The 57,671-nt window shown below is 33.1% G+C and carries 64 protein-coding genes and 1 pseudogene (1 of these 65 only partly in view); 58 read left to right on the plus strand and 7 right to left on the minus strand.

Annotation, left to right across the window (positions count from 1 at the left end):
- The 8 genes and pseudogenes from DFR79_RS16535 to DFR79_RS04235 all read left to right on the plus strand — a co-directional run.
- Positions 1-161: ImmA/IrrE family metallo-endopeptidase (locus tag DFR79_RS16535; RefSeq protein ID WP_133514342.1), on the plus strand; the 161-nt coding region annotated here is incomplete at its 5' end.
- Between the two features lie 167 nt (positions 162-328).
- Complete coding sequence (locus DFR79_RS04205) at positions 329-1,471, plus strand: helix-turn-helix domain-containing protein (protein ID WP_133514259.1); 1,143 nt, start codon at positions 329-331, stop codon at positions 1,469-1,471.
- A 214-nt stretch (positions 1,472-1,685) separates the two neighbouring features.
- Positions 1,686-2,339: a hypothetical protein gene (locus DFR79_RS04210; RefSeq protein ID WP_133514260.1), complete on the plus strand. Its 654-nt coding sequence runs from the start codon at positions 1,686-1,688 to the stop codon at positions 2,337-2,339.
- 112 nt (positions 2,340-2,451) lie between these two features.
- Positions 2,452-3,740: pseudogene (locus DFR79_RS04215) on the plus strand (IS110 family transposase).
- A 440-nt stretch (positions 3,741-4,180) separates the two neighbouring features.
- Positions 4,181-4,687 (plus strand): hypothetical protein, encoded by a 507-nt coding sequence (locus DFR79_RS04220; protein ID WP_133514261.1) that lies wholly within the window; start codon positions 4,181-4,183, stop codon positions 4,685-4,687.
- Positions 4,688-4,691: 4 nt separating this feature from the next.
- The gene (locus tag DFR79_RS04225) at positions 4,692-5,147 is read left to right on the plus strand and encodes a hypothetical protein (protein WP_133514262.1); all 456 of its coding nucleotides are present in this window, start codon (positions 4,692-4,694) and stop codon (positions 5,145-5,147) included.
- Positions 5,148-5,400: 253 nt separating this feature from the next.
- Positions 5,401-5,739 (plus strand): helix-turn-helix domain-containing protein, encoded by a 339-nt coding sequence (locus DFR79_RS04230; RefSeq protein ID WP_133514263.1) that lies wholly within the window; start codon positions 5,401-5,403, stop codon positions 5,737-5,739.
- A gap of 1 nt (position 5,740) precedes the next feature.
- Positions 5,741-6,499 carry an ImmA/IrrE family metallo-endopeptidase gene (locus DFR79_RS04235; RefSeq protein WP_133514264.1) on the plus strand — a complete coding sequence of 253 codons (759 nt, stop codon included), beginning with the start codon at positions 5,741-5,743 and terminating at the stop codon, positions 6,497-6,499.
- 310 nt (positions 6,500-6,809) lie between these two features.
- On the opposite strand, the gene DFR79_RS04245 is transcribed toward DFR79_RS04235, so the two are convergent.
- Positions 6,810-7,136 carry a hypothetical protein gene (locus tag DFR79_RS04245; protein ID WP_133514265.1) on the minus strand — a complete coding sequence of 109 codons (327 nt, stop codon included), beginning with the start codon at positions 7,134-7,136 and terminating at the stop codon, positions 6,810-6,812.
- A gap of 265 nt (positions 7,137-7,401) precedes the next feature.
- On the opposite strand from DFR79_RS04245, the gene DFR79_RS04250 reads away from it, so the two are divergent.
- The 7 genes from DFR79_RS04250 to DFR79_RS04280 all read left to right on the plus strand — a co-directional run bounded on the left by DFR79_RS04250 (position 7,402) and on the right by DFR79_RS04280 (position 10,422).
- A complete protein-coding gene (locus DFR79_RS04250; protein WP_133514266.1) occupies positions 7,402-8,220 on the plus strand; it encodes a DUF6765 family protein in 819 nt (272 codons plus the stop codon).
- Positions 8,221-8,253: 33 nt separating this feature from the next.
- Positions 8,254-8,472, plus strand: a complete 219-nt coding sequence (locus DFR79_RS04255) for a hypothetical protein (protein ID WP_133514267.1) — start codon at positions 8,254-8,256, stop codon at positions 8,470-8,472.
- Entirely contained in the window at positions 8,450-8,638 is a 189-nt protein-coding gene (locus DFR79_RS04260; protein ID WP_133514268.1) for a hypothetical protein, read from the plus strand. The genes DFR79_RS04255 and DFR79_RS04260 overlap by 23 nt, the downstream gene beginning before the upstream one ends.
- An 80-nt stretch (positions 8,639-8,718) precedes the next feature.
- Entirely contained in the window at positions 8,719-8,898 is a 180-nt protein-coding gene (locus DFR79_RS04265) for a YvrJ family protein (protein WP_133514269.1), read from the plus strand.
- Positions 8,899-9,135: 237 nt separating this feature from the next.
- The gene (locus DFR79_RS04270) at positions 9,136-9,723 is read left to right on the plus strand and encodes a hypothetical protein (RefSeq protein WP_133514270.1); all 588 of its coding nucleotides are present in this window, start codon (positions 9,136-9,138) and stop codon (positions 9,721-9,723) included.
- Entirely contained in the window at positions 9,716-9,994 is a 279-nt protein-coding gene (locus tag DFR79_RS04275) for a hypothetical protein (RefSeq protein WP_133514271.1), read from the plus strand. Before DFR79_RS04270 ends, DFR79_RS04275 begins: the two co-directional genes overlap by 8 nt.
- Complete coding sequence (locus tag DFR79_RS04280) at positions 9,991-10,422, plus strand: protein-export chaperone SecB (protein ID WP_133514272.1); 432 nt, start codon at positions 9,991-9,993, stop codon at positions 10,420-10,422. The genes DFR79_RS04275 and DFR79_RS04280 overlap by 4 nt, the downstream gene beginning before the upstream one ends.
- Before the next feature lie 174 nt (positions 10,423-10,596).
- Here the strand turns inward: DFR79_RS04280 and DFR79_RS04285 are convergent, their stop codons facing one another.
- From DFR79_RS04285 to DFR79_RS04295, 3 genes are read right to left on the minus strand one after another with little or no spacing between them, the layout of a single operon-like run.
- Positions 10,597-10,935 carry a hypothetical protein gene (locus DFR79_RS04285; RefSeq protein WP_133514273.1) on the minus strand — a complete coding sequence of 113 codons (339 nt, stop codon included), beginning with the start codon at positions 10,933-10,935 and terminating at the stop codon, positions 10,597-10,599.
- Positions 10,936-11,475 (minus strand): replicative helicase loader/inhibitor, encoded by a 540-nt coding sequence (locus DFR79_RS04290; RefSeq protein WP_133514274.1) that lies wholly within the window; start codon positions 11,473-11,475, stop codon positions 10,936-10,938. It abuts the gene before it with no gap.
- Complete coding sequence (locus tag DFR79_RS04295) at positions 11,462-12,508, minus strand: hypothetical protein (protein ID WP_133514275.1); 1,047 nt, start codon at positions 12,506-12,508, stop codon at positions 11,462-11,464. Before DFR79_RS04295 ends, DFR79_RS04290 begins: the two co-directional genes overlap by 14 nt.
- 288 nt (positions 12,509-12,796) lie before the next feature.
- Between DFR79_RS04295 and DFR79_RS04300 the strand changes: the two genes are divergently transcribed.
- Complete coding sequence (locus DFR79_RS04300) at positions 12,797-14,671, plus strand: polysaccharide biosynthesis protein (protein WP_133514276.1); 1,875 nt, start codon at positions 12,797-12,799, stop codon at positions 14,669-14,671.
- 44 nt (positions 14,672-14,715) lie between these two features.
- A complete protein-coding gene (locus DFR79_RS04305; RefSeq protein WP_243727702.1) occupies positions 14,716-14,982 on the plus strand; it encodes a hypothetical protein in 267 nt (88 codons plus the stop codon).
- Positions 14,983-15,192: 210 nt separating this feature from the next.
- On the opposite strand, the gene DFR79_RS04310 is transcribed toward DFR79_RS04305, so the two are convergent.
- Together DFR79_RS04310 and DFR79_RS04315 are read right to left on the minus strand one after the other, a co-directional pair.
- Entirely contained in the window at positions 15,193-15,507 is a 315-nt protein-coding gene (locus DFR79_RS04310; protein WP_133514278.1) for a type II toxin-antitoxin system RelE family toxin, read from the minus strand.
- Positions 15,500-15,754, minus strand: a complete 255-nt coding sequence (locus DFR79_RS04315) for an AbrB/MazE/SpoVT family DNA-binding domain-containing protein (protein ID WP_133514279.1) — start codon at positions 15,752-15,754, stop codon at positions 15,500-15,502. Before DFR79_RS04315 ends, DFR79_RS04310 begins: the two co-directional genes overlap by 8 nt.
- A 269-nt stretch (positions 15,755-16,023) precedes the next feature.
- Between DFR79_RS04315 and DFR79_RS16305 the strand changes: the two genes are divergently transcribed.
- From DFR79_RS16305 to DFR79_RS04405, 18 genes are all read left to right on the plus strand, one after another.
- Complete coding sequence (locus DFR79_RS16305; protein WP_133514280.1) at positions 16,024-17,166, plus strand: YecA family protein; 1,143 nt, start codon at positions 16,024-16,026, stop codon at positions 17,164-17,166.
- 677 nt (positions 17,167-17,843) lie between these two features.
- The gene (locus DFR79_RS04325) at positions 17,844-18,062 is read left to right on the plus strand and encodes a hypothetical protein (protein WP_133514281.1); all 219 of its coding nucleotides are present in this window, start codon (positions 17,844-17,846) and stop codon (positions 18,060-18,062) included.
- Positions 18,062-18,361 (plus strand): type II toxin-antitoxin system Phd/YefM family antitoxin, encoded by a 300-nt coding sequence (locus DFR79_RS04330; RefSeq protein WP_133514282.1) that lies wholly within the window; start codon positions 18,062-18,064, stop codon positions 18,359-18,361. The genes DFR79_RS04325 and DFR79_RS04330 overlap by 1 nt, the downstream gene beginning before the upstream one ends.
- Positions 18,362-18,379: 18 nt before the next feature.
- Positions 18,380-18,532, plus strand: a complete 153-nt coding sequence (locus DFR79_RS04335; protein WP_243727703.1) for a hypothetical protein — start codon at positions 18,380-18,382, stop codon at positions 18,530-18,532.
- Between the two features lie 325 nt (positions 18,533-18,857).
- On the plus strand, positions 18,858-19,169 hold the full coding sequence (locus DFR79_RS04340) for a hypothetical protein (protein ID WP_133514283.1): 312 nt from the start codon (positions 18,858-18,860) through the stop codon (positions 19,167-19,169).
- 166 nt (positions 19,170-19,335) lie between these two features.
- Positions 19,336-19,995, plus strand: a complete 660-nt coding sequence (locus DFR79_RS04345) for a UvrD-helicase domain-containing protein (protein WP_166637969.1) — start codon at positions 19,336-19,338, stop codon at positions 19,993-19,995.
- Between the two features lie 173 nt (positions 19,996-20,168).
- Positions 20,169-21,752 carry a UvrD-helicase domain-containing protein gene (locus DFR79_RS04350; protein ID WP_133514285.1) on the plus strand — a complete coding sequence of 528 codons (1,584 nt, stop codon included), beginning with the start codon at positions 20,169-20,171 and terminating at the stop codon, positions 21,750-21,752.
- Between the two features lie 204 nt (positions 21,753-21,956).
- Positions 21,957-23,921 carry an FAD-dependent oxidoreductase gene (locus DFR79_RS04355; protein WP_133514286.1) on the plus strand — a complete coding sequence of 655 codons (1,965 nt, stop codon included), beginning with the start codon at positions 21,957-21,959 and terminating at the stop codon, positions 23,919-23,921.
- Between the two features lie 23 nt (positions 23,922-23,944).
- On the plus strand, positions 23,945-24,442 hold the full coding sequence (locus DFR79_RS04360) for a C-GCAxxG-C-C family protein (RefSeq protein WP_166637970.1): 498 nt from the start codon (positions 23,945-23,947) through the stop codon (positions 24,440-24,442).
- Between the two features lie 46 nt (positions 24,443-24,488).
- Positions 24,489-25,634, plus strand: coding sequence for an iron-containing alcohol dehydrogenase (locus tag DFR79_RS04365; RefSeq protein ID WP_133514288.1), 1,146 nt, complete (start codon positions 24,489-24,491; stop codon positions 25,632-25,634).
- Positions 25,635-25,719: 85 nt separating this feature from the next.
- Positions 25,720-26,607: a LysR family transcriptional regulator gene (locus DFR79_RS04370; RefSeq protein ID WP_133514289.1), complete on the plus strand. Its 888-nt coding sequence runs from the start codon at positions 25,720-25,722 to the stop codon at positions 26,605-26,607.
- Between the two features lie 182 nt (positions 26,608-26,789).
- Positions 26,790-28,991 carry a BglG family transcription antiterminator gene (locus DFR79_RS04375; protein ID WP_133514290.1) on the plus strand — a complete coding sequence of 734 codons (2,202 nt, stop codon included), beginning with the start codon at positions 26,790-26,792 and terminating at the stop codon, positions 28,989-28,991.
- A gap of 18 nt (positions 28,992-29,009) precedes the next feature.
- Complete coding sequence (locus DFR79_RS04380; RefSeq protein ID WP_133514291.1) at positions 29,010-29,948, plus strand: phosphotriesterase family protein; 939 nt, start codon at positions 29,010-29,012, stop codon at positions 29,946-29,948.
- Positions 29,948-30,403, plus strand: coding sequence for a PTS sugar transporter subunit IIA (locus tag DFR79_RS04385; protein ID WP_133514292.1), 456 nt, complete (start codon positions 29,948-29,950; stop codon positions 30,401-30,403). Before DFR79_RS04380 ends, DFR79_RS04385 begins: the two co-directional genes overlap by 1 nt.
- Before the next feature lie 5 nt (positions 30,404-30,408).
- Positions 30,409-30,687, plus strand: a complete 279-nt coding sequence (locus DFR79_RS04390; RefSeq protein ID WP_133514293.1) for a PTS sugar transporter subunit IIB — start codon at positions 30,409-30,411, stop codon at positions 30,685-30,687.
- 4 nt (positions 30,688-30,691) lie between these two features.
- Positions 30,692-31,984: a PTS ascorbate transporter subunit IIC gene (locus DFR79_RS04395; RefSeq protein ID WP_133514294.1), complete on the plus strand. Its 1,293-nt coding sequence runs from the start codon at positions 30,692-30,694 to the stop codon at positions 31,982-31,984.
- Positions 31,985-32,046: 62 nt separating this feature from the next.
- Positions 32,047-32,775, plus strand: a complete 729-nt coding sequence (locus tag DFR79_RS04400) for a creatininase family protein (protein ID WP_133514295.1) — start codon at positions 32,047-32,049, stop codon at positions 32,773-32,775.
- On the plus strand, positions 32,775-33,503 hold the full coding sequence (locus DFR79_RS04405; RefSeq protein WP_133514296.1) for a sugar isomerase domain-containing protein: 729 nt from the start codon (positions 32,775-32,777) through the stop codon (positions 33,501-33,503). The genes DFR79_RS04400 and DFR79_RS04405 overlap by 1 nt, the downstream gene beginning before the upstream one ends.
- Positions 33,504-33,629: 126 nt before the next feature.
- Here the strand turns inward: DFR79_RS04405 and DFR79_RS04410 are convergent, their stop codons facing one another.
- The gene (locus DFR79_RS04410) at positions 33,630-33,980 is read right to left on the minus strand and encodes a helix-turn-helix domain-containing protein (protein WP_166637971.1); all 351 of its coding nucleotides are present in this window, start codon (positions 33,978-33,980) and stop codon (positions 33,630-33,632) included.
- A 373-nt stretch (positions 33,981-34,353) separates the two neighbouring features.
- Here DFR79_RS04410 and DFR79_RS16065 point away from each other — a divergent pair, with 373 nt between their 5' ends.
- From DFR79_RS16065 to DFR79_RS04520, 23 genes are all read left to right on the plus strand, one after another.
- The gene (locus DFR79_RS16065; protein WP_166637959.1) at positions 34,354-34,497 is read left to right on the plus strand and encodes a hypothetical protein; all 144 of its coding nucleotides are present in this window, start codon (positions 34,354-34,356) and stop codon (positions 34,495-34,497) included.
- Positions 34,498-34,623: 126 nt separating this feature from the next.
- Entirely contained in the window at positions 34,624-35,607 is a 984-nt protein-coding gene (locus tag DFR79_RS04415; RefSeq protein ID WP_133514298.1) for a C4-dicarboxylate TRAP transporter substrate-binding protein, read from the plus strand.
- A gap of 57 nt (positions 35,608-35,664) precedes the next feature.
- Positions 35,665-36,192: a TRAP transporter small permease gene (locus tag DFR79_RS04420; RefSeq protein ID WP_208107485.1), complete on the plus strand. Its 528-nt coding sequence runs from the start codon at positions 35,665-35,667 to the stop codon at positions 36,190-36,192.
- A gap of 19 nt (positions 36,193-36,211) precedes the next feature.
- Positions 36,212-37,492: a TRAP transporter large permease gene (locus DFR79_RS04425; RefSeq protein ID WP_133514299.1), complete on the plus strand. Its 1,281-nt coding sequence runs from the start codon at positions 36,212-36,214 to the stop codon at positions 37,490-37,492.
- A gap of 48 nt (positions 37,493-37,540) precedes the next feature.
- On the plus strand, positions 37,541-38,281 hold the full coding sequence (locus DFR79_RS04430; protein ID WP_133514300.1) for an SDR family NAD(P)-dependent oxidoreductase: 741 nt from the start codon (positions 37,541-37,543) through the stop codon (positions 38,279-38,281).
- 46 nt (positions 38,282-38,327) lie between these two features.
- Positions 38,328-39,278 (plus strand): phosphoglycerate dehydrogenase, encoded by a 951-nt coding sequence (locus DFR79_RS04435; RefSeq protein WP_133514301.1) that lies wholly within the window; start codon positions 38,328-38,330, stop codon positions 39,276-39,278.
- Entirely contained in the window at positions 39,265-40,569 is a 1,305-nt protein-coding gene (locus DFR79_RS04440) for a lactate racemase domain-containing protein (RefSeq protein ID WP_208107486.1), read from the plus strand. Before DFR79_RS04435 ends, DFR79_RS04440 begins: the two co-directional genes overlap by 14 nt.
- A gap of 154 nt (positions 40,570-40,723) precedes the next feature.
- The gene (locus tag DFR79_RS04445) at positions 40,724-41,539 is read left to right on the plus strand and encodes an SDR family oxidoreductase (protein ID WP_133514302.1); all 816 of its coding nucleotides are present in this window, start codon (positions 40,724-40,726) and stop codon (positions 41,537-41,539) included.
- 24 nt (positions 41,540-41,563) lie between these two features.
- Positions 41,564-43,006, plus strand: a complete 1,443-nt coding sequence (locus DFR79_RS04450) for a gluconokinase (protein WP_133514303.1) — start codon at positions 41,564-41,566, stop codon at positions 43,004-43,006.
- Between the two features lie 3 nt (positions 43,007-43,009).
- Positions 43,010-43,654 carry a bifunctional 2-keto-4-hydroxyglutarate aldolase/2-keto-3-deoxy-6-phosphogluconate aldolase gene (locus DFR79_RS04455; protein WP_133514304.1) on the plus strand — a complete coding sequence of 215 codons (645 nt, stop codon included), beginning with the start codon at positions 43,010-43,012 and terminating at the stop codon, positions 43,652-43,654.
- Between the two features lie 258 nt (positions 43,655-43,912).
- Positions 43,913-45,100 (plus strand): ROK family protein, encoded by a 1,188-nt coding sequence (locus DFR79_RS04460; protein WP_133514305.1) that lies wholly within the window; start codon positions 43,913-43,915, stop codon positions 45,098-45,100.
- A 5-nt stretch (positions 45,101-45,105) separates the two neighbouring features.
- Positions 45,106-45,501, plus strand: a complete 396-nt coding sequence (locus DFR79_RS04465) for a hypothetical protein (RefSeq protein WP_133514306.1) — start codon at positions 45,106-45,108, stop codon at positions 45,499-45,501.
- 27 nt (positions 45,502-45,528) lie between these two features.
- A complete protein-coding gene (gene nagA / locus DFR79_RS04470; protein WP_133514307.1) occupies positions 45,529-46,698 on the plus strand; it encodes an N-acetylglucosamine-6-phosphate deacetylase in 1,170 nt (389 codons plus the stop codon).
- A gap of 135 nt (positions 46,699-46,833) precedes the next feature.
- Complete coding sequence (locus tag DFR79_RS04475; RefSeq protein WP_133514308.1) at positions 46,834-47,799, plus strand: TRAP transporter substrate-binding protein; 966 nt, start codon at positions 46,834-46,836, stop codon at positions 47,797-47,799.
- Between the two features lie 66 nt (positions 47,800-47,865).
- Complete coding sequence (locus tag DFR79_RS04480; RefSeq protein WP_133514309.1) at positions 47,866-48,366, plus strand: TRAP transporter small permease; 501 nt, start codon at positions 47,866-47,868, stop codon at positions 48,364-48,366.
- Positions 48,351-49,634 (plus strand): TRAP transporter large permease, encoded by a 1,284-nt coding sequence (locus DFR79_RS04485; protein WP_133514310.1) that lies wholly within the window; start codon positions 48,351-48,353, stop codon positions 49,632-49,634. The genes DFR79_RS04480 and DFR79_RS04485 overlap by 16 nt, the downstream gene beginning before the upstream one ends.
- A 31-nt stretch (positions 49,635-49,665) precedes the next feature.
- Positions 49,666-50,403: a glucosamine-6-phosphate deaminase gene (locus tag DFR79_RS04490; protein WP_133514311.1), complete on the plus strand. Its 738-nt coding sequence runs from the start codon at positions 49,666-49,668 to the stop codon at positions 50,401-50,403.
- A 246-nt stretch (positions 50,404-50,649) separates the two neighbouring features.
- Positions 50,650-51,900, plus strand: coding sequence for an ABC transporter substrate-binding protein (locus DFR79_RS04495; RefSeq protein WP_133514312.1), 1,251 nt, complete (start codon positions 50,650-50,652; stop codon positions 51,898-51,900).
- Between the two features lie 55 nt (positions 51,901-51,955).
- A complete protein-coding gene (locus tag DFR79_RS04500; RefSeq protein WP_133514313.1) occupies positions 51,956-52,831 on the plus strand; it encodes a carbohydrate ABC transporter permease in 876 nt (291 codons plus the stop codon).
- Between the two features lie 10 nt (positions 52,832-52,841).
- Positions 52,842-53,693 (plus strand): carbohydrate ABC transporter permease, encoded by an 852-nt coding sequence (locus DFR79_RS04505; protein ID WP_133514314.1) that lies wholly within the window; start codon positions 52,842-52,844, stop codon positions 53,691-53,693.
- Positions 53,690-56,233, plus strand: a complete 2,544-nt coding sequence (locus DFR79_RS04510; protein WP_133514315.1) for a phosphodiester glycosidase family protein — start codon at positions 53,690-53,692, stop codon at positions 56,231-56,233. Before DFR79_RS04505 ends, DFR79_RS04510 begins: the two co-directional genes overlap by 4 nt.
- Before the next feature lie 47 nt (positions 56,234-56,280).
- Positions 56,281-57,306, plus strand: coding sequence for a LacI family DNA-binding transcriptional regulator (locus tag DFR79_RS04515; RefSeq protein WP_133514316.1), 1,026 nt, complete (start codon positions 56,281-56,283; stop codon positions 57,304-57,306).
- Positions 57,307-57,311: 5 nt separating this feature from the next.
- Positions 57,312-57,671 carry the start of a hypothetical protein gene (locus DFR79_RS04520; RefSeq protein WP_133514317.1) on the plus strand. The gene runs 855 nt beyond the window's last position, so 360 of the gene's 1,215 nt are visible here — the first part of the coding sequence; its start codon is at positions 57,312-57,314; its stop codon lies beyond the right edge, outside the window.

The raw sequence follows: 57,671 nt of genomic DNA on the forward strand, positions 1-57,671 counted from the left end.
TCCGCCAATATTTTACTGCAGCTCATGAATATTATCATTTAAAATATAATGTTAATTTAAATGGAAAACAGAAGTCGCTAGAGAAAGAAGCTGATACTTTTGCCTCTTATTTATTAATGCCCCGAGAAGCCCTAAATTTTCATCTAAAAAAAGCTTACTAAAAAAAATAAAATTTCAGAGAGTAGATATAATGAGTATCTAATTGAAGGTGGATATGGCTACCTGGTATTTGGAGATGACGATTATAATGTTAATATAGTATAACAAATATATTTTTGATATTTCAATAGAAGTTATATAAAATTAACATTAATGGGGAGGTGCCATTATGAAAGTGGCAGAAGTAATAGCTAAAAATTTAAAAGAGCTGCAGGATGAATTCAACCTTAACCAGACTGAAATGGGAGAGATCATAGGGGTTACCAGACAGACTTTTGCAAAGTATTTAGATGGAGAAAGAGTAATGGATAGCGGCAAATTATACAAATTAACCAGATATTTTGATAAAGAGATTGATTTCTTTTTAAGCAAAAAATCAAAAAGAGAAAAAGTATCATTTATGTTTAGAGCCGATGATCCAGAAAATAATTTTGATGACAAATTAAAAAATAAAATTGCAGAGAAATTTAAATTATATCATGAAATTATAGAACTGAGTGATGACCCAGTAAAAGATTATTTACCAGAAGAATATAAACTAAAAATCGAAGGTAATAAATTAAATGAAAAAGAAAAAACCGCGATAGAAAAAATTGCAGAAAAACAGAGAAGATATATGGGGGTAGATGATGCATTAAATATCAATGTCTTTACTCTTTTTGAAGAAAATAATATTAATGTAATTGCTCAGGAAATAAAAAATGCTAATTTAGATGCTGTTTCTGCTTATTCTGAAGATAAAGGTGCCTATATTTTTATTAATGACAGCAGAGATATTCCCGAAGAAAGAAAAATCTTTTCTGCAGTCCATGAATTAGGGCACTTAATTCTTCACCGTGATCAATACAGCAAAGATATTAATGAGTTAAAGTATGCTAACACCCGGATGAAAGATATAAGAGAAAAAGCAGCAGATCATTTCGCAATGTCATTTTTAGTACCTGCTAATGTTTTAAAAAATTATGATTATTATTTTGATGGTTATATTGACCTGGACCTGATTATTGAGAAGAAGAAAGAATTTGGTGTTAGTGCAAAGTCTTTGATCATGACTTTAAATAAATATGGTTATATAAATGGTAAAATATTAGGTGCTTTATTCAAAAAACTCAAAGAGGCTGGATATGACAAAAAAAAACCAGAACCGAGGGATAATATAAGAAAAAATGAAAAGCTATTTGCTCTGGTTAGAAAATTAGTTGTCAAAGAAGAAATAACCATTAATAAGGCTGCAGAAGTATTAAATATTTCAGTTTTAGAAATGAGAAAACTGGCTAAGAAATGGAAGAATTATGAATACAGAACGGCTTAAAAACTTTAAAGGAGAAACTATAGTATAAGATTACTACTCCCAATTTTAACTTTAGAATTTATTTGGAAAATTTTTGAAATATATATTGATTCTAGTCTTTATTTAGGGTATAATTTAATAAAGGAATTGCAATTGGGGTTTATAGATATAATTTTATAGACTTCATTATTTACTAAGCTTTTATAATGCTAGTTTAAACTTAGGAGGAAAAGCTATGGATGCTAATATCCAGCAGGCACAGGTGGTATTATTTTATAATTTTTGGAAGTCATCCAACCTTTTTAAAATAGCTGATTCTTTTGATAAAAGTTTTGCTAATATATTTGATGGTGGGCAAAAATCAGTTCTGCCAGTAAATGACCAGACCCCTCCTGAAGTACCTCGAATTATTATGTCTTCACAGGATGGAGAATATCAATTTCAGCTGAGTTCGCTTCGTGCTAACTTTATTATCCAGGGTGAAGTTTCTTCTAAAATTAATAAAGCAGTTGATTTTGCTAAAACAATTGCAGCAGTTTCGCTTAACGATTATAACTGGTCGATTAATAGAATTGGGTTAGTCATTAATGCTAAAAAAGAATTTAATAATAATACTTTAAAATTTTTAGATAAGCATTACTTCAGCAATAATTTACAGAGCCAGGAAAAACAGAAAGAAATTCATTCATTGATTGAAGATCTCTGGGAAGGTGAAAAAGTTAATCAGTGGCTGCGTTTAAAAGCTGATGCTAATTATTTGAATATTGTTGTAGATAGAAATCTAGTTCCAGATGATGATAGAGATTTGAGTAAAAGTGATATCTTTCAATACTTAGAAATCTCCAGTGAAAAAATTAAAGAAATAATTAGTAATTTACCGGATCAGTAAGGAGCATTCCTGTAATGAATAAAAATCAATATCGACAAAAAAATACCCCCTTGGTATAATACGGAGTATCAGAGGTCATTCTGATCTCTAAAAAACCAAGGAGGTATCTAATATGAATTATACTCAAAACAAAAAGATTATGCAAGTAAAAGTTTCAACGCTGGTAGTTGGAGTGGATATCGCAAAGAATAAACATGCTGCAAGATCCTTCAATTTTAGAGGAATAGAATATGATAAAGCAATCTTTTTTGAAAACAATGAAGCAGGTTTCAAAAAACTTCTACACTGGATTAAAAAAGTAAGTGAGAAGGAAAATAAAACTGATGTAATAGTTGGAATGGAGCCAACAGGACATTACTGGTTATCCTTAGAGGAATATCTAAGAAGAAAGACAGACTTTTTGAGAGTAGTGGTAAATCCTGCTCATGTAAAAAAGAGCAAGTCTTTAGATGATAACTCACCTACTAAAACAGACAGAAAAGATGCTAAAGTCATAGCTAAACTGGTAATAGATGGTAGATATTCTGTGCCACATATACCAGAAAAAGAATATGCAGATTTGAGAGTAGCAATGACTCACAGAGAAAGACTGGTTAAAGATATAGTAAATCTTTCAAATAAAGTGCAGCAGCTGATAGACAAATATTTTCCTGAGTATAGCACTGTTTTTAAAAAATGGGATGGAAAAGCTTCAGTTGCAGTTTTAAAAGAACTCTTTTTACCTGAATTGATACTTGAAAAAACAGAGGAAGAAATAGTTGAGATTTTCAGAAAAGGTGCTAATAGAGCTGTAGGCATTAAAAGAGCCAGAAAGCTTAAAAAAGCGGCTTTAAGTTCAATTGGTATTAAAGAAGGTGGAGAATTTACTCGGTTTGAATTAAGGAATCTACTGGAGCAGTATGAGCTTTTAAATAAGCAGAAAGAACTGCTTGAAGAAAAAGTAGAAGAACTGCTTGAGAATATGGAAGAAGCTAAATATATGGAATCAGTAAATGGTGTAGGTCTAATTACAGTAGCAGGATTCATTGCAGAAGTTGGAAACATAAAGGACTATGATCATCCAAAACAGATACAGAAACTTGCAGGTTTAAACTTAAAAGAAAACAGTCAGGTAAGCATCAGGGTCAAACCAGAATAACTAAAAGAGGAAGACCTAAATTAAGAGCATTGCTGTACAGAGTAATGATGCCAATGCTGGCCAATAATCAGGAGTTTAAACAGCTGCATGAATACTATACTACTCGAAGGGATAATCCTTTGAAACCTAAACAGTCAATGATAGCTTTAGCCTGCAAATTGATTAGAATATTTTTTGCATTGGGTCAAAAACATGTTAATTATGATGGTGAAAAGTTGATGAACGATATTGAGAGAAATTTAGATTTACAGGAAGCAGCCTAAGTATTAAGTGTATTGTTGTTAATGAGTTAATAAGTTTGTTGATTTAAAAAAGCTTGTTTAAAGTTGAGTAATAGAACTTTGAAAGAGGAAGACTGGATTAGCCGGAAATTATTTATACCATTAGGGCTTAACCTAAGTTAAGACCCGGTTGAGGAGCAGAACCGGCCTCCACCCATGGGAAGGTAGAACGAAGGAATGTTGGGACATAGATCCTGGGAGATATGGGAGGTAAGACCACCATGGTTATGTGGAGATCCAAAGCGACCATAGAGGAATTTTTTAGAAAAAAGACAGATTTTTTAATCGGGTCGTCTCTATATTTCCAAAAATTAATATTTATGACTTAAGTTTCTACTTTTCTGATTCAAAGAAAAATGAAAAACTACGAATGAGCTAGTATTTAAGAGATAAACTTAATTTAAAGAGGGAGGTAGAATATAATGGAAAGAACAACTTCAAAATCACCTGAAAATTATTCAATTAATAATAGTGTTTCTTATGTAAGTGAGTTCTTTGATAACAGCAATTTAACTGCTCAGATAAGAGATAATATAAATTCTTTTCAGCGTATTACAGAGGGCTTAAAAATTACTGACCAATTTAATTTTTCTACTTCAAATTTACTAAAAAATTTATCTAATATTTATAAGGTGCAGACTACCGTAGCTAAAGAAGAGAAAGAAATAAGCATTGTAGTTAGTTTGTTTTCAAAAATAGATGGAGTAGAGTCTATTTATGCTAAATATGATAATGGCTATTATGATATTAAAATATTTACTACGAATGATAAATATGATGCTGAACTTATGGAACGCTTATTTAACATTGAAGATACTATTTTTGAAGTAATGGGAACTGAAAATTTTAGCTTTGAATATTTACCTGCTAAATATCTTAGCCCCAAAGACGTTTTATCTGAAAAATATTATATAATTTTTAAAGGGTGATTGGATGGCAGCTGAAAAGGAACATCTTAAACAGGCCTGGCATAATACAATTTTAAGCAAAGAATTATCTGATCAAAAGCAGGTTCACTATCGTGATTGGATAATCACGGTAAGTTTTTATGCTGCACTGCATTTTGTTGAGGCATGGTTATCAACTACTGAAATGGTAAGTGCTGTTAAATATAAAAATAGCAATAATGTCAAAGAATCTATTCATAAGATTAGATCTGATTTAGTAAAAAAGAATACAGATAGAAGAACTGCTCATAGTTATAAACAATTATATACCATGTCAATGCAGGCCCGGTATTTAATGAACAATGGAGCAATTACAACTTATAATTATTTTGATAATTCAGATGCTGAGCGGGCAGTAAGTGATTATCTAGTTAATATAATATCTTATTTCAATTATAATGACTCTCAAGATGAATTTGAGATATCGGATATTTTAAATTGAACTCTCATTAGAACTTAAAGTTTCTGGTGGGAGTTTTTTTATTGCAACAGTGTTCTTGTGTTGCAGTGGAGATTTGCTAAAATGCAATAATAGGGAATTTTAGTTTGCAACTTTCAAGAATACTACTTTGCAACTTTCGGTAATTTTAGTATACAACAAATTGAATTATGTTACTTTCTTAATTTTATATTGTTTCATTGTAACAAATATGTTACAATGAATATATAAGAATTTAAATGAAGGGGTGAGCATAATGTTAAACTATGAAAAGATTGCAAAAAGGTTAAAAGAAGCTCGGGTGGATATGAATTATTCACAGCAGGAAGTAGCTGATTTAATTGGTAAAAAAAGAAGTCAAATCTCCTACTATGAAACAGGTGCCAGAAAAATTAATTTATCTTTGTTAAACAAATTCTCTAACCTATATGGTAAAAGTATTGAATACTTTGTTGGAGAAAGAACAGAAGAAGAACAATTAGAGATAGCTCACCGCTCAACTGATATTAAACAGGATGATCTTGAGAAAATTGAATGGGCAAAAAATTTTGTTAATAACTTATATGAATTAAAAAATATGCAGGAGGTAAAATAAAATGAGTAAAGCTAATAATCCTCTTGCTGAAACTAGAGCTATAGAAACCAGAAATGAATTTGGTTTGAGCAATACAGAAGCAATTAATATTTTTGAAGTTTTAAAATATAATGGTAATGTAAGTATTATAAAAATGTCAATTGAGAGTGGATTATATGGTCTTTTCATCAAAAAAGGTGAGGTGCAGGCAATTTTAATTAATATTAATACCTCGCCAGGCCGCCAATATTTTACTGCAGCTCATGAATATTATCATTTAAAATATAATGTTAATTTAAATGGAAAACAGAAGTCGCTAGAGAAAGAAGCTGATACTTTTGCCTCTTATTTATTAATGCCCCGAGAAGCCCTAAATTTTCATCTAAAAAAAAGGCTTACTAAAAAAAATAAGAGTAAAATTGATGTATCAGATTGTCTTTATCTCGAAAATTATTTTAAAATTAGCCACCAGGCTCTTATCTTGAGACTAAAACTGGATAATCATATAAAAAATAAAGAATATCAAAATTTAAAAGATATTAATATAACTAAAGCGGCTAAAAGATACGGATATTCAACAGAATTATACTTTAAAGTAAAAACTGATGCAGATATAATCGTAGAATCTGACTATGCTGAATTAGCTGAAGAAGCACTTGAAAATAATAAAATTTCAGAGAGTAGATATAATGAGTATCTAATTGAAGGTGGGTATGGCTACCTGGTATTTGGAGATGACGATGATAATGATCATAAAGATACTTTAGATGAGCTTGATTAAAGAAAAATTGTAAAAGCATTGAATAGGCAAGTAAAGTTAGATTTAGTTTGATTTCTAATCTTACTCTAATAGGTGAGATATTTTCTTTTTTAAAGCTTTAATTTAATGCCGCATAATTCACAAGTGCGAAATTATCAATTTAGATGGTGATAGCTACAGATTAACTTGCAGAGAAATCATTTTTGAAAAGTCTTAGGTGTAAAATCTTATTTAACGAAAGTGTAAAATATTATTTGATATTTATAGCTAATTAGCAGTTGCTTTTTCATTCTGTTAAAGGTTTTAAAATAAAAGAAATAAATTGTAAAGCTCATAAAATAACACAAGAAAACAAAAAAGAACAAGAAGAGTAGTTTTCCTCCTTGTTCTGATAGTTAGTATTTTCTTCCCAGATATCCGATTCTTTTAATTCCCAGGGATCGCCACCATTTTCTTTAAAGATAATAAAATGATGAATCCATGATTTAAAATCTTCCTCTGTAACAGGTAATTCTTCATAATTAATTCCGTTCTGTTGATAGAACAGATGGAGCTCTTCTGAATCAATATCATATTTTTCCTGAAAATTTAATAAAACATTTTTTGAGTGTTCTGGTTCTTCGACAATTTCAAAAACATCTTCTAGATTTATATCCATAGGACCACCTCTTTCTCTTACTGTAAGTTTATTTTAATAGCTGACCAATTGATTTGCAAGGAATCGGAAGAAAATTCTTCGGTGTTTTAGTATATAAAAAATTAATTATAAGGATTTTCTTGAATAAAACGAACAAATGTATTATAATTTGAGTAGATAGATTAATAAACAACTAATAATCTAATTTAAATTCTTTCTTTAACCAGGTAAATATTTCAGTTATTCCAATCGAGAATCTATCAAATAAAAATTAAGGGTGATTTTAATGAAAAAAGATGCTCATTACTATGCTTTGCTGGCAATGGCCCGTTCTGTTGGAATAGAAAAGGAAACTGCCCACAAAATAGCTTATGCTTCTCAGTTTGTTGATGATGCCAAAGTAAATAAAATAACCCTTGCTGCTGATAACCCTTCCGACTTACTTTCTCAACTTGGTGATGAAATTATTAATGCTGCCACCTGCCATAGTTATTCGGACTTAAGTACATATAATTATTCTTCTATGACGGCCAATACCTCTGCTTTTCATTTTGTCCCTGCTTATGGTCATGGTCAGGTGTATTCTTATCCTGATATTCCTTATTTAGAGTGGCGATATGAATATGATGCAACTGATAACTTTTCAAGTCAATATCAAGTTAGCAGAGTTAAGAATAATGAAATATTTATTGATGCATTCAAAAAAATTAAAGATATTTTACAGAAGTTTTTAGAAAATAATGAACAGTATAGAGATGATTCAATTGTTGAAGTAAATTATGAAGAATTTCATTCTATTCTTACTACTAGAAAAGTTGAAGAGGAGCGAATAGATGACTGGAAAGACTTTATGCTTGCTAATGGTTTGCTATCTTCTTCAGATCAAAATATTATTGAATATTATCATAATATGTGGTTAAAGAAAGCTTTTAAAGATTTCATTAACTGTGATTTTGAGAAAAGAATAGTTAATAGGGTACATTTAGCTGATGATTTTCTGCAGAGTAACTGGTATAAATACTATCAAGGAATTCAGTGGTATAAACAATTATTTTTTAAAGCAGCAGAAAAGAATGGCTTGAGTATTCCTAATAGTTATAGTTAATTTTGTTATATTGGACTTTGAAAGGGGTAAAAAATGAGAAGTTTTTGTCCTGAATGCAGAAAAGAAGTTGAGTATCATATTGAAAAGTTAGTTGAGAAAAAAGAGGTTCGGGGTCTGGAATTTGAATATGAGGCAGAAAGAGCTTATTGTAATGAATGTGGATCCGAGATTTTTATTTCTGAACTTCATGATCAGAATCTTAAAAGAATAGATAAGGCTTATAAAGGTGGTGATTCCCCTGCGCACTTTTAAAGAAAGAATTAAAAATATAGAAGAACATTTTAATAATCTAAGTATAGAGGAATTTGAAAAGAATATGTATAATGCCCGAGCTTATAAAATTAAAGCTGCTGAAGAATCAGGTTTTAGACTTTCTCAATCTGAAGAAATCACTCTGGAAATGGATTTAGATTCCTAATAACTTACAAACCATCCTTCCTCTTTTTGAACTAAGGTGATACCATTAACGCAAACGTTAGTTCAGAAAGGGGATTTTTTATGGAACAATTATTCAACTTAATCAGTTCTTATGGGTTTCCGATGGTTTTATCCATTTATCTATTGTTGCGCTTTGAAACACTGATCAGAGGTCTCAAAGAATCAATAGACACCTTAATTATTTTAACCAATGTCGAATCAGCTGAATTGAGAAGACTTAAAAAAGAAAAAAAGATTTAAGTTAAAGTGGCAGCCCCTGAATAAACAGGGACTGCAGGAGTGATTAGTTGTGAATGGCAAATAATATTTTAAACTTTTTGCTCATTAAGATTTTATATGTTTTGTTTTAATATTATCTAATCCATTATTTTGATAAAATTAATTGGAAATTTTTTGAAATAAATATTGAAATGTCATTAGATTTGATATATAATTTAGTTAGTCAGAAAGAACTAAAGGGGACGGAAAGGTGTAAATATGCCAGCGACAATAGCTGCTTATCATGGGACAGATAGCAATAATGTTGATGATATAAAAGATAAAAATTTTATCTATAAGCATGATAAATCTCATTGGTTAGGAAATGGAATATATTTTTTTATGGATGGTATTGGCGAGGATCCAATTACACTTGCTTCAAAATGGGCTATTGCCCAGAGCTGGAATAACAATGCAAAACATTATTCTTATAAAAACTATTCAGTATTAAAAACAGAGGTTAATTTAGAGAATATTTCTATTTTGGATCTTACTTCTGATGATGGTTTAGAACTATATAATAGATATCGGAACCGATTATTAAATAAATTGAGTTACTATGACTTGCGAGAAAATTATAGTGGAAATAGTGGGTTTGAATATGATTTTAAATTATTTGAACATATAAAAAACAATTCTAGTGTAGGTATAATTATTTCTCATATATACATTAAATTTACTAAAGAAAGAAAAGCACTGGTCAAATCAAGAATTCCAAACTGCACAATAATTTCAATAGATGATAATAATTATCTTGATAAAGGTTCTATAGCCGAAGTGAAAAAAGGGAGGGTTGATAATGGATAATTTAACAGAATTAAAGCAAAATGAGAAGCTGGTTATTAATTCAAATAAGTTAGAAGAGGAAATTGATGCATATTTTGATAATGTGACTAAAGAAGATTTAATAAAAGATTTAAATGAAGCTGGGATTGAGATACAGGATGCGGAAAAAGATTATGCGTCTGTTTTTGATGCCTATATTTGTAATCAAAATGAAAATTATACATTTAAATCACCTAAAAAAAGTAGCTCTCAATCTGTGGAAGAAAATGAAGTGGAGTTATTAGCAGCATGAAAAACAATAAAAGCGTTTTAGAATTTGAGAATTATTATGTTGATGAATTTGTATTTAAAAAAAATAAAAATTTTGCAAAAGGCCAGGATCAAAAAATTGATGTAGATTTAAATTTTGAATTTGAAACTGAAAGAAATCAAAATAATTTTAAAAGAATTGTGACTTGCTATATATTTGATAAAAACTATGTCGAGAATAATAAACCATTTTATCTGAAATTAAAAATTAATGGGAACTTTTCCTTAGCGAATTATGATGATAAAAATAGAAAGCATAAGGAAATAATTAAGAAAAACACTTTAGCTATATTATTTCCTTACATTAGAAGCATTATAAGTCATATGACTTTAGAAATGCAGGTTGGACCTGTACAAATGCCGCCAATGAATATAAATCATTTTTTTGATGACGAAAAAGATGAAAATTAAATATTATTTAATATCCTCTTTTTGAACTAAAGTGATCTTATTTGATCAGATATTAGTTCAGAAAGGGGTTTTTTTAACAGAACAGTTATTCAGCTGAATTGAGAAGACTTAAAAAAGAAAAAAAGATTTAAATTAAAGGGGCAGCCCCTGAATAAACAGGGACTGCAGGAATGATTAGCAAATTATTTTATCAAAAATGATAAAATAAAGTCTTAATTCATTGTTAGTTAATTTAGCCTTGCAATCTCGCACATCCCTTTTGCATTTGTTTTCATCTCTGGGACAGTCATTACAAAAACAGCGATTCTTTCTGCTCAGGTCGGTAAATTTTTTTACCAGTTCTTCCAATTTATCTGAATCTCTAAACCTACCAAAACAGGCAGTAAAGACCTGATAACTGGGAAGAAAGGGATCACTGTTGATTTCTCTTGCCCCCGGAACCTTTTCTATTTCTTCGGCCTTTTTCCACAGCAGTTTGTATAATTCTTCTTCTGTATATCTTTCTGCATTCATTTACTGCACCTCATTTTCTTCTGAGATTAAAAGCAGTTTCTCCTTGAAGGGTCTGGGCAGATAAGCGGTCTCCTGATTCTTTAAATTAATTTCCTGATAGATTTTGATAAACTGGTTTTTAACATAACTTGTGTCTTGACTGTGGCAGAGGGCGGCAAAACCACCAAAATTGCGGACAGCTTCTCTAACTCCAGGCGGCAGAGATTCCATAGCCTCCCCAGGGTTATAGTAGCCAAATTTACGCACAGCTTTTAAAGCCAGATACCAGGCTTTTCCGGCTGTGATTTTAGCTGACTCTGGTTGTTTTAGTATTTCTATTGTCTTAACTATTTCGCCGGGAGTGGGAGGCCACTGCGGCTGATTGATAATCAATTTCTTTACCGCTGCCACCACCAGCTGGTACTGATATAATTTCAGGAGATCATACCAGACCTCCACCATCATTGTCGAACTGTCATCATCAGCCTTTGGAAACTTAAAGCGGTTATTATAGCAGTTGTTTAAATAACTCAGGATTTTAATGATTTCACTTTTCTTCATGGCTATTTTCCTCCTCTTTTGCTGCCAGATACAGTTCCTTTAGGAGATTATTTTTTTGACTGGGAGCATTAAATTTAGAACTTTTAAGTTTGTTTTCCAGTTTAATTACCTGTTTTCTTAATTTTTTAGCACTTAAGATATTGTTTTTCCAGAACTGATCCTGCTGGCTGAAAGAAATAATCGCTTCTATTTCTGCAAAGCTGTAGCCTTTATTTTCCTTAGCCTTTGCTCCTACCGGACCAAGGCGGTGGAGTTTTTCTATTTCTTTTGTCCACTTTAGAAAAAGCCTGTCGGCAGGATCTTTTTTTGGAACAGCAGCCCGGGGATTATTAGCAGCTATCAGCTCAATTAAATAAGAAGCGAGTTCAGCTGCCTTTTTAAAATTATCATCTGAGTTTATCTGTTCTAAAAATTCAGCTTCCTCCTTTTTTTCAGCCTCTGTTTTTATTTGAGCTTGAGCTGGAGTTTGAGTTGGAGATAGAGATAGAGCTGGAGCTTGAGAGTTACTATTATTTGTCGAAAGCCCATCCAGACTGTTTGTCTGCAGCCCCTTATTTCTATCTGCAGTAAGCCCCTTGTCTTTTCTGGTTGAGAAGCCCTTTTTTAAGAATCTTTTCTTTTTGCTTTCCGCCTTGAGATAGCTGTAAAATTTAGGATTATATAGTTCTGCCTGTTCAATAAAACACTGCAGCAGCGGGGAGGTCGGCAGAGCCTCCAGTTTGTTTAATGCTGACTTGTAGTGGTTAATATTATTTAGAGGTTGATACTTTAAAGCATTGATGATCAAAATAATGGAGTTGTCTTTATCGTATTTAATAAAGTTATCAGCACTGAGTTTATTAACCCCCTCCAGAATTTCTTCCTTTTTTAAGCACATATCTTCTGCCATGTAACTTAAAGGCAGGTGATAAAGTCCTTCGGAAATACTGTGCTGATTGCTTAATAAATAGAGGGCGATCATCCGCGTTTTAAAATCCCAGTTTTTAACCTTTTCATCAATCCAAAAATTATCCTGAATCTTGTTATAACCCATTTAAATCATCCTTTCTGTTTATTAAGAATTTTATCACAATTTAAAATAATAATATGGAGTCCTCCTTTCTGCAAAATTCATATTAGATATTATAGCATTTGCTGGAAAATTTTTTAACAGTATTTTGTAATTATTTATAGATAGTAAATATTATAATGTGGAGGGGAGGCTGGAGATTGCCACATCTTTTCACTATTATTGTCGAATCAATTGAATTAAGAAAGAAATTGCAATATAATATAATTAGTTATAAGCAGGGAGCAATTTAAATCGGGGGTTGAGTTTAAAATGATTGAATATCTTTTAAAATTATATAAAAAGCCGAGGTTAATTATCATTGACCTGGCTTTAGTTAATCTGGCAGTACTATTTTCCTTTATTTTGCGTTTTGATGAAGCCTGGATGCAGTATTTTAGAATTGATTATTTGCTGGCAATTACAGTTATCTCATTTTTTGTCCTCTATTTTTCAGCACTCTATAATAAGATGTGGCAGTATGCCAGCATGTCTGAGCTTTATTCTATTTTTAAAGCCACAATAGTAATCAATATTATATTTGTAATCTATATCTATTTCTTTAGAGTTTCTTTTCCCCGCAGCATAATCGCCATTAATTTAATGTCGGATATCTTTTTGCTCGGAGGAATGAGGTTTGGACTTCGCCTGCTCAAAGATTATTTAAACCGCAATCAGACTCATAAATCTCAGAGCAGAGTTTTAATTATTGGAGCCGGTGATGCTGCAGAAATGATAATTAGAGAAATGCAGAAACATCCGGAAATTGGCAAAAGAATTGTGGGGCTTGTCGATGATGATCCGGCTAAGCAGTCTCTGGAGATTCACGGGAATCGGGTGCTGGGTAAAACTTCAAAAATACCGCAGTTGATTGAGGAATACGATGTTGATGAGGTAATTATAGCTATTCCCTCTGCTGATGGTAAGACAATTAAGCGGTTTTATGAGCTGAGCAATAAAAAAGAGGTCAAGGTGGAAATTGTACCTGGAGTTTATGAAATTCTAAAAGGTGATGTTTCCTTAAATCAGATCCGGGAGGTTAAGGTAGAAGACCTGCTGCGCCGGGATCAGGTGGATTTGATAACTGATGAAATTTCTGATTATCTGCAGGATAAGACTGTGCTGGTCAGTGGTGGTGGGGGCTCAATCGGTTCTGAACTCTGCCGTCAGGTTGCTAAGTTTAATCCGAAAAAAATAATTATTTTTGATATTAATGAAAATACTACCTATTTTTTAGAAAGAGATTTGCGCGATAAATATCCCAATTTAGATTTAGTCTCCATCATCGGAAGTATCAGGGACAAAAATAAGCTGCAGAAAGTTTTTGGCGATCATTCTCCAGATGTAATCTTCCATGCGGCAGCTCATAAACATGTACCCTTAATGGAGACCAGTCCGGAAGAGGCTATTAAGAATAATATCCTGGGAACCAGAAATCTGGCAGAGACAGCAGCGGAATTTAAAATTAATCGTTTTGTTCTAATTTCAACAGATAAGGCAGTTAACCCAACTAATGTGATGGGAGCTTCCAAAAGGGCAGCTGAGATGGTTGTCCAGACTATAAACAAAAAATCTGAAACTAAGTTTATGGCAGTCCGCTTCGGTAATGTTCTGGGCAGTCAGGGAAGTGTAATCCCCTTATTTAAAAAACAGATTGCTGATGGTGGTCCGCTGACAGTGACTCATAAGGATATAACCCGCTACTTTATGACTATTCCTGAGGCCTCTCAGCTTGTGATCCAGGCTGGTGCGTTAGGTATGGGAGGAGAAGTTTTTGTTCTGGACATGGGAGAACCGGTCAAGATTATGGAGCTTGCCGAAGATTTAATTTCGCTTTCTGGTTTAACTCCCTATGAAGATATTGATATTGAGGTGATCGGACTGCGCCCGGGCGAAAAACTTTACGAAGAGCTTTTATGTGATACTGAAGATAATCTGCCCACAGAACATGAGCGGATTTTTATCAATAATTTAGAAGCTGTAGACCAGGAGTTTTTAAATAAACATCTGGAGCGCCTGGCAAAACTTGCAGAAAAATCTTCTGGTAGTGAGATAGTTGCAGCTTTGGTTGATCTGGTAGAGACCTATCAGCCGAGGCGAGATAATGTCAAAAAGATTGATTTTAAAAAGGGTAAAAAGAGTTCATAATTCTGTGCCAACTTAGATCAGAAGCTGAAATCTTAGAGACACTTGTGGCCCGTTTTGACCAGCTTGATAAACGTTTTGATAAGTTGGTTAATATTCTTGAAGAGCAGAATATTGAACTGTATAATATCAAATCAACTCTTAAAAAGCACGATGAGAAACTTGATGAAATGGGACATACTATTAAAAAGATTCATAATCAAACTGCTCGCCTGAGTATTGGCCAGAGTGAACTGAATATGAAATTGATAAGCTTAAGAATTCAAGCTCAGAAAAAAACGAGAAAAATATCAACAGTATGTAAAATCACTTAAATATTAAGAAAGAAATAGCAAGAGCAGTTCTCATTTTTGGCAGAGGCTGCTCTTTTTTTATTTGCTAACAGAGCTAGTAAGAGCAAATATCAAAACTGAAATTGATAGTATAAGCAAAGAAAAGCCCTCTAATGAGGGCTTTGATTTATTAATTAGCTAATATTTTACTTTTATCTTTTTTCTGAAAGTGCGGTAATTTGGGGATAGTGTTTATAATAATCCATTTTTTTTAAGAGCTTTAACTCTTCGTTTTGCCTCCAGATAAATATTTTGCCTGCTGCCGACAATAATCAACAGACATACTTTATTATCTTCTAAAATTTCAAAAATTGCTCTATATTGTCCATTAGATAAAGTGAACTTAAAACTTCTTAATCCTTTGAGATTTCCAGATAAAGATTTGCTTTTTTTAATTGGATCATTTTCTAAAGAAATAATTTGTTTAATAGCATTTTCTTTTTGATGTTTAAGTCTTTTTAAGTCATCTTTTACTAAATGAATAATCTCAACAGAATAATTATTCATCTAATTTAATCCCCTCTTCTTCAGCAAAATCTCTCAGATTTTGTGTATTCCCTTTTTTATATTCACTTTCTGCATATGCAGTTAATTCTACAAGTGGATCTTCAATTGCCCTGGTTAATTCTACTCTTCCAGGGCTGAGATTCATAAAAAGTACATCTCCTGATTCAATATCTGCAGCTTTTCTAGCTTCTTTGGGGATTGTTATTCTGCCTCTTGAGTCCACTTTGACAACTAATTTATCACTCATTTTATCACCACCCTGTATTTTATGGGTTTTACCCACATTTATATTATATAATATGAAGAACTTTATAGCAACTCATAATAGAAACTGTTATAATTTTTCTGTAATAGGAGAAATTTTGGTTTGCAGTTTTTTGATTTACAATTTTTATTCTCCAGTCCAAAACACTTTTGTTGGAGAACACCTGAAGGTTATGCTATAATTAAAATTAATAATGAATAGATCAAAAATTTTAAAATATAAGATCAATTGGCTGCACAGGAGGTTAAAATATGCCACAGCAAAATTTAGGCGATTACTTATCGACTCTAACCAAAAAGGAACTAACTGAAATCAGACAGTACTGGCAGTTTGGCGGAATCAGTCAGTTAAACAAGTCTGAATTAATAGAGGCTCTTGCTGAAAGAATTAAAGCTCAGCTTAAAGACTGGCTTAAGTATCAGCTTCCCAGAAATATTGATTTTTTAGAGATGGTAATTGAAAAACAGAAGCAGAAGCAGAGAGTGAAAGTAACTTTTAAAGAAGTTTTACCCGATGCTTTAAATAATTTTTATTACCGGGGTATTCTTGACCTGATAGATGATGAAGAGGAAACTACAGTTAGAATACCGGCTGATTTAGTCCCCCAAATTGAAGAAGTTATAACTGACTCTGAGTTTAAAGAACAGCTGAAGAAAAATAAAGAAATCATGACTTTTGTCAGTGGTTTGCTGGTTTATTATGGGGCCTTAAGCGTAAGTGAAATTTATGATTTTTATGAAAAATATTATGATAACTCTGAAAAAGATGTAAATTATCTTTATCTGCGAAAGCTAGTAGATGAAATATATCTCTCAACTGATAGAATTGAACGTTACAGTTATTATTATCTTGATCCCGGAGTTATTAGCCCGGAAGAAATAATTGATGAAATCGAGATGAGGCAGAATGTAGATTATTATTTACCTCGAAAAAAGGATATCCTTTATGCCGGCAGCAATGAAGAGGAAAAGTTGAATTCTGTGCAGCGTAAATTCAAAAAAATGTTAATTAATGATTTTTCAATTCCAGAAGATAGGGCTGAAGATATTCTCTGGACTATGAAGCTGGATATAAAAAATGATTTTAGTTCTATGTCGATGCTGCAGGATTTTGCCATTGATTATGAGTTTAAAAATGAGAAACAGACCCAGGAATTTGTTAAGCAGCTGAATGAGCTGCACAATAACACCCGGATGTGGATTTTAAAAGGCCATACTCCAGAGGAGCTGTTTGAAGAAGAGAGAAAGCACCTGCAGCCCCTGTCAAAAAATGAAAGAGATGGTTCCGTTGGTGAACAGACAGTTGTCAAAGGCGAAAAGGTAGGCCGAAATGATCCCTGTCCCTGTGGTAGTGGAAAAAAATATAAGAAGTGCTGCCTGGGTAAGGAGAGTTGATGATTTATGAGTTCATAGTTAAAAAAAAGAAGTAGCAAATTATAACAAGAAATTAATGTTTAGAAAGTTTCTTATATAATTGAGTTATCTGACATTATGACAATGTCACTGCAGCTAATAAGAGCAGAAGAAAGGGTTTGGTTATCGCAGAATCTTATTTTTATACTTTCTCCGGGGAAGGTAAATAGAAACTGCAGAGTTTTTATCTTAGCCGGGTGCTCTGAGGGAGATCGTGATCAATCTTATGAGAGGTTATAGCATTATCTTCAAAACTTCCGACTGATGGTTAAGTTTTTTGCGGGCAGACCGTGGCAAAAAAGAAGATAGAGGTTCGGAGTTTTGAAGATAAATGATAAGCAGTAGAGTCGATATTGTCATAACAGACAGATAACATGGGATTAACGGCATGCCCTCTGGCGCAAAGCTTGCTATTAAACAATTGCGAGTATGATGGCAAACTTTGCACCAGGTCTGTGGACAACGGGCACACCGCGAATCCCAGTATCGTTACACGACATGCCTATTATTTATATATTAAAAGGTATAATTTTTTATTTTTTTAGCTGGTGTGACATTTGATTTTCTTATAACTAACTTAATCCCTTGATATAACTGTGATTATAAAAAAACAGACTAGCCATATATTATTTATTATTATAAATAGTGAGGTGTGACAGATGGAAGATATACTTAAAAAATATGGACCAATGCTTTCAGGCGAATTAAAAGAATTATTGATTGAAAAATATTCTATTAGCTCAGAAGCAGCAAGAAAAAGAATAAGTAGAGCAAAAGTAGATGGGCGCTTAATAACTCTACAGAATTCTATCAACAAAAGAAAGTTGTATTTTTCTGTACCAAACATGAAATATTTTAATTTATGGAGGTGCAGATAATGGTTACTTTAAGAATTGATAGAGATCATATGGTCTCATCTTCTGAAATTGTTCGTAATTTTAGTAAAATGTTAGATAAAACAAAAGAGTCCCCGCTTTTTATTACTAGAAATAATGATATTGAAGGTATTATGATGGATATTGAAGAATATGAAATGTTACTAGAAAAAATCGAATTTCTGGAAGATCAATTAGAAGATGCCCATATTGAAGAGATTATAACCAAACGAAAAGAAAACTTTGATCTTAAAGATGCAGTAAGCGAAAAAGAAATAATGGATTTATTAGATAAAGAATAGATTTTAGGGGGGCTTTAGTTGATGAAGCTTAAGTTTCATCCTGAAGTTAAAGACGATATTAATAATTTAGATGGAAGTGTTAAACCCAGGCTTAAAAGTACACTTAATAAAATCAAAAAATCACCTGAATTAGGGAAACCACTTGGAAATAAAAGAAAAATTAGTAGATGAAAATCTAAAAGAAAAAGAATATTTAATGATTTGGAAAAAGCAATAGATTATTGCCAGATATCATATAAAATGAGATTGACGTTATGCCTTCTGTCATATGACTTGCAGCCAATCCAATCCTGGAGATGGTTCTATGAAAATAAATAGTGAGTTTTATAAAATAGAAAATTATTTTAGTGCATATATAAATTACGACTAGAAGATTTGCTGGGAGTCTGAATTATAACACAATTATAAATTGATCAAATTAATACTTGCTGCTCACCATTATTTTAAGATATAATATTGATATATGGAGAATACGAAGATAGGAGGGGTAGAAAAAATGCCCGAATCTGAAATTTTAGATAGGATCTTAAATCGTATTGATCAACTGGATGGTAAGTTTAGCGATAAGTTTAATAATCTTGATGACAGACTTGACAGGGTAGACGAAAGATTCAACGAGGTGGATAATCGACTTGATAAGATAGATGACCGACTTGATATGATTTATGATCAAACTGTTCGCTTAACTCTGGGCCAGACCGCTTTGAAAATGGATATTAATGAGATAAAAAGTGTCTGCAATTATCTTAATAATGAGGTGGCCAGAAATACTAAGGATATTTATGTTATGAAAAATGAAAAAAATTAAATATAAAATTTTAATAATATAAGATGAAGACTCTCACCAGATATATTCAAATTTTCTGGTGGGAGTTTTTTGCACATTAATGTCGAAAAGCTTGCAGATTAATGCTGAATCAAATATAATTTGATTTAACTATACTACTAACTATATAGGAATGAGCTCAAAATATATGATAAGAAAAATAATAGAATTCATTTTAAAGCTGTTTAAAACAAAGTCAAAGAACAGGGAAGAATTAGATTTAGAAAAAGAATATATAGAAAATCAGATAAAAAAATACCATAATCTTTTTCATAACTATGGGGAATATCCCTTAAACAGAAAACAGCAGGAGGCTGTTGTTAAAAACAAAAAATATAATCAGGTAATTGCGGCGGCAGGAACCGGAAAAACTACAGTTTTGGCCTATAGAATAAAATATTTAATCGAAGAAGGGATAACACCTGAGAGAATTCTGGCAATAACCTATTCTAATAAAGCTGCGGAAGAGATGCAGATTAGATTAAAAGAAAAATTTGAGATTACTGAGGTAAATGTAAGTACTATTCATTCTTTTGCAAATAGCATTGTTAAAGAAGAGAGTGATTATAAGCTTTCTACCGTAGAACCTAATGATATTACTAATATTGTTGAAGCAGGCTATAATAAGTTTTTGAATTCTAATCAGGAGTTCAGAGAATATTTTTATAAATTTTTAAGCCACAATGATGATGAATATCTCAATGAAGATGATTTTGAAGAAAAAACCGATTTTCTTGCTGAAATGAGATCTAAAAAATATGAAACTCTCAAAGGAGAAAAAGTTAGATCGCGGCAGAAAAAGCAATAGCCGATTTCTTCTTTTTATATAATATTAAATATCAATATGAAAAAATTGCTGACTGGGCAGATAAAAGAGAAGATAAAGTTGTCTATCAACCTGATTTTTATTTACCGGAATATGATATTTACCTGGAGCACCTGGGAGTAAATAGAAAAAATGAAGTTCCAGAATGGTTTGAGTTGACTTCTCAAGAATATTTAGCAAAAATGACCTGGGCAAGAGGCCAGTTTAAAAAATATAGCAAAATTTTAGTAGAAAGCTTTGATTATGATTATCAGGAAGGTAATTTGGAAAGTATTTTAAAAGATAAATTAAAATCTCAAGGAGTTAAATTTAAAAAGAAAAGTTTTGAAGAATTTATTGATTCAGTTGCAGATGTTAACACCTATTCTTTAATTGATGACTACAAAAAATTTATAAATACTGCTAAAATAAATAATGTAAAAGTTGATCAAATCGAGAATTTGCTAACACGAAAGTTTGAAAAACAGTATTATTTTGCTAAAAGTGCAGCCATGCTATATCAGTATTATGAAGACTATTTAAAGGAAAACAGGAAAATTGATTTTAATGACATGATCTATAAAGCGGCTGCTATTCTAAAAGGAAATCCTCAAAAATATCAACAGCGATATGATCACCTATTAGTGGATGAATTTCAGGATGTATCACTGGGGCATATTGAAATTATTAAACAATTTTTTGAAGGGGATTCTCAAGTCAAATTATTCTGTGTTGGAGATGACTGGCAGAGCATTTATTCTTTTCAGGGTTCTGATCCTAAATATTTTATAGATTTTGAAAAATATTTTGGCAGGGCAGCTAAAACTTATCTTGTTGATAATTATCGCTGTCCCAGATCAGTACTGGATGCTGGTAATTATCTAATAGAAAATAACAAACATAAAATTGAGAAAAAAGTTAATGCAAATAATAAAGCAGAAACTATTCCCAAATTGCATGTTTTATCAGAGAGTAATCGCTATAAATATAAGGTAACAAAATACACAGTTAATCTGGTTAAAGAATATCTGGCAGAAGGAAATGAACCAGAAGAGATAATGATTATCTGTCGTTATGATGGAGCTGCTCCTTTATTAAAAGAAATAAAAGAAGAGCTGAAAAATGCTGGCATTTCCTATCTTGGCAAAGGTGATGACTATTATAATGTTGAGGATAATGGTAGTATTCCCGAGAATGCGGTTTCAATATTTTCGGTACATCAATCTAAGGGTAGAGAAGCAGATAATGTTATTTTATTGCATATGGTAAAAGATGATAACTTTAGTTTCCCGACAGTTGATAAAGAAAATAAGCTGATTGAGCCGGTTAAACTTAACAGGATTAACCACCTGGAAGAAGAAAGACGGCTGTTTTATGTTGCCATTACCAGAGCAAGTAAAAATCTTGATATTTTAACCCAATCTAATAATATGTCCCCGTTTGTAAAGGAAATTGATTCTAATTTAGAAAGAGCGGAGACTTTAGATTTTTCTGGAATTAAAACTGATAATAATTTTAACTTAACAGCAAAACTCTATCGGATCTGGGATTCGGATAATGATAAAATAAGGCAGTCGGGACTGCTGGAAACTAGAACAGATGAGACAATAAATTTTATTTCCTGGGAAAGCTGGGGCTTAAAAGAGTTAGAAAAAAATGTCTGGTATAAACTAAGAAATTTAAGAGTAAAAGAATTTAAGGGGCAGAAGCAGATTCACTTTACAGCAGACACAGAAATAATTGATCTTTATCAGGAATGATTAAATAAAAATATTAAACAAATTGATTTTTAACCTGACACTTTGAAACTTAAGCTGTCAGGTCTTTTTTATGACTAAATTTAAGCTGTCACCTGTTTTAGTTGTGGCTGTCACAATAGATAATTGTTTCACAATCTCTGAGAGGTATTTTAAAATAGTAAGTGAACTGAGAAAGTGAAATAAAAAACTTTTAGGGGGAATATTATGTATAACAACCTATTTTCCAGTGGTGAAATTGGAACAATGAAAAGTAAAAATCGAATTGTAATGACCGCAATGGGAAACTATTTAGCAAATACAGATGGAACTGTCTCTGAGGAAGACATAGCCTTTTATACTGCAAGAGCTAAGGGAGGAGTTGGAATAATAGTTACCGAAGCCACCTGTGTCGATGATAAAAGGGGTAGAGGAAACACCCATCAGATTTCGATAGCAGATGATAAGTTTATTCCGGGTTTAAAAAAATTAGCAGAGTCTGTCCAGCAGTATGATAGTAAATTGATAGCACAGATCTATCATCCAGGACGCCAGGGAGTAAGTGCTATTAATCAGAAACAGGGCATGTTAGCACCAAGTGATGTAGAATGTGAAGTTGTGCATCAGCCAATAGAAGTAATGTCTCTCCAACAGATAGAAGAAATGATAGAAAAATTTATTGATGCTGCAGAACGCGTAAAGAAGGCTGGGGTGGATGGAGTTGAAGTTCACGGGGCTCACGGTTATTTAATCAACGAATTTTTAAGCCCTTACACCAATCGAAGGAACGACAAATATGGTGGTAGTTTTGAGAATAGGATGAGATTTTTGGAAGAAATTGTGATGGGGATCAGAGACCGTTGTGGCGAAGATTTCCCTTTGCTTGTCCGTCTTTCAGTTGATGAATTTTTGGAGACAGTTGGCAAAGCAGATACAGGTTTAAAATTAGCTGAAGGGATAAAAATAGCACAGAGATTGGAAGAATTAGGAGTTGACGCTATTGATGTTAGTTCTGGAATCTATGAAACAATGAATACTGCCTGGGAACCAACTTCTTTTGCAGAGGGTTGGAAAATCAATCTGGCTGAGTCAGTAAAAAAGAAGATTGAGATTCCTGTAATTGGTGTTTCTGTTATCAGAAACCCTGAATATGCTGATCAGCTGCTTAAGGACGAAAAAGTCGATTTTATTGGTTCGGCCAGACAGCATCTTGCAGATCCAGAATGGTCAAATAAGGCTAAGACTAATCGGGAAAATGAAATAAGAAAATGTATTTCCTGTCTGCGCTGTATGGAAACTTTAATTTCTGCTGACCAGAGACCGGGTGGATTTGAATGTGCCGTCAATATTAAAGCTGCTGCTGAAGTTGAGTATGCTGAGCTAAGTAAAAACGGCAAAGGTGAAAATGTGGTTATTATCGGTGCTGGCCCATCTGGATTAGAAGCTGCCAGAGTTCTAGCAGAGAAAAATTATAAGCCTATTATTTTCGAAAAAGAAGATAAGATTGGAGGCCAATTACAATTAGCAAAAAGACCGCCTAAAAAAGATAAGATAGCCTGGTTAATAGATTATTATCAGGAGCAGCTCAAAAGATTAGATATAGATTTACGGTTAAATACTAAAGCAAGTATAGCCAGCATTAAAGAAATTAATCCCGCTGCAGTATTTGTAGCCCAGGGATCAAAGCCAATTATTCCCGATATTAAAGGGATTAATTCCGGAAATGTATTAAGCTCAGAAGATATTTTAAATGATCAAGTTGAGTTAAAAAATAAAAAAATTGCAGTTATTGGCTCTGGAATGACCGGAATCGAGATTTCTCATTTACTGGCAGAAAAAGATAATGATTTAAGTTTATTCGAAATGGAATCTGAGATTGGTGCGGACCTTTATTTTCAAAATCTAATTGATCATATGAACTATATAGGAGAACTTGGAGTCGACTTATATCCAGAGCATAAACTAATTGAAGTCAGAGATGGAAAAGCAGTTTTTGAATTAATGGATAGTGATCAAACTAAAGAATATGATTTTGATTATATAATTTTAGCTCTGGGCAGAAGAGAAAATGAAGAACTAACAGCTAAAATCAAATCAGAATTTTCAAATGTCAAAACATTGGGTGATGCAAATAAAGTTGGCAAGATTAGAAATGCAGTTGAAAGTGGATTTAAGGCAGCTTGTTCTATATAGTTAACTTAGGGAGGTATATGCTAATGAAAGATAAAGAACTGGACATGATTGAAAAAAAAGCCAGAGAAACAGAAATCAGAGATGATGTTTGTTCACGCAGTACATTTTGTGGATTAAGCAGTTTTTTTGATTTTATATCCGAAGACATAGTAAATGCGTCTTTAAATCTTGCTGGAGGGGGCGGTGCTGCTAGTGGAAGTTGTGGAGCCTATACAGCTGCTCAGTTGGCAGTTGGTTTAAAGTTTAATCCCTCAATTAAAGAAGTAGGAACTGCCGAATTTAAAGAACAGGAAGAATTGGCTCAGGTTAAAATGATGCAGTTTAGAGATTTATTTATAGAAGAATTTGGAACAACTCTCTGTCCCAAAATCCAGAAAGATTTATTTGGAAAGGAATTTGATTTTACTAATCTAGAGGATACAGAAAATTTTTTTAATATAGAAGATCATGCAGAAAAATGTGGAGAAGTGGTTGGTAAAACAGCACGACTTGCTGCTGGATTTATTGAAAAAAATAATTAAAGAACTGAGTTATGATTTAATATCCTAAAAAAATGGAGTGATAATTATGTCAAAATATGCACAGACATGTCCTATTATTTATGGAAAAGGCAGTACAGAACAATTAGGCCAAGAAACTAAAAATTTGGGCTGCAGTAAAGTCCTGTTGGTTACTGATCAGGGAGTAAAGAAAACAGCTGCTTTTAAAAATAGTGTTAAGAGTTTGGAAGAAGCTCAGATAGAAGTTGTAGTTTTTGACAAAGTAATTCCTGATCCACCAGATTATATAATTAATGAAGGTGGAGAACTTGCTCAAAAAGAAGAAGTAGATGGAATTGTAGCAGTTGGAGGCGGAAGCCCTATGGATGCAGCTAAAGGAATCAACATTCTAATAAATAATCCTCTACCGATCAACCAGTATTTTGGAGATCCAACTTATCAGCCTGGAGTGCCGGTTATTATGGTTCCTACTACAGCTGGCACGGGAAGTGAAAGCACTTCAATTGCTGTGGTAACAGATACTACCAATGATGCTAAAAATTCTGTGATCGGTAATGCGGATCTTGGAATTCTGGATCCCGAAAACACAACTTCTCTTCCTTTTGAGATAACAGCCCAGACTGCGATTGATACTCTGGCTCATGCAGCAGAAGCAATTACCGCTAAAATCCCTAATCCTCGCTCTGAATTAATGGCAGTAGATGCAATAGAGAAAGTAGTCAATAATTTAGAAATTGTTTTAAATGACAGTGAAAATCTGGAAGCCAGAAGGGATTTGCTGCTGGCCAGCAACTTTGCCGGAATTGCTTTTAATGATGCCCTGGTCCATTTAGGGCATGCACTGGCACATTCCATTGGAGCTAAATTTCACCTGACCCATGGAGTAGTTTGTGGATTAGCCCTACCGGAAGTGATGATTTATGCCGCTGAGGTGAAGCCGGATAAGGTAAAAACTGTGGGAGAAGCCTTTGGTCTAAACTTTAGTGGAGAAGAATCAGACTCCCAAGTTGCTGAGAAAACAGCTGCAGAAATCAGAGAATTTGTAAAGAAAGCAGGAATTAAATCTTTTGCAGAATTGGGAATTAGCAAAGAAGAATTGGTAGATACAGCAGATATGGTAATGGCTGATGCCTGTTATAATTTTGTACCCAGAGAATTAACTACAGCAGAAATAGAAAATATCCTTGCAGAGATGTACGATAATTATAAATAACAAATATTGCTATAAATAATATTTTCACTCAAAAAACTTGTATGTTATAATCAAAGCATACAAGTTTTTTATTAAGGGTGATTTTATGAATATCGATGATTTAAAATACTTTATCAAAGTTTTTGAGAATGAAAATCTAACCAAATCTGCAAAAGAATTATTTATAACTCAGCAGGCATTAAGTCAGAAGATCAGTAAACTGGAAGCAGAAATTGGAGTTAAACTATTTGAGAGAAATTCCAGGGGGGTTAGTCCGACAGAGTTTGCCGAATATTTTTACCCAGAAGCTAAAGGGCTGAAAAAATATTTTGATGATTTTAAAAGTGAGGTATATAGAAAGGCAGAGAAAGAAAAAAAGAAGTTAAAAATTGGTTTTTCACCTGGAACACTGCAGGTCTTGAATGCTCAGGATATTATTGAAAACAGCCGCCAGGAACTTGGGATTGAGATCGAAATATCTGAGTTTACTGATGTTGACTGCGAAAAAAATGTTTTAAATAATAATCTTGATCTTGCAATCACAGTTAACCCGCAAAATAGTGATGATTTTAATTTTAAAAGTTTATATCATGATAATTTTGCAGTGGTGGTTAAGAAAAGTGATTCGCTGGCCAAAGAAGATGAACTCAAACTTGTCGATATCAAAAATAGAAAACTAATCCTATTAGATGAGACATTTAGGATGCAGACAGTACTGGAGCGAGAATTTAAAAAGGCAGATTTCGAGCCGGAGGTTTACAGCCGCTGCAACCACGACTTAGATGCTGCCTATGAGTTTGTGAGTTTAAATAAGGGGGTATTTGTTTTTGTTGATTCACTGATATATTTAGAGCGGTACCCTGATTTAAGCAAAATCCCGATAAAAGATTTGGAGTCAAAATGGGAGATTGGAATTATAACCAAAAAAGAGGCAAATATCGGTCCAAATGTTAAGAAATTTATAAACTTTTATGAAGCTGAAAATGATTTGTAATATTCACTCTCACCAGCGTATTTTAGGTGAGAGTTTTTTAATTACTATATTTTTGCCATTACTTTTTCGGAAAAGATTTGTGGTAATCAACTGTTGAACTTAGATAATTGTGAAGGTACAATATAATTAGAAAAAATAAAGAGTTAAAAACTTTAATATTTCCATAACTAGGGGAGCTAAAGATGTTAAAAAATCGGGAATGCAAAATAGTAAAAAAGTTGATTAGAACTGACAGCCCTCTTGTTATTAAAGAATTAGCAGCTGAATTATCGGTTAGTACCAGAACTATCAGATATGATTTAGATAAAATTGAAGATTGGATTGAAGAAGAAGGACTTAAAATGCACCGTAAGCAGGGAATAGGTATTTATCTTGAGAGTAATGCCAAAGATAAACTCACAGAAATTTTGGATCTTGAAATAGAGTATCATCGAGCCTATACTCCAGAGGAAAGACAGCACATTATTTTAAAAGAACTTTTAGCCAGAGAAGAACCAATTATTGTCAAAGAATTTGAAATAAATTTAGATGTCAGCGAAGGAACAATAATCAAAGATTTAAACAAGGTAGAAAAGTGGTTAGCTAAAAGAGATTTAGAATTAATCCGTAAGCCTAATTATGGAATAGAAATCAAGGGGGATGAAAATAACTGGCGAAAAGCGGTTTTTGACTTTTTAGAAGACAGTAGTACCGAAGATGAAGTAATAAATATCCTTAATCTATTTGAAAACACCAAAAGTTTACCTTCTTTTATTGATTCTTATAGCGATTTATTAAATTCTATTAATTCTACTCAGGTTAAGTTTGTAAAAAATCTTATTAGAGACACCGAAAAAGATTTAGATTATTCTTTTACTGATGCTGCATTTTCTGCCTTAATCCTCCATATAGTAATTGCTCTGCAGAGAATTATTAAAAACAAAGATATTAATATGAAGTCTAAACAGCTATTGATTCTTAAAAATAAAAAAGAGTTTAAAATCGCAGAAGAGATAGTAAAAAAGCTGAGTTCTAAATTTAAAATAGAAATTCCAGAGTCAGAAATTGGTTATATTACTCTTCATCTTCTGGGAGCGAAGTTCCGCCATCTAGGTGATTTTGATTTTAAAGCTGATAAATTGTTTGATGATAAATTACTAGATTTAACCTATCAGCTGGTCGGAATTGCTGCTAAAATTTTAAATTTAGAATTAACTAATGATCAGGAGTTAATTTATGGTCTTGCGCTTCATTTAAAACCTACCTTAAATAGAATAAAATATGATCTTAATATTGAAAATCAATTAGTTGCGGATATTCAAGAAAAATATCCTCAAATTTATCGTGCTTCTAAGATAGCTGCTGGAGTAATCCAGACAGAGATTTTTGGAGAAATAAGAGAAGAAGAAATTGGTTTTATTGCAATGCATATTGGAGCTGCAGTAGAAAGAAAAAACGTTAAATCAAAACTTAATAATAAACTGAAAGTTGCATTAGTCTGCAGTACTGGAATCGGAACAACTCAAATTTTGGCAGAAAGATTGAAAAATGAATTTCCTAATTTAAAAATTGTAGATACTTATTCTTATCATGATCTAGAAGCCGGTAGTTTTGAGAAAGAGATAGAGCTTGTGATTTCTACTATTAAATTACCGGGAATAGGGATTAATAAGATTCAGGTAAACCCTCTCTTAAAGGAGGAAGATATTAAAAATATAGAAAATTATATTATAAATATTTTCAATAATAAGATTTATCAAAAAAATAAAAAAATTGAAGAATGTGAGGGATTAAGAGGAAAAGTTAATACAGATATTGATCAGCTAACTGCTGAGACGATAGAGCTATTAAAGGCAAATCATCAACTGCTGGCAGAAAATGACCTGGAAAATGAATTAAAAGAATTATTTAAAGAGCATTTAAAAGAGGAAGCTGGAGATAACAAGAAAGAAATTCAAGAACTAGAATTAAGTGATATTTTAAATCCTGGTTTAATAAGAGCTAAAGTTAGATGTAAAGACTGGAAAGAAGCAGTTAAAAAAAGTGGAAAATTGCTTTCAGCTGCAGGAATGGTGTCTGAAAATTATATAAAAAATATGATTGGAAATATTGAGGAAAGAGGGCCTTATGTAGTAATAACTCCAGGACTTGCACTTGTTCATGCTGCTCCAGAGAGGGGAGTGAAAAAAGTTGGTATTTCTTTGATAACTTTAAGTAAAGCAGTGAATTTTAATCATTCTCAAAATGATCCGGTAGAAATTGTCGTTGCCTTTGCCTCTCCAGATAAAGAACAGCATGTTAAAGCTTTAAGTAATCTGGTAGATAAATTATATAATAGCAGTTTAAGGGAGGAGATAATTTCTACTGAAGATAATCAAAAGATTTTAGATTTACTAAAAAATTAAAAAAGGAGGGTCAGTTTAATGCAAAAGATTAATACTTTAACTGGAGAAATTGAGGTTGAGGATTTAGGCTTTGTCCGAATGCATGAACATTTACTTACCGATCCACCTGATTTAAGGGTTAAAAAAGATTCGGACTATGTTCTTGATAGTCCTCGTAAGGCTGTGGAAGAACTTAGAAAATTGGAAAAAACAGAAGTTAATACTTTTGTAGATGGAACTACCATAGATTATGGAAGAAACATTGATCAGATGGCTAAAATTGCAAAGAGAACAGAGATTAATATTTTGGCTACTTCTGGTTTTAATCGTGGTCTATTTTTTGAAGACTGGGTTCATAACTATTCTTTAGCTGAACTTACAGAACTTTTGATCAGAGAAGTGACTGAAGGTATAGATGGAACAGATTTGAAAGCAGCTATTTTAAAAGCAGGTAGTGATTATAATCGAATTACTAAATCAGAAGAGAAAACTTTTGTGGCTGCTGCAAATGCCCATTTAGAAACAGGAGCTTCAATAAAAACTCATACTGAAATGGGAACAATGGGAATGGAACAGCTGGATATTTTTGAAAGAGAAGGAGTTGATCTTGCGCGAGTTCTTTTAATCCATATGGATAGAAATTTAGATTATGGATACCACAGAAGGGCTTTAGAAAGAGGAGCCAACATTATGTATGATGGTCCATCCAAAATTAAATATTATGCAGATCAAAAGAGAATAGATATGTTAAAAAAATTAGTCGATGATGGTTTTATAAACCAGCTTTTTATTTCTAATGATATGGGAAGAAAGTCTTATCTCAAATCCTATGGAGGAGGACCGGGTTGGGAATATATTCAGCATAAATTTATTCCCCGGCTACTTAGAGAGGGCTTTACCCAGGGACAGATAGATACCATTTTTATTGATAATCCAAAAAGATTTTTGCCATTTCAGCAGATACAGGAGGGTAAGTAATGATCTCAGAATATTTAACTAAAGATAATATACGATTAGGTGTTGAAGCTAAAGACTGGAAAGAAGCAATAAAAAAGTCTGGAAGCATTTTAGAAGTTAATAATCTAATAGAAGCCGAGTATATAGATGCTATGATAGAAATGGTAAAAGATAAAGGGGCATATATTGTAATTACTCCAGGTCTTGCCTTACCTCATGCTCGCCCAGAAAAAGGAGCAAAAGAGAATGGGTTAAGTCTTTTAACTTTAAAAGAACCGGTAAAATTCGGTCATTCTAAAAATGACCCAGTAAAGGTAGTAATCAGTTTCTGCGCTGCTGATGACAGCACTCATACTCAGATGTTAAGTGAATTAGCTGAATTTTTAAAAGTTAAAGAAAATGTTAATTATATAAAAGAAGTTGATTCTAAAGAAGAACTGCTTTCCTATTTTGAAAACTATGATAGGGGGAGGTGAGAGTAATGAAGATTTTGACAGTATGTGGAGCGGGACAGGGCAGTAGTCTTATTCTTAAAATGAATGTCCAGGATGTTGTGGATGAACTTGGACTTGATGCTGAAGTAGATAATGGTAATATAAGTACTGCTAAAAACTCTGGTGCTGATCTTATTCTGGCTGGAGAATTTCATGAGGATGCTCTAGAGGATTTTGAGGTCCCTGTGATTACTGTTTCTGATTTTATGGATAATGAAGAAATAAAATCAAAAATACAAAACTTCTTAGAGGAAAAGGGGGAGTAATGTAATGGATGGTTTAGTTGCTGTAGCGAGATGGATTGCTAATAATATTTTTAGAGAGCCAGCAAGTTTGATTGGTCTGGTTGCTCTAATAGGCCTCTTATTACAGAAAAAAAGTACAAGTGATGTGGTTACGGGAACTATAAAAACAATACTTGGATTTATGATTATCCAGGGTGGTTCTACTTTAATAGCAAATTCTCTAGGAGCATTTGGTCCTATCTGGCAGAAAGTATTTGGAATGACCCAAAGTGCTCAGGTTGGTGGAATGTCAACAAATGAATTTTTAAGTAGCTATGGTGGAGCAGTAACCTTAATTATGACTTTTGGATTTTTAGTAAATGTTTTATTAGCCCGGATTACAAAATATAAGTACATTTATTTAACAGGACATATGATGTTCTGGGTCAGTTTTGTTTATGCAGGAATAGTTGTTCAGGTTTATGGACCGGGAGTTTCCCAGATGTGGATGATCATCAGTGGAGCAATTCTCCTGGGAATTTACTGGACACTACAACCTGCTTATCTACAAAAATATGTAAAAAGTTTTACCGGCAAAGATAATTTTGCTGTAGGTCACACCTTCTCAACTGGTGCCTGGTTGGGAGCAGTTTTAGGTAAGCATTTTGGTAATAAAGATAATGATACTGAAGATTTAAATATGCCGGAAGGGCTTGGTTTTCTAAAAGACAGTAATGTTGTGATTGTTTTAGTTATGGGAATAATGTATGGCTTAGGAGCTCTTTTAGCCGGTTCTGAATTTGTAGGGCAATATGCTGGGAATAAAAATCATATAGTTTTTGGAATTCTAAAGGGTTTCCGGTTTGGTGCAGGGATTGCTGTTGTACTTCATGGAGTTAAATTATTAATTGGAGAGATTGTTCCTGCTTTTAGGGGGATATCCAAAAAATTAGTACCCAATTCCAAGCCTGCTCTTGATGTTCCTGTAACTTATGCCTATGCTCCTGCTGCTACAATTATTGGTTTTGCAGCCTCTTTTGTAACTATGGCTGTAATCATGATAATTATGGGCGCCACTGGTTTTTATGTTTTTGTTCCTCCTATGATTGCTATCTTTTTCCATGCTGCTGGTGCTGGAGTTTTTGGTAATGAAACTGGTGGAGTGAAAGGTGCTATTATTGCTGGTGTTGTTGTAGGTGCAATTATTACATTTGGTCAGGCAATATTTATCAAATATATTATCCCGGATACTGTAACTGAATTTATACTCTGGGGTGGAGACACCGACATGTTTGTCTTTGGTACTATTTTAAAGTGGATAATGAGCTTATTTGCTTAAGTTTGTAGGAATAAAAAGGGGGTTCTTTTAGCCCTCTTTTTTGAAAATTAGGAAGTGATTTAATGAAAAAATTAGCAGAAATAAACTGGAAAGAAGCAGAAAAAGAATTAAAAGGTAAAACAGTTATACTTCCATTAGGAGCAGTTGAGGCTCATGGTTACCATCTACCATTGAGTACAGATAATTATATTGCTCAAAAAATTGCTGAGATTGCTGCCGAAAAATTAGATGCTTTATTATTACCTCTTATTCCATATGGCCAGGTATGGTCTCTACGAAATTTTCCGGGATCTATTTCTTTGAGTGATCAAACCCTCATTTCTATGATTGGTGATCTTGCTAAAAGTTTAGATCATCATGGAGTAGAAATATTAATAATTATTAATGCTCATTTTGGTAATAAGTCAGCTTTAAAAAAGGCAGAAAGACTTATAAAAGAAAAATATGATATTCAAATTTTGCGTTTTACCCATCCTGGTTTAAAAGATCTAGAAAGAAAATATATTGAAAGCAGCAGAGTTCATCCTAACTATCTTCATGCTGAAGAAATTGAAACTTCAATGATGCTTCAGGTGAATAGTGACCTTGTAGATATGAGCAAAGCAGAAGCAGATAGTCCAGAAATTCCAGAATATTTTAGTAGTTATTCTGTACCCTGGGATCAGATTACTAATAAAGCAGTTTTAGGTGATCCGACACAGGCAACAAAAGAAAAAGGAAAGAAATTAATAAAGGGAATAGCAGCTAAAATTGTGGAGATAGTCAATAATTTTGAAAAGGGGGTTGAATAATGTCTTTTGCAAGATATAGTGATAAAATATCTGAGATTTTAAAAGCAATTGATAAGAATGAAAGCAGAAAAATAAACAAAATAGCTAAAAAGTTTGTAGAGACAATTAATAATGATGGTATAATCCACGTTTTTGGTTCAGGGCATTCCCATATGCTGGCAGAAGAAGTATTTTATAGAGCTGGAGGGCTGGCAGTTATGAGTCCGATTTTTGATTCGGGAGTTATGTTGGATGAAGGAGCTATTAAAAGCACTAAAATGGAGCGTTTAGAAGGTTATGGAGAGATTATTATAAATAATTATGAGCTGCAGGAAAAAGACTTAATGTTGGTTGTCTCCAATTCTGGTCGTAATCCTGTCCCTATAGATGCAGCTCTTAAAGCCCAAAAAGAAGGTTTAGAAGTAATTGCTCTTACTTCTCTGGAATATTCTAAAGCTAATGATTCCAGACATCACACTGGAAAAAGATTATTTGAAGTAGCAGATCATGTTCTTGATAACCACACTCCTTATGGAGATGCAGTAATAGATTTTGAAATAACTAAGGCTGTTCCTGGTTCTACTATTGCCGCTTCCTATATTATTAACAGCATTATTGCTGAAACTATTGCAATTATGAAAGAAAAAGATATGGAAATACCAGTTTATAAAAGTGGTAATATAGATGGAGCAGATGCAGATAATAAAAAATTAGCTCAAAAGTATGGAAAAAGAATTAAAGATTTATAAATTGGAGTATAATCTTATTTGGAATTACTTAGTTTGTGTTTGATTACATCTAAAATTAGATAATTAAGAACTCCTGTTAGCTGTTTTTATTTCAGCTGACAGGATTTTTGTTTTCGAGCGAAATTTCTACCCCTTTTCAGACTCAATAAATTTAATCAGATTTCTATAAAATTCAATATTATCATTAGACATGCCTCGTATTTCGTTAAATAATAATTTAAGTTGATCATTATTTAATATTTCTTTAGTAATATTATTTTCACTCACCTGATAGCTGTTATAATCAACTGCAAGTAGTGTATCAATACTGCAGTCTAGGGCTTTAGCAATTTTTTTCAGTACATCATAAGCTGGCTCCTGGTTTTTGCTTTCATAGCCGGCAATGGTTGAGCGTTTAATCCCGACGATCTCAGCTAAATCTTTTTGAGTAAAACCTTTATTTTTGCGAGCTTTTTTAAGGTTTTCACCGAAAGTCATAAAAAATTCCTCCAATTTTGTCGAATAATAAAAACTAACAAAAAATTTATAAAAATAGCTTGACATTGTTCTAATTTAGAACTATAATAAACTTGAAATGTGATAATTATAAACTAAAGTTCAGAAACAAGAAATGGACAGAGTTATCCCTTGCTCTTTTTGCAGACAAAGGAGGTATTAAATATTGATAGTAGATTAGATAAAAAAGGGTAACAGATTTCAGTTGGCGCTGTTCTGTTAAAGTTAATACTGAATAATTATATCACATTCGTTGAAGGGTGTAAATTTTAAGGACCCGCTTTTTGTGTTAAAAATCAGAATCTTTGGAACAGTCGGTTTAATAAGTCCTGGTGGTTCCCGGGAGGGATCTCTTTTGAGTAAAAAATATAAAGAAGAGCTGACAGACTTAGTTAAGTTTCAACCTGGAGATAAAATATACAAACTGTTTAAATATCAAAAGGTTTTAGTAAAAGGGCAAAAAGAAAATTTCGTAATCCAAATAAAAAAAGTCAAATAAGAAACTAACCTGGGGCCGTGGGCCGGGAAATTTATTTTTCCTGGCCCTATTTTTTTGTTTTAAAAGTGTACTTTGGATTTTGAAATGAATCTTGAAACAACAAAATAATAAGGAGGATTTTAAATTATGAAAAAAATTCTTAGCTTAATAGTATTGGTATCATTACTTTTTGTTCTCACAGCTTCAGTTTCTGCTCAGGAGTATACCTTAAGATACGGTCATGTTTTAAATGAAAGCCATCCTTTTCACGAAGGTTTTTTAAAAATGGCAGAACGAGTAGAAAAAAGAACTGATGGTGATCTGCAAATTCAGGTTTTCCCCAGCTCTCAATTGGGAGTAGAAGAAGATGTTTTAGAACAGCTGAGATCTGGAGTGCCCATAGCCTGGAATACTGATGCAGCACGTTTAGGTACTTATGTGCCCGGGCTGGCAGTTGTTAACGCTCCCTATTTTGTTGATTCAATCGAGGAAGTTCAAAAACTCCGCCAGACTCCGACCATGCAAAAATGGGAAAAAGAACTGGCAGAAGAATATGGTATCAAAATACTTTCTTTCTCCTGGGTTCAGGGATTCAGGCATTTTATGACCAATACCCCTGTCAGAACTCCCGAAGATCTGAATGGATTAAGAATCCGAACTCCACCCGCACCAATCTGGCATGAGTCAGTGGAAGCATTAGGTGCTGTGCCGACAGCAATGAATTTTGGCGATATTTATACCGGACTGCAGCAGGGATCTGTTGATGGAGCGGAATTGGTTTACAGTAATATTCCTGCTGGAAATTTATTTGAAGTTTTAGATTATGTAAATGAAACCAGACATTTTTTATTAGTTAACTTTCAGGTGGTAAGTAATCAGTGGTTTGAAAGCCTCCCCGAAGCTTATCAGGAAGTTTTAGTAGAAGAATCTAATAGAGCTGGACTGGAAACTTCCCGGAAATTAGCCGAACAGACTGAGGAAATAAAGAAAACTGTCCAGGAAGAAGGAATGACAATTATAGAAGATGTTGATCTGGAAGCATTTAGAGAGGCTGGAATGCAGGCCTATAAAGAATTAGATTTGATGGATGAGAGAGAGCAGATTTATAAAGAAATGGAAGCAATAGAATAGAAATAAATAATGTTATCCCCGGTCAAATCTGGCCGGGGTTCTTAAGGAGGTTTAGAGTTGGAGACTGCAAAAATTATTTATAATAAGATCTGCCAGATTGAAAAGATGATTTCAGGTATATTCTTAGTTTTGATTATGGTAATTGTATTTCTGTCGGCTATTGGCAGAGCAGTAGGGCATCCTTTAAATTGGGCAATTGATATTTCTGCTTTTCTTTTTGCCTGGACGGCATTTTTTAGTGCGGATGTTGCGATGCGCCAGGATAGACACTTAAGTGTTAAATATATTGTTTTAAAACTACCCGAAAAGATTCAGTACTATATTACTTTAGCAAATTACTTAATTATTGTTGTTTTTCTGGGTTACCTGATTAGATTTGGATTTATTCAAACTTATAATACTAGATTTAGAACCTTCCAGGGTATTCCGGAACTCAGTTATGCCTGGGCAACACTCAGTGTTCCAGTCGGTTCAATTTTATTATTAATTTCTACGATTGTTAAGCTGCATCATGTCTATAAGTCAAAAGAGGCAGCCTCTGTTAAAATGGAAAATAAAGAAAAGGTTGATCAATTAAGTGATTAATTTAGGGGGAAGATAATAGATGCTGGAAGTAATAATTATATTTGCAATATTTCTAATGATGGGGATGCCCGTTGCTTTTGCGATTGGAATTTCTGGATTTTTCTTTTTCATGCAGGAGCCGGCACTGCCCTATACAATGCCAGTGCAATTAGTTTTGTCAGAAACTCAGAGTTTTACCCTGCTGGCAATACCGATGTTTATGTTAGCCGGAAATTTATTAAATAATACAGGAATTACGACTAGATTATTAGATTTAGCCTCAGTCTTAGCAGGACATTTATATGGCACCCTGGCCCAGGTTACGGTGGTTTTAAGTACCTTGATGGGAGGAGTATCCGGATCTGCAATTGCTGATTCTTCCATGCAGGCCAGAATTTTAGGACCTGATATGACAAAACAGGGGTATAAAAAGGGTTATTCAGCGGCAATTATAGGTTTTTCGGCCCTGATCTGTATAGCAGTTCCACCGGGGATTGGTCTGGTTCTTTATGGGAACATTGGTGAAATATCAATTGGAAGACTTTTTACAGGAGGAATAGTACCCGGCTTAATGATGATGGCTTTTTTAATGGCTGCAGTTACCATCACCGCCAGAAAAAAGGGTTATACTCCGGAAAGAGAAAAAATGGCCTCGATTGATGAAATCATCCCAACATTTATTAAAAGTATCTGGGCCCTTTTATTTCCGGTAATTTTAATTGTAGGTTTAAGATTTGGTTTAATGACTCCCTCAGAGGCCGGATCTTTTGCCGCAGTTTATGCAATTGCAATTGGGGTTTTTATTTATAGAGAACTGAGCTGGCAGAGATTTATTGATTCAGTTAGGGACACAATTGGTGATGTTGGAATGATAATCTTTTTAATATCCCTCTCATCACTATTTAGCTATGGAATCGTCTGGGACAGAATACCTGTGATTTTAACAAATTTTTTGTTAAATATTAGTGACAGTCCGCAAATAATATTTTTAATAATCCTCACATTTTTATTTTTCCTGGGAATGTTTATTGACTCAACAGTAATAATTTTACTTTTAACCTCAATTCTGGTGCCAGTGATTACCAGAATTGGCATTGATCCTGTGCATTTTGGAGTAGTGATGGTTATAACCTGTGCTATGGGATTACTGACACCTCCGGTGGGGGTTGCAATGTATTCGGTTTGTTCGGTGATGGAATGCTCAGTTGGTGAATATATGAAAGAAAGTTATCCCTTTTTATTAGCATTATTTGCAGTAATAATTTTGTTGGTGTTTTTTCCTCAACTGGTAATCTTTTTACCTAATTTGATTTTCAACTAAGATAATTTGAAATTAAGATCTGATTTGAGCTTAGGAAAGGAGATTTAAATGGAAATTAAAGTTGCAATTATAACGGGTGCTGTTAATGGAATTGGAAGAGCTATTGCTGATCGATTAGTGGAAAATGATTATACTGCAGTAATTTGTGATATTAACAAAGAGGAAGGTGAAAAATTAGAGGAAAAGAGTTCTGATCAGGAGGGAGAGTACAGGTTTAAACACTGCAATGTGGCCAAAGAAGATGATGTAAAACGAGTAGTTAATGAAGTTAGGGAAGAATACGGCAGGATTGATGCTCTGGTAAATAATGCGGGGATTATTAAAAGAAGAGATGGTGAAAAAATAAGTATAGCTGACTGGGACCAGGTTTTTGCAGTTAATTGCAGAGGAGCATTTTTATTCTGTAAATATTTACGGCCTGCATTTAAAAAACAAAAAGAGGGAAGAATTGTAAACATTTCTTCTATCGCGGCTAAAATGGGTGACATAACTTCTGCTCCGGGATATGGTCCTTCAAAAGCAGCAGTTGATGGAATAACTAAAACATTTGCCAGAGATTTAGCTCCTTATAATGTAACAGTTAATGGAGTTGCCCCTCATGCAATAGAAACTGATATGAGTTCAGAGTGGTCAGCAGAAAAAAGAGAGAGAATAATTTCTGAGATTCCGCTTAAGAGGCTGGGCCAGCCGGAAGATGTTGCAGGTGCTGTAAGTTTCCTATTATCAGATGCTGCTGGTTTTATCACTGGCGAAATAATTGATGTCAATGGTGGATTTCTGATGGATTAATTATTCAATAGAAAAATAAATGGAATAACCTATAGGAGGAATAAAGTTGTCAGAAAAAATTTTGATTACCCCAAAATCATATTACAAAATTAGAGATAAAATGATGCCGCTGCCTGGAGATTATCAGCCTATTTTTAATGATACGGGTAAAACCTTTACTGAAAAACAGATGCTCAATTTAGCTGAAGATGTGGTGGGAATCATAATCGGTGTTGATCCGATAAGCAGAAAGGTAATTGAAAATGCTTCAAAACTAAAAGCAATTTCTAAATACGGTGTCGGAATGGATAATATTGATCTGGAAGCTGCCAGAAATAAAAATATTAAACTGGATAATACTCCGGGCACCAATAATGTATCTGTAGCGGAGTTAGCTCTGGGCCTGATTTTTGCAGCCGCCCGTAATATTCCTCAGGCAGTTACTTCTGTCAAAGAGGGAGAATGGAAGCGGATCAAGGGTACAGAATTGACTGATAAGACTTTAGGCTTAATGGGCTGTGGAAAAATTGGCCGAGAAGTGGTAAAGAGAGCTGCCGGAATATTTAAGTCCATTCAAGTCTATGACCCTTATTTTGATGATAATGATTTTATTAAAAAATATAAGCTGCTGATGCTGGATAAGGACAGGCTGCTGCAGGAAGCAGATTTTGTCTCCCTGCATCTGCCGCTAAATAAAGAAACAGAAAATTTCATTTCCAGAAAAGAACTTTCATTAATGAAAGGTGATGCTGTGTTGGTCAATACTTCCCGGGGAGGCCTAATTGATGAAGCTGAGTTATATAAAGCACTAAAGAATAATGAGCTTGGAGCAGCAGCCTGTGATGTTTTTTCGGAAGAACCTCCAGGTAAACATCAATTGTTAGAACTTGATAATTTTCTGCTGACTCCTCACATGGGTGCCAATACAAAAGAGGCAGTGGAAAAAATGGCGGCTGCTGCCACCAGAAATTTAATTGCAATGCTAGAGGACAATTCAGCAGGAGGTGTTAAAAATTAATAATAAAAGTTTAGTTTTAGAAAGAAATTCTGCTTCGAAAAAAATATCGACTGCAGAAGAAAAAGAGCTTTTAAGAAAATATACAGCCCAAATTTCTTCTAAAATTAAAAATATAATCATTATCCCGCCAGATTACACCCGGAAACACTCGGGTTCGGGTAGACTGACCAGAGAATTATATCAACTTTTAAAAGCTGACCATCGAGTTGATGTTATGCCGGCCCTGGGGACACATAAAGCAATGACAGAGCAGGAAATAAGGGATATGTTTGGGCAAGAAATTCCACTTGAGAATTTTTTGGTTCACGATTTTAAAAATGATATTCAGAAAATAGGAGAAATCCCGGATAATTTTGTTGAAACAATCTCTGAAGGAAAGTTAAAAAGATCAATCGAGGTCAAGATAAATAAAAGACTGGTTAATGGAGAATATGATCTTGTAATTTCGGTTGGTCAGGTTTTGCCTCATGGAGTTGTGGGGATGTCAAATTTCAATAAAAATATTTTTGTGGGCTGTGGTGGCGCGGAAATGATAAATGTTTCTCACTATCTGGGTGCTGTTTATGGAATAGAGCGTTTACTTGGCAGAGGGGAGACTCCTGTCAGAAAATTATATGATTATGCGGAAGATATCTTCTTAAAAAATGTAGATGTTGATTATATTTTAACTGTTAATTCTACCGAAGTGAATAAAGAGACCGGAACGACTGATCTGCTGGGCCTTTATCTTGGTCGAGATCAAGATATATTTAAGTGGGCAGTTAAATTAAGTCAGCGGCACAATATAACTCAAGTGTCGGAGCCCCTGGAAAAAGTAGTTGTTTATATGGACGAAAAAGAATTTAAATCTACCTGGTTAAGCTGTAAGGCAATTTATCGGACCAGACTGGCGATAGCTGATGGAGGAGAGCTGATTGTAATTGCTCCGGGCTTAAAAGAATTTGGAGAATACGAAGAGGTAGATCAGCTAATTAGAAAATATGGGTATCGAGGTAGTAAACTAATCAGGAAAGAAGTTGAGAATAATGCTGATCTAAAAAATAATTTATCAGCAGCAGCCCACTTAATCCACGGTTCAACTGAAGGTAGATTTGAAGTCACTTTTGCGACTGATAAATTGAGCCGCGAGGAGGTTGAGGGGGTAAATCACAGTTATTTACCTCTGGATAAAGCGCTGGCCCGCTACCCAATTTCTCAATTTGATTCCGGGTTTAATACTCTGATTAATGCCGAACGGGTCTATTATATTGACAACCCAACAACAGGACTCTGGACCTCACAGGCCCTTTAATTTATCCGGAATCAGGATAAAAATAATTCAGCTGAAATCAGGACAGGACTGGAATCAAGATAAAATTGAAATCAGGATAAAACTGAAAATAGGATAAGAATAGATTGATTGGAGATAGACAGATTAAATTAGTAATTAAATGAGGAGGAGTAAAATGGATATTTTTGATATTAAAGATAAAGTTGCGGTAATAACCGGTGCCGGTGGAATTTTATGCAGTAAAATTGCGATTGAACTTGCTAATCAGGGAGCTAAAATTGCGCTTTTAGATATTAATCTGGATAATGCATTAGAAGTTGCAGCTGAGATTAAAGACAATGGCGGGGAGGCTTTAGCAATCAAGACAGATGTTTTAAATAAAGAGAGTTTAAAAAATGCCCGCCAGGAAGTCTTAGATAAATTTGGCAGAGTGGAGATCCTGATTAATGGTGCGGGCGGCAATAAAAAAGAGGCAACTACCAGTGAAGAGGTTGATTTCTTTAATTTACCCCAGGATGCCATAAAATGGGTCTTTAATCTTAATTTTTTAGGTACTGTTTTAGCTTCCCAGGTTTTCGGAGAAGAAATTGCTGCTAATGATAAAGGAAGTATTATAAATATTTCTTCGATGGCGGCTATTAGTCCTCTAACTAAAACTATTGCTTATTCGGCAGCTAAAGCTGCTGTTAGCAATTTTACCCAGTGGCTGGCAGTTGATTTAAACCAGAATTTTTCTGAAAATATCAGAGTAAACGCAATTGCTCCTGGATTTTTGTTAACAACTCAGAATAAGTATTTACTGATTGACCAGGAAACAGGAGAGGAGACCGAAAGAGGTAAAAAAATTAAAAATAATACTCCAATGAACCGTTACGGCAGCCCGGAAGAATTAATAGGAGCGGTAATCTGGCTGGCCTCAGATGCATCTTCTTTTGTAAATGGTTCAATTATACCGATTGATGGTGGCTTTGCAGCTTACTCTGGAGTTTAATATATATTTTAGAGGAGGTAAAAAATGTACATTCTGGCTCTGGAGTTTAGTACTTCAGCTGTTAAAGTGACATTGTTTTCTCAGGAAAAGGGAATTATTAAAAACTTAAGCAAAAATTATGATGATACGATTGGAAATATGGAAAGACAGTCAGCGGAGGAACTTTATAAATTTCTTATAAAGACGGCCGCTAAATTAATCAACGGCTTCACTAAAGCAGAAAAAAATAAAATTGAATTAATCACTCTGGTCAGCACCTGGCACAGTTTTCTGGTTTTAGATCAGGACAGAAAGCCGATTACTGATATTTTAACCTGGGCTGATACATCTGCCGGTGAGACAGTTTTAAAATACAGAGAAAACAAAAAAATATCTCAGACGGTATATCAAAAAACTGGCTGTCCTGTTCACAGTATCTATCCGCTCTGGAAGTTTATCCATTTAGATAAAAGCAGTTTAAAGTTTGAGCGGCTATCTATTTCATCTAAGCCGGAATATATTTTCGAAAAATTAACTAAGCGCCGGGCAATTTCTTTAGCATCTGCTTCGGGAACCGGGTTGTTCAATATAAATAATCTTAACTGGGACCAGGATATACTTGATTTTGCCGGTCTCTCATCTGAACAGTTATCACCACTAAAAGAGTATGATTTTCGAGCTTCTTTAAGTAAAAAGGCCGCTCAAAAACTTGACTTAAAATCAGGACTGCCGGTCTTACTTCCCGGCCCGGATGGGGCTTTTAACCAGATAGCAGCCGGTGGTTTAAAATCTAAAATTATGACACTTTCAGTTGGAACCAGTGGTGCTCTCAGGGTTACATCAGATAAAGCTAAAATTCCGGACCAACCATCTACCTGGTGTTATTATGGTGCTGAAGGAAAAAGAATAGTCGGGGCAGCTACTTCTGGTGCCGGCAACTGTACTCAGTGGTTTAAAAAAAAGATAAAAGAAAATAATTCTAATTTTGCTGAATTGGAAAAATCTATCGAGGATCTAAATAAAAAAGAAGCCCCGATTTTTCTGCCATTTATTTATGGTGAGAGATGTCCAGGCTGGCAGGATAAGCGAAAAGCTCAGTTCTGTGAAATTAAAGGCAGCCATTTTTCAGCCGACCTTTATTATGCAGTTCTGGAGGGAGTTTTATTCAACCTTTATCAGTCATATTTAATAATTGAAGAAATGGGTTTAAAACCTGAAAAGATCAGGATTTCTGGAGGTATTACAAATTCTGAGAAGTGGCTGCAGATGGCAGCTGATATTTTCGGAAGAAAACTAATAGTATCTAATTTTAAAGATTCTTCGACAATGGGATCGATTATTCTGGGACTTAATGCTTTAGGCTTAATTGATAAGCTAAGTGATTATCAGCCAGAAGAAGGTAAAGTTATTGATTTTAATTCAGATCGACATCAATTTTATCAGTCACGATTTGAAAAATATAAATATTGGTATCAAAAAACTATTTAAAGGATGATTATAATGAATACAATTAATAAACTGAAGGAGACAGGTATAGTTGCTGTTGTTAGAGCAGAAAATGCAGAAGAAGCGATTGAAATTGCAAAGGCAGTCAAAAAAGGTGGAATTAAGGGAATAGAGATTACAATGACAGTTCCCGGAGCAGTGGATGTGATTTCTGAATTAAGTCAGGAATTTAAAGAAGAGGATATCATAGTAGGAGCTGGTTCTGTCCTGGATGCCGAAACTGCCAGAGCCTGTATTCTGGCCGGGGCGGAATATATTGTCAGTCCCTCTTTTAGTAAAGAGATGGTTAGATTATGCAATCGGTATCAAAAGCCTGTAATACCGGGAGCAATGACAGTTACCGAAGTGATTACAGCTATGGAGGCAGGTGCTGATCTAGTTAAGATTTTTCCGGCCTCACTTTTTGGTCCAGAAATAATTAAGGCTATCAAAGGCCCGGTACCTCAGGCACCACTGCTGCCTACAGGTGGAGTCGATCTGGATAATGTTGCTGAGTGGATAAAAGCCGGAAGTGCAGCGGTAGGAGTTGGAAGTTCCCTGACTGCTGGTGCTAAAACCGGAGATTTTGATAAAGTTACTCAAACTGCGGCGGCTTTTATAGAGAAAATTAAAGAGGCTAGAGAAGCTTAGCTCTAAGATAATATATAAAAGCTAAGTCCTAATATCAAACTGCGGCATAAATATTATTGATAAATCTAATTGAATAGAAACTGGAATCCTGCTGTTTTCTGTAATTTTTAAACGGCAGGATTTTTATAATATAGTTTATCGAATTCATATTAATAAAATAATTTTAAAAAAATTCTATTTTTTTGCAGGAGATTTTGATTTAGTGTTGAATTAATTAATTAGGTTAACTAATAAATAATACAAATTAGGTGATTATATATGACAAATTCACGACATAAATCTTATAAACCCTTAAATATAAGACACGAAAATATAAAACAATTGATTAAACTACTTAAAAATTCGAAAAGAAAACTATCCAGAGCTGATATTGCAAGAGAACTTTCTTTGAGTACTCCAAGTGTCTCATCTATTGTAAATGTTTTAATAGACAGTGATATAATAATTGAAACAGATGATGAGAATATCGGAAACAATGTCGGCAGAAAACCAATTTTACTTAAATTAAATGAAGACTGCGGCTATTTGCTGGGAGTATTAATTTCCGAAAAAAAACTAACAATTGCTCTAGCTAATTATCTAGGTGAGGTAATTAAAGAAGAAAGTTTTTATTATAAAGACAATAATAAAAAGTGTTTAGGTTTTTTAATTGATAGTATTGAACACCTTTTAAAAAATAATCAAATTGATTTAGATAAATTATTAAGTATTAGTATTTCTTTTCCCGGGGTATATGATCATGATGAACAGGAAATAAAATTTGCCCCGCACAGTGGTGACTGGCAAAATGAGCCAATAATTAGCCGATTGAATGAAGAATATAACTGCCAGGTTAAGATGGAGAACAATGTTAATACAGCTGTACTTGGCGAAAAATGGCAGGGTAAGATTGCAAAGAAAAATAATGCGGTATATTTAAAACTGGGAAATGGGATTGCAGCAGGAATTATTATTAACGGCCAGTTATATCGTGGTTATAATAGTCTTGCAGGCGAAATCGGATTTTCTGTAACCAGTTCTAAGCAATTAACAGATAAAATAACTGATAGTGGTTCTTTTGAGCAGCGATTTAATACTGATACAATGCTTGAAGAAATAAGGAAAGAAATTGGAATTGAAGTTTCAGATTTTAATGAGTTAAAGACTATAGTTAAAGATAATCCAGAACTGAGTCGATATATAGACAATGTTAATCAAAATGTTAAGATGTTATTAATTAATCTGATAAGCATTTTAAATCCAGAAGTAATAGTTATTGGAGGAGAATATAGTCAGATAATTGATAATTATATTGTTGATCTAAAATCACAGATTTTAAAAAATGTTCCATTTGCTGCTGAGATTCTAGTATCTGAGTTAGAGGATGAGGTTTATGTTTTAGGAGCAATAGCAAATTCTCTCCAGAATCTTGAAAGAGAGTTAATAAAAAAATATTTTATGGAGTGATTAAATTGAATGTTTTAAAAAGCGATACACTGGGTTATAAGATGATCTTTTCTAATCAGCGATGGGGGGTTGGATATAAAAATTATTCTCCCCAGCAAGATCTGGTCTGGCAGAGACACTTTGAGAGTGATGAGGGATTTATACTTTTATCAGGTAAATGTTGTTTGTTAACTAAAAATGAGGGAAAGATAGATATTAACTGGCTGGAAAAGTCAAAATTTTATCTGGTAAAAAAGAATGAATGGCATTTTAATTTGATGTTTAAAGATGCTGAAATATTTATAGTTGAAAATAATGATGTAAGTGAGTCAAATACTGAAAACGTAAAGCTTACAGAATCGGAGCAAAAATTCTTAAATAAAAATGAAGAAATATTAGATTTATTAAAAGAATTTTCTTAATATTATTACATGGAAAGGGGGTAAAATATGCTGCAGTTATTAAATGCTGATCTGATAACTCCATATCAGATCAAAAAAGCAAATCTTTTAATCCAGAACAAAAAAATTATTAGCATTGGTAACAATATACATCAGGATGCAGAAACTCTAGACTTAACTGGCAAATATATAGCACCTGGTTTTATTGATATCCACTTACATGGGGGTGGCGGAGCTGATTTAATGGATGGTGATGTAGATTCCATTTTAAAAATTGCTGAAAGTCATATTAAGTACGGTACCACAAGTTTTTATCCTACTACTTTAACAGCAAAAGATGAAGAATTATTTAAATTGTTTGATAATTTAAAAATAGCAATATCCAAAAATAACAAAGGTGCCAGAATTATGGGGGTTCACTTAGAAGGTCCATATTTATCTGCTAATCAAAAAGGAGCTCAAGATGAAAGATTTTTAAAAGAACCAATCGCAGAGCATTATAAAAAAATTATAAATAGTTCAGATTATATTGCGCGAGTTACCGCAGCACCAGAAATACCAGGAGCATTAGAATTGGCATCTTTTTTACAGCAAAAAGGTATTATTGCATCTATTGGGCATACTGATGCAGAATATCAGGATATGCTCAAGGCGCTTGAACATGGATATAGTTTACTGACTCATTTTTATTCGGGTATGAGTTCCTTAAAGAGGGTAAATGGTTCTAGAGTCCTTGGAGCTGTAGAATCAGGATATTTATTTGATGAATTTAATGTGGAAATTATTGCAGATGGATATCATCTGCCACCTGAATTATTAAAATTGATTTATAAGATAAAAGGAGCAGACAGTATAGTTTTAGTGACAGATGCTATGCGTGGTGCAGGAATGCCGGAAGGTAAGTCTATTTTAGGTAGTTTAGAAAATGGTATAGAAGTAATAATTGAAGATGGAGTTGCAAAGATGCCGGATCGTCAGGCCTTTGCAGGCAGTGTTGCAACAATGGACAGGCTTGTTCGAAATATGATTAAATTAGCAGATGTTCCCTTAACTGAAGCAGTTAAAATGGCTACACTTACTCCAGCAAAAATAATGGGTATTGCTGATCAAAAAGGAACTATCTCTCAGGGGAAAGATGCTGATTTGGTTATTTTAAATAAAGAATTAGAAGTTGAAATTGTTATTGTAGAGGGAGATATACGATATCAAAAGGGATAAGAATTATTTTTTAATTAATTAGTTAGTTAACCTAATTAATTAACTATTAAGGGAGGTGATGCTGCTAATAAAAGCGATATGGAGTTTTTATGGTCTTTAGAAATTATTAAAACAAAATTATGGGGGTATAAAAAAATGAAGAAAATTTTATCTTTGCTTTTCGTATTTGCTTTGTTATTAACCTTTGGGCAGACTGTTATGGCTGAGACAATCACTTTAAAACTCGCTGAGAATCAACCTGCAGATAACCCTGTGACAAAAGCAGATCTCTATTTTGCTGACTTAGTTGAAGAAAAAACAAATGGGGAAGTAGTAATTGATGTACACTATGGTGCCACTTTAGGTCAGGAAGCAGAAACAATTTCTATGGCTCGTACTGGTGTTGTTGCAATGGCAAGAGTAAATGCTGTACCACTGGCAGAAGTTGTAAGTGATGTTGGAGTATTTAATCTACCTTTTATTTTCAGTAATTATGATCATCTCTGGAATGTACTAGAAAGTGATGTTGGAACAGAAATTAATAGCAAACTTGAAGAAGTTGGTCTGGTAGGTCTTACCTGGTTTGAATCTGGTTTTAGAAGTTTTTATACAACTGAACCGGTAGCAGAACTAAGTGATCTGGCAGGAATGAACATCAGAGTTCAGGAAGCTGAATTACCAATGAAAATGGTGGAACTTCTTGGAGCGAACCCAACACCGATGCCTTATGGTGATGTTTACAGTGGCCTACAGACTGGTGTAATTGATGGTGCAGAAAATGATTATGTAAGTTATTATACTTCAAGTCATTATGAGGTTGCTCCATATTATGCAGTAGATAATCATATACATCCACCAGCAATTATCATAATGAATAAAGCTAAACTTGAAAGTCTTTCTAAAGAACATCAGCAGGCAATAATGGAAGCTGCAGAAGAAGCAAAAGAATTTGAAAAACAAGAAATGAGAGCTTTCCAGGATGAATCTAAAGCAAAAGTATTAGAAGCTGGAGTAGAAATTACAGAAGTAGATACATCAGAGTTTCAGGAAGCAGTAATGCCACTTTATGAAGAGTATCCTGAGCTCCAGGGTTATATTGATAGAATTATTGAATTACAATAAACACTTATTTACAGGTATAATCCTCTGCAAAGGGGATTATACCACTTTAAATCTGGGGGTAAGCTTATGCCAAAAAAATTGTTAAATCAAATTTATGAAGGTATTTATAAAATCATAACTTTTATCTGTGTTTCTTCATTAATAGTTTTAGTAGCTTTAGTCTTTGTATCAGTGGTTATGCGTTATGTATTTAGTTCGCCAATTAGGGGGGCTCAGGAGTTTTCGATATATTTATTATTATGGTTTGGATTTCTGGGAATCATTAAAGGTCATAGAGATGGAAACCATATTAGTATAACCTTTTTTGTAGACAAGTTACCTGAAAAAGGGAAAAAAGTAATGAATTTATTTTCAGAATTAATGATTATGCTATTTAGTGGAACAATGTTTTATCAGGGGCTTAAGTTATATGAATACAATATAATTAGTCCATTACCTGCTACTAATATTCCTTCGAGAACACTTGCTGTTTTAATAAGTATAGTAGGGATAATGTTAGTAATACAGAGCACTATTAAAATGTTTTTTATGGTGTTTAGGGAGGGAGAAACATGGAGCCGGCAATAATTATACTCTTAGGATCATTTTTTCTTTTAATATTTTTAAATGTCCCGATAGCTTTTGCAATGGGTATATCTTCGGTTTTAACAAGTTATTATCTAGACATTCAATTAATCATGGTATTCCAGCGCATGATTTCTGGTTTGAGAACCTTTACTTTTCTGGCAGTTCCATTTTTTATTTTAGTCGGATTAATTATGGGGAATTCCGGTATTTCTGAAAAGATAATTAAATTTGCAAGTCTTTTTATCGGTAGAATCAAAGGTGGATTGGCCATGGTTAATGTATTGGCCAGTATGCTTTTTGGTGGAATTTCTGGTTCATCATCTGCTGATGTATCTTCAATTGGGGCTCTTTTAATTCCTTTGATGCAGGAGGAAGGATATGATGATGATTTTTCGGTTGCAGTAACTACAACTTCTTCAGTTCAGGGAGTAATAATTCCACCAAGTCAAAATATAATTTATTACTCACTTGCTGCTGGCGGTTTATCTGTTGGACGTTTGTTTATAGCTGGTTATATACCTGGAATTACCCTTGGTATATTTTTGATGGTCTTATGTTATATTCTAGCTAGAAAGAGAGATTATCCAACTGGTGAAACCATTGCCTTAAAAGAGGTGCCTAAGGTTGTGTTTGATTCATTTTTAGGACTATTTACTATAATTATAATTATTGGCGGTATTGTAGCTGGAGTATTTACTGCTACTGAATCAGCGGCAGTGGCTGTGGTTTATGTTCTGTTTTTATCTCTCTTTGTCTATAAGTCGCTGACTATAAAAGATATAATTAAAATTTTTAATCAGTCTATTGGCACACTCTCAATGATCATTGCAATAATAAGTACCTCGAGTGCTTTTGCCTGGCTGCTGGCTTATTTAAATATTCCACAGCTATTATTAAATTCACTCCTAGGCATAACTGAGAATAGAATAATTTTATTGCTTTTAATTAATGTTATTCTGCTCTTTTTGGGAATGATAATGGACATGGGAATTATAATCTTACTTATAACTCCAATATTACTGCCGATAGTTGTACAACTTGGAATGAACCCAATTCAATTTGGGATCATGATGATGTTGAATCTGGGTATTGGCTTAAATACCCCTCCAGTTGGGACATCTTTATATATAGGCTGTGCAATAGCCGGTATAAAAATTGAAGAAACTTTAAAGATCTTAGTGCCATTTTACATAGTAATGGGAGCAGTGCTTTTATTAACTACATTCTGGCCAGAATTTACATTATATTTACCAGATTTAATTTTCTAATTACAATTAATCAAATAGGAGGAAACAAAAAATGAAGATAAATGTTTATCAAGACAAAAAAACAACAAGTAAATATGCAGCAGAAAGAGCTAGAGAGATTTTGATTGAAAGTATCGAAAAAGATGGGGAAGCAGTATTTATTATTGCTACCGGTAATTCTCAACTTGATTTTTTAGCAGCACTGGTAGAGTTTGATGATATAGATTGGTCCAAAACTAAGCTTTATCATTTGGATGAATATGTAGGTATAGATGAAACTCATAAGGCCAGTTTTAGAAAATATATTAAAGAAAACTTCATTTCTAAAGTTGGTGAATTAAAAGAAATTAATTTAATTGATGGCATGAATGATCCAGAAAAAGAATGTCAGAGGTTGAATCAAAAAATTAAGGAAGAAGATAAAATCCAGGCGGCATTTGTTGGCATAGGTGAAAACGGTCATCTGGCTTTTAATGAACCACCTGCAGATTTTGAAGAAGAAGCGCCTTTTATTATTATTGAGCTGGATGATGTTTCCCGAAAACAGCAGGTTAAAGAAGGCTGGTTTGAGACTATTGCTGATGTTCCCAAAAATGCGATTACGATGACAGTTAAACAGATTATGAAGTCAGAAAATATTATCTGCACAGTGCCCGGTTCAAGAAAAGCCGAGGCTGTAAAAAATTGCCTGGGAGATGATAAAATTTCAGTTGACTGTCCTTCCTCAATTTTAAAAGAGCATAAAAGTACAGATGTCTTTTTAGACGAAGATTCGGCAGAATTGTTATAAATTAAAATTATAAATAAGACTCCCTTTTAAAAAAACGGTAGTATAAAAAAAGTGGGACATAGAAGGGAGTCTTTTTATAAATACGATTTTAAATATCTTAAATATTTTGAATTTGACAAAAATAATAAAGTGTGTAATAATATAATAAAGTTTTTTAAATAAAATTGCTAACGATGGCAAAAAAAATTAAAGCAAGGAGGTTATTTTTTGAATTATTTTGCCAACGATGGCAAAAAGGGGGACAAAATGAGAAAAAATATTATTTTGCTGACTTTTTTACTTATCGTTCTAGTTTCTATTTCCGTAGGTGCTGAAGACATAGTTTTAAATTATTACTCTCATGGCGTAGAAAATGGTACCAGAATGGATATTATTGAAGAGTTTGAGGCAACACATCCTGGAATAAAAGTAAATTTAGTAGAATTACCACAGGATACAAATAAAAAGTTACAGATGATAAATACTATTTTACAGTCTCAGGATAATTCAATGGATATTTTTGATTCTGATGTGACATGGCCACCAATTTTTGCAGCTGCTGGTTGGGTAGAGCCTTTAGATGGCTACTTATCTGAAGTTGAAATGGACGATTTTTTACCTGGACCGGTTGGTGCAGTAACATACATGGGTAAAGTATGGGGAGTTCCTTATCGTACAGATGCTGGAATGCTCTATTACAGAAAAGATCTTTTAGAAAAACATAATAAAGAAGTGCCTAAAACCTGGGATGAATTAATTGAAACTTCCAGGTATATTATGGAGAGGGAAGAAGGAATTAAAGGTCATGCAGGTTCCTGGGCTCAATATGAAGGTTTAACCTGTAACCTGATGGAATTTGTCTGGAGTTATGGAGGAAAAGTGTTTAATGAAGAAGGAGAAGTAGTCTATAATAGCCCTGAAACAGTTGCAGCTGTTTCAACAATGACTGATATGATTAATAAAGATAATATTATGCCTAATGGTATAGTTAATTTTTATAGTGGTGATGCAAGAGCGCCTTTCTTCTCCGGTAAACTTGTATTCTTAAGAGACTGGCCAAGTGGATGGCGTAAGTCCCAGAATCCTGATAACTCTCAGGTGGTTGGAAAAGTGGGAATTGCAGCTCTTCCAATGGGAAGTCCTGATCAGAGAAGTTATTCCACTCTGGGCGGCTGGCAGGTAATGGTTTCTAAGTATTCAGATCATAAAGAAGAGGCAGTTGAATTTGCCAAGTTCAGAGGCGGTAAAGAAGCTCAGAAGATGGCTGCTCTAGGTCTAAGTCATATTCCTGCTAGAGAATCATTATATTCTGATTCTGATATTCTAGAAAAAATGCCTTTTATTGAAGATATGTTTCCTGCTTTTGTAAGTGCATACCCAAGACCTAAGTCTCCTTATTATGCAGAGGTTTCCAATATTCTGCAGGTGGAAACACAAAAAGCATTTGTAGAAGATAAAACAGCAGCAGAGGCTGTAAAAGATGCTGATCAAAGAATTAAAGATTTACTGGGACAATAACTAATAAAATCTGGGGCTATGTTCGCATAGCCCCCAAACTATTGGGGTTGATTGAATGAAGGCTAAAGACAAAATGGGATATTTATTTATTATTCCTTCTTTAATTTTGATTTTTGCTTTAATATTGTATCCTGTATTTAATACACTTTATTTAAGTTTTTTTAACTATAGGGTTCAGACAATGGCATTAGGAAAGACTTTTGTTGGTTTAAGAAATTTTATTAAAATCTTTAATGATGAGACTTTTTTTAAATCATTAAAATTTACCCTGCTTTTTACAGTAGTAGCAGTAAGCATGGAAACCATAATTGGAATGATCTTTGCTAATATAATGAATAGAAAACTTCCAGGTCAGGGAATTATTAGAACTTCAGTTTTAATCCCCTGGGCTATTCCTACAATAATTTCAGGTTTGATGTGGAAGTTTATGTACAGTCAGCAGTACGGCATAATTAATCATATTTTTTTAAAGTTACAGTTTATTAAGGAAGCAATTCCCTGGCTCAGTGATTCTTTTGTTGCTGTTATCGCAGTAATTATTGCAGATGTCTGGAAAACAACACCATATATGTCGCTTTTAATCTTATCCGGCCTTCAGACAATTCCGATTCAACTTTATGAAGCAGCAGCGATAGATGGAGCAAATAGAAAAGATATTTTTCTTAAAATTACATTACCACTAATTAAGCCGGTTTTATCTGTAGCTATTTTGTTCAGGGTGCTTGCTACTTTTAGAATATATGATTTAATTGCAGTTTTAACAAGTGGTGGCCCGGCAAATGCTACTCAAAGTTTATCTTTATATACTATTAAGACATACTTTGATTTTGGGAATATTGGTTATGGAGCTGCACTTGCAACTGTGACTTTTATAATTTCCCTACTCATTAGTTTATTGTTTTTAGATTCTCTTAAATCAAAATTGGAATAGGGGAGATAAAATGCTAAAATTATCAGATATTAAAAATAATAAGTATTTAGTAAATTTCTTATACCTGATATTTTTTATATTTTTTGTTGGTACAATTGCTTTTCCTTTTATCTGGCAGTTTTTAAATTCTTTTAAAACACAACGGGATCTTTTTAGTGTGCCGCCAACATTCTGGCCAACTGAGTGGACTTTAGAGAACTATATTGATGCTTTTACCAGACAGCCTTTTTTGTTATACATAAAAAATAGTTTTGTAATTGCTATTTTAAGTACCTTTCTTTCTATTACAATAGGTAGTCTGGCCAGTTATTCGATATCCAGAACAAATATAAAGTTTAAAAAAACATATTTATTATTACTGTTAAGTATTACTCTTTTACCACCAATCACAATTGTTAACCCTTTATATATGCTCATGAGAAGCTTGAATTTGTTAAACTCTTATTTGGGGCTTGCAATTGTAAATACAATCTTTGGACTGCCGCTTGCAGTCTGGTTTTTATCAGGTTTTTTTGATACGATTCCTAAAGAATTAGAAGAAAGTGCTTTAATAGACGGAGCAACCATTTTTCAGGCTTTTTATAAAATAATTGTTCCTTTAGTAATTCCCGGTATTTTTACGGTCAGTATTCTAGTTTTTATAGCTGCCTGGAATCAATATTTATTTGCTCAAATTTTAAATCCGCTCAGGGTTAGAAGGACTATTACAGTTGGAATAACACTTTATCAAACGGATTACACAATTCCCTGGGGAACAATTTCTGCAGCATCAATTATTGTCACTGTACCTCTTTTGATTTTAGTATTATTACTGCAGAGAAAAATTATTTCTGGAATGCTAGAAGGTGGAGTAAAGGGATGAGCAGAGAAAAATTTAGCAGTATATATAATCAAAACTATATAGGTGGATCTTTTTTGAGAAAAGAACTTAAAGGGCATTTTCAATTTTATCGTTATAATTATGCTGCTTTAAGTGTAGATGCTGCTAAGGGTAATTTTAAGATGAAGGATTCACTAAATGATTTTTTATTTACAAAAAATATAATTAGCAAAAAGGAATATAAAGCTTTTTATGATTATTTAAGAGAGTATTTCTATTCGTTTTCAGAGCTTGCAGATTTAAGTGATGAAGAAATTTATGGTGAAATTCAAAAGCATAGATGGAATATTTATAGGGGTCAAGCTTTTTCAGATTTAAGAGAACTTAGAAATAACAATTTAAAAAAGTGTTATAATAAATCACAACAAATTAATGATTTAGACTCTTTGTTAAAAGAAATAATCTACTCTGATTTAGAAATTGAGAAGAGGAAAATGCAGAGTCCAATAAATAAAATTGAGAACCTAAAAAAAGAAATTTTAAGAAGTGATAAGGAACTAACTTTAATTGCAGATCACTATACTCAGCTGCCTTTTTTATTGAAATTAATTTCTGATAACCTACTTAATGGAAAAAAAGAAATTGAGATTAAAATTAATCTTTTATTAAAAAAAAGGACTACGGTAGCTGAACCTGATCTCAGTGATTGGGAATATTTAAATAGCATTGCCAAAAATGATCAATTAGAAAGTTTAGTTCAAGACTATAGATTTAAGCTTTTATCATATAATAGTTACAGTCCTGGAATTGATTTATCAGAGCTCGATCTGGCTGTAAAAGAGATATTTTCAAGAGCAGTAAAAAGAAAGAGCCTTGTTATTGGTTTTGGAGAAAGTTTAATTTTTTCACTAAATCAATCTAATTTTGACTATTATATTTTAGCTGCAGTCAGATCAATTAGAGCACAGCGTTATACAAATCTTTACCGGAATGGATCTGTAAACATACCCTTTATTGCCGCTAAAGTTTTTGCAGGCGAAACTGCAGCCTTAAATTTTTCTGGAGTAGAGCTAATTGATAAAACCTTATACCATTATAATTATTTATTTGATAAGATAGGAAGGCATAAAGATCAGAGTATAAATGAATTATGTCCAAAAATTAAGTTCAATTTTTATTCAAACACATTTTTAGACTCTGATTTGCCAGAGTTTGAAATTAATAGGAAAAATAATTTATCAAATATTGAAAGTATCAAACAGGCAAGATTTAAAGCAATAATTGAAAATAATAATAAGCTAATTTATCAGAGTTCTTATTATGATTTAAAAGATTTTACTAGACTTAATAAAATTAATAATTTGAAAGAAATTGAGGAACCTCTTATTTTTAACAGTATTATAGTTAAAGATCCAGCAAAAATAGAATTAAAACCCTTTTTAGCAGAAGGCACTAATAATGGTATAGTTTCAGCTCGTCAATTAGTTAAAAAATCAATTCAGCCTAAAAATTCAGCTTTTTATCATAACTTTTTATACTTCCTTACAGATAAGTTGATTTCTGATTATAATGAATTGAGAAAAGAGTATCCGTTAGAACAGTTAAACTTGGACAATATATTTTTGGGATATTACCTGCAAAATAGGGGTAGCAGAAAAGAAAGTTTTCCCCTGTATAATAAAGGTTTTATGGGTTATAGTAATTCTGGTCAAATTATTTTTGGTAATAGGAGGCTTGAGGGTGGAAATTTGGAGATTAATGGTTATAAAATTTCCTGGACAAAAGAACAGGTCAATTCTTTAGAGAAAAATTTTGATTTTATAATTTATACTCCGATGATTGAAAATGAAAGTTTAGCTGAAAAAGTTATAGATTTTCGCAATTATAAATACTTTATTGGTAGAGATAGGTTGAATCTGTTGTTGATTGATAATAAAATTGTAGTTGTAAAAGAGGGAGAGCTAGTAATGCCAAGTATTGGTGTAGTTCTTTCTTTTGTTGGAGAAATGAAAGCTAAGATCAAGAGAATCTTAAATTTAGAAGAAATTAAAGGCCAGTATTATCAGACAGCTGAATATAATTTAAATATAAAACTTGATCCTCCTTCTGAAATAGCTAAAAAAGACTGGGAAGATATAGTCTGGGCCTATGGTGGTGGGACTATTTTAGTTAAAAATGGTGATAATCTTGTTAAAAATAGAGAAAGCCAGATAGAAGCTTTTAAAAACGAAGGCTGGTTTCATCCCCTTTCTAAAAGAACTCAGGAAACTCAGCTTCAAAAATGGGAAAGGGGTCCAAGAACAGTTATTGGAACTACAAAGGATCAAAGATTTTTTGTGGCAACTTTTTCAGGTAGAACTCGTTTAAGCTGTGGAGCTAATTTTGCTGAAGTAGTAGAAATTTTAAAGAAAGAAATTAAAAATTTAAACTGGGTAATGAATCTTGATGGTGGAGCATCAAGTTGCTTAGCTTTAATTTATAAAAAAGAGTTTTTTGAACTAAACTATCCTGCGGTTTCAAATTATACGGCTGCAGGAATGGCAAGACCTGTTAATTCAATGATCTTTATAAAAAAGAGATAAAATAAAGCAGTAAAAAGGTCTAGTTAACTCAAAAAGGAGTTTTTAAAATGAATGAAGATAAATATACTGTTAAAGACATAGCCAAAATGTCTGGTTTTTCTGTCAGGACAGTATCGAGGGTAATCAATGATAAACCAAATGTAAAAGATGAAACAAGAGCAAAGATAAAGAAAATATTAAAAGAAACTGGTTTTCAGTCAAATATTTTTGCAAAAAATTTAAGAAAAAGAGATATGAAAAATATTATGATCGTTATCGAGAAACAGAAAAAAATCTATCCTGGTCAGTGGTATACAAATATCTTACAGAAAATGATTAATACTGCCTCCAGTAAAGGATATAATGTTTTCATGAAAGAATATGTGCCAGAAAAGGCTAAAGAAGAATCAGAGGCTTTTAAACTTTTGCGATCAGGCTTTGTCGATGCTGCTGTAGTATTCAATATAAGAGAAAAAGATGAAAAAGTAAAGATGCTAAAAAAATTAAACCTACCTTTTGTTACTATTGGAAAGTCGGTTGAATTTGATGAGGTTCCATATGTAGTTAGTAATAACTGGCAGGGAGCATATCAGGCCGCTGATTATTTGATAACTCAGGGGAATAAAGAATTAGTTTTTATGGTGGGTAGTAAAAAATATACGATTAATAAGGATAGAATTTCCGGTTTTAAAGGAGCATTAAAAGATAATAATGTTAATTTTAGAACTAATATGATTTATGAAGATATAAGATCATTTAAGGATAGTTATAACTTAGCAAAGAAATTGATTGCTGAAAATAGAGTTCCAGAAGCTTTTTTTATTTCTGGTGATGAAAAATCTTTTGGTGTTTTAAAGGCTTTAAATGAGAAAGGTTTTAAGGTTCCAGATGAAGTTTCAGTTATAGGGTTTGATAACATTCCAATTTCTGAATATGCTATTCCCGCTTTAACTACAATAGAACAGCAGGCAGATAAAATTGTTCAGGAAACTGTAAATATTTTAATGAATATTTTAAATAATAATGATCAGGAATTTGAAATGCAGAAAGTTATTCCAACTAAATTAATAATAAGAGATTCAACAGGGAGGTAATAATATTGAAGCTGGCAATGGTGATTAATGTCTATATAGATACAAAAATAAATAAAAAAAATAAATTTGATCATCCTACAGATTTTGATAATTTTGAGAATGAAAATACTTTTGTTAAAACTATTGCAAGTATTAATAAGTTGAGAAAAACTGAAGATGATTTAAGCTTATATATATTTGCTGTGGCAGCAGGTGAAGACAGAAGTCATGACCAGGAAATTAAAAAGAAAATAAATAAGATATTAAGAAAAAGCAGCTATCCATATTATCTATTTACTAATAGTGATGTAAAGCAATTAAATGATTATGCTAAGAGTAGATTTTTTTCAGTTAGTGGTTATCCTGAGATAAGAAATTTGGGGTTA

The organism is Halanaerobium saccharolyticum (assembly GCF_004362045.1).
GTDB classification, from domain to species: Bacteria; Bacillota; Halanaerobiia; order Halanaerobiales; family Halanaerobiaceae; genus Halanaerobium; species Halanaerobium saccharolyticum_C.

Bases quoted from the DNA above. Each gene is read 5' to 3' on its own strand.
- DFR79_RS04205 (WP_133514259.1), top strand. From the start codon at position 329: ATGAAAGTGGCAGAAGTAATAGCTAAAAATTTAAAAGAGCTGCAGGAT.
- DFR79_RS04210 (WP_133514260.1), top strand. From the start codon at position 1,686: ATGGATGCTAATATCCAGCAGGCACAGGTGGTATTATTTTATAATTTT.
- DFR79_RS04220 (WP_133514261.1), top strand. From the start codon at position 4,181: ATGGAAAGAACAACTTCAAAATCACCTGAAAATTATTCAATTAATAAT.
- DFR79_RS04225 (WP_133514262.1), top strand. From the start codon at position 4,692: ATGGCAGCTGAAAAGGAACATCTTAAACAGGCCTGGCATAATACAATT.
- DFR79_RS04230 (WP_133514263.1), top strand. From the start codon at position 5,401: ATGTTAAACTATGAAAAGATTGCAAAAAGGTTAAAAGAAGCTCGGGTG.
- DFR79_RS04235 (WP_133514264.1), top strand. From the start codon at position 5,741: ATGAGTAAAGCTAATAATCCTCTTGCTGAAACTAGAGCTATAGAAACC.
- DFR79_RS04245 (WP_133514265.1), bottom strand. From the start codon at position 7,136: ATGGATATAAATCTAGAAGATGTTTTTGAAATTGTCGAAGAACCAGAA.
- DFR79_RS04250 (WP_133514266.1), top strand. From the start codon at position 7,402: ATGAAAAAAGATGCTCATTACTATGCTTTGCTGGCAATGGCCCGTTCT.
- DFR79_RS04255 (WP_133514267.1), top strand. From the start codon at position 8,254: ATGAGAAGTTTTTGTCCTGAATGCAGAAAAGAAGTTGAGTATCATATT.
- DFR79_RS04265 (WP_133514269.1), top strand. From the start codon at position 8,719: ATGGAACAATTATTCAACTTAATCAGTTCTTATGGGTTTCCGATGGTT.
- DFR79_RS04270 (WP_133514270.1), top strand. From the start codon at position 9,136: ATGCCAGCGACAATAGCTGCTTATCATGGGACAGATAGCAATAATGTT.
- DFR79_RS04275 (WP_133514271.1), top strand. From the start codon at position 9,716: ATGGATAATTTAACAGAATTAAAGCAAAATGAGAAGCTGGTTATTAAT.
- DFR79_RS04280 (WP_133514272.1), top strand. From the start codon at position 9,991: ATGAAAAACAATAAAAGCGTTTTAGAATTTGAGAATTATTATGTTGAT.
- DFR79_RS04285 (WP_133514273.1), bottom strand. From the start codon at position 10,935: ATGAATGCAGAAAGATATACAGAAGAAGAATTATACAAACTGCTGTGG.
- DFR79_RS04290 (WP_133514274.1), bottom strand. From the start codon at position 11,475: ATGAAGAAAAGTGAAATCATTAAAATCCTGAGTTATTTAAACAACTGC.
- DFR79_RS04295 (WP_133514275.1), bottom strand. From the start codon at position 12,508: ATGGGTTATAACAAGATTCAGGATAATTTTTGGATTGATGAAAAGGTT.
- DFR79_RS04300 (WP_133514276.1), top strand. From the start codon at position 12,797: ATGATTGAATATCTTTTAAAATTATATAAAAAGCCGAGGTTAATTATC.
- DFR79_RS04310 (WP_133514278.1), bottom strand. From the start codon at position 15,507: ATGAATAATTATTCTGTTGAGATTATTCATTTAGTAAAAGATGACTTA.
- DFR79_RS04315 (WP_133514279.1), bottom strand. From the start codon at position 15,754: ATGAGTGATAAATTAGTTGTCAAAGTGGACTCAAGAGGCAGAATAACA.
- DFR79_RS16305 (WP_133514280.1), top strand. From the start codon at position 16,024: ATGCCACAGCAAAATTTAGGCGATTACTTATCGACTCTAACCAAAAAG.
- DFR79_RS04325 (WP_133514281.1), top strand. From the start codon at position 17,844: ATGGAAGATATACTTAAAAAATATGGACCAATGCTTTCAGGCGAATTA.
- DFR79_RS04330 (WP_133514282.1), top strand. From the start codon at position 18,062: ATGGTTACTTTAAGAATTGATAGAGATCATATGGTCTCATCTTCTGAA.
- DFR79_RS04340 (WP_133514283.1), top strand. From the start codon at position 18,858: ATGCCCGAATCTGAAATTTTAGATAGGATCTTAAATCGTATTGATCAA.
- DFR79_RS04345 (WP_166637969.1), top strand. From the start codon at position 19,336: ATGATAAGAAAAATAATAGAATTCATTTTAAAGCTGTTTAAAACAAAG.
- DFR79_RS04355 (WP_133514286.1), top strand. From the start codon at position 21,957: ATGTATAACAACCTATTTTCCAGTGGTGAAATTGGAACAATGAAAAGT.
- DFR79_RS04360 (WP_166637970.1), top strand. From the start codon at position 23,945: ATGAAAGATAAAGAACTGGACATGATTGAAAAAAAAGCCAGAGAAACA.
- DFR79_RS04365 (WP_133514288.1), top strand. From the start codon at position 24,489: ATGTCAAAATATGCACAGACATGTCCTATTATTTATGGAAAAGGCAGT.
- DFR79_RS04370 (WP_133514289.1), top strand. From the start codon at position 25,720: ATGAATATCGATGATTTAAAATACTTTATCAAAGTTTTTGAGAATGAA.
- DFR79_RS04375 (WP_133514290.1), top strand. From the start codon at position 26,790: ATGTTAAAAAATCGGGAATGCAAAATAGTAAAAAAGTTGATTAGAACT.
- DFR79_RS04380 (WP_133514291.1), top strand. From the start codon at position 29,010: ATGCAAAAGATTAATACTTTAACTGGAGAAATTGAGGTTGAGGATTTA.
- DFR79_RS04385 (WP_133514292.1), top strand. From the start codon at position 29,948: ATGATCTCAGAATATTTAACTAAAGATAATATACGATTAGGTGTTGAA.
- DFR79_RS04390 (WP_133514293.1), top strand. From the start codon at position 30,409: ATGAAGATTTTGACAGTATGTGGAGCGGGACAGGGCAGTAGTCTTATT.
- DFR79_RS04395 (WP_133514294.1), top strand. From the start codon at position 30,692: ATGGATGGTTTAGTTGCTGTAGCGAGATGGATTGCTAATAATATTTTT.
- DFR79_RS04400 (WP_133514295.1), top strand. From the start codon at position 32,047: ATGAAAAAATTAGCAGAAATAAACTGGAAAGAAGCAGAAAAAGAATTA.
- DFR79_RS04405 (WP_133514296.1), top strand. From the start codon at position 32,775: ATGTCTTTTGCAAGATATAGTGATAAAATATCTGAGATTTTAAAAGCA.
- DFR79_RS04410 (WP_166637971.1), bottom strand. From the start codon at position 33,980: ATGACTTTCGGTGAAAACCTTAAAAAAGCTCGCAAAAATAAAGGTTTT.
- DFR79_RS04415 (WP_133514298.1), top strand. From the start codon at position 34,624: ATGAAAAAAATTCTTAGCTTAATAGTATTGGTATCATTACTTTTTGTT.
- DFR79_RS04425 (WP_133514299.1), top strand. From the start codon at position 36,212: ATGCTGGAAGTAATAATTATATTTGCAATATTTCTAATGATGGGGATG.
- DFR79_RS04430 (WP_133514300.1), top strand. From the start codon at position 37,541: ATGGAAATTAAAGTTGCAATTATAACGGGTGCTGTTAATGGAATTGGA.
- DFR79_RS04445 (WP_133514302.1), top strand. From the start codon at position 40,724: ATGGATATTTTTGATATTAAAGATAAAGTTGCGGTAATAACCGGTGCC.
- DFR79_RS04450 (WP_133514303.1), top strand. From the start codon at position 41,564: ATGTACATTCTGGCTCTGGAGTTTAGTACTTCAGCTGTTAAAGTGACA.
- DFR79_RS04455 (WP_133514304.1), top strand. From the start codon at position 43,010: ATGATTATAATGAATACAATTAATAAACTGAAGGAGACAGGTATAGTT.
- DFR79_RS04460 (WP_133514305.1), top strand. From the start codon at position 43,913: ATGACAAATTCACGACATAAATCTTATAAACCCTTAAATATAAGACAC.
- nagA (WP_133514307.1), top strand. From the start codon at position 45,529: ATGCTGCAGTTATTAAATGCTGATCTGATAACTCCATATCAGATCAAA.
- DFR79_RS04475 (WP_133514308.1), top strand. From the start codon at position 46,834: ATGAAGAAAATTTTATCTTTGCTTTTCGTATTTGCTTTGTTATTAACC.
- DFR79_RS04480 (WP_133514309.1), top strand. From the start codon at position 47,866: ATGCCAAAAAAATTGTTAAATCAAATTTATGAAGGTATTTATAAAATC.
- DFR79_RS04485 (WP_133514310.1), top strand. From the start codon at position 48,351: ATGGAGCCGGCAATAATTATACTCTTAGGATCATTTTTTCTTTTAATA.
- DFR79_RS04490 (WP_133514311.1), top strand. From the start codon at position 49,666: ATGAAGATAAATGTTTATCAAGACAAAAAAACAACAAGTAAATATGCA.
- DFR79_RS04495 (WP_133514312.1), top strand. From the start codon at position 50,650: ATGAGAAAAAATATTATTTTGCTGACTTTTTTACTTATCGTTCTAGTT.
- DFR79_RS04500 (WP_133514313.1), top strand. From the start codon at position 51,956: ATGAAGGCTAAAGACAAAATGGGATATTTATTTATTATTCCTTCTTTA.
- DFR79_RS04505 (WP_133514314.1), top strand. From the start codon at position 52,842: ATGCTAAAATTATCAGATATTAAAAATAATAAGTATTTAGTAAATTTC.
- DFR79_RS04510 (WP_133514315.1), top strand. From the start codon at position 53,690: ATGAGCAGAGAAAAATTTAGCAGTATATATAATCAAAACTATATAGGT.
- DFR79_RS04515 (WP_133514316.1), top strand. From the start codon at position 56,281: ATGAATGAAGATAAATATACTGTTAAAGACATAGCCAAAATGTCTGGT.